The following is a 57,671-nucleotide window of genomic DNA, read 5'->3' on the forward strand; positions in this document are numbered from 1 at the left end:
ATGTTGGTGTTTGTTTTAAAACCTTCTTGCTTAACACTTTGAGTTAAGCTAGGGATAACAATATCGTATAACTGATTAGCTGGGTTTTTATAAAAGGTATTTAATGCATTTTCATTATTAATTAGACTTCCATTTACATCGGCTTTTAAACTAAATTTTTTGCCTATCGGTTCGGTATAATTAGCGTACAGGTAAGATCTAAAATTATCAATTTGATTGTTTCTAAGCTGATCTATTTCGGAAGTTGAAGGGGTAAGATAGTAGATGCCATTGCTGCGGTTATAATTCTTCATTGCATTTGGCGTGGTAGAAGCATTAAAGCCAGCATTAAATGTTCTGCCAGTCTTTTTAAAATCTTTACTTAAATCTGCAACTAGTTGATATTTGTTGGTTGAGGCGTTTCTATCGTTTAAAATATTTAACGTATTAATTAAATCGCCACTTGCATTTGCATTGGTTGCATAATTTGTGCTTACAGAGTTGTTGGAATTTAATACAATAGATGGCTCGATGGTAAGTTGAGTTAAAGAATCTATTTGCCAGTCTATTTTGCCTCCAATATTGTGCTTAAGCGTTAATGCACTAGTATTTTCATTGGCATTGGTAATTAAACGATCGGTACCAAGGGTTTGATTTGTATTGGTTAATTTTTCTAATAAATTATCGGATCGGCCGAAGAAATATTGTGTGTTTACCTTAATTCCTTTTTTTGTTAGTGTATTAAAATTGAAACCGCCGCCTGAAGAGGTTTGAACACCGTTATAACTTCCTCCAAAATTGATACCATTAAATTCGAAATAGCCTCCTGAATTAATCATCATTGAGTTAACGCCACTTCTACCAAAGCCACCAATTTGACGTACATCGTTAGGTGAAAAACCAGGTTGATTAATGTTATTGGCATAAGCAAGAATACTAACCTGAGTGGTATCTCTAAAAAAGTTCATTATTCCACCAGCCTGATAAAGTTCTTTTAAACCACCACCAGCATATAATTTTCCAAATGCCCCTTTTTTAATCGCTTTTTTTAGTTTAAGGTTTATTACCTGTGGAATATCAGCAGCCGCTAAATCAGGATCTCTGCGTTTTGCCTGTTTATCATCAACCACCTGAATTTTATCAATAATATTGGCTGGAAGATTTTTAGTCGCAATTTGCTGGTCGCCTCCGAAAAATTCTTTACCATCTACTAAAATTTTGCTTACCGTTTTGCCGTTTACCATAATAGAGCCATCGGCAGCAATTTGAACGCCTGGTAATTTCTTTAACAGATCTTCTACTACCGCAGAGGGCAATGTTTTAAATGATTCAGCATTAAATTCAATCGTATCCTTCCGAACAATAACCGGAGGCCTTTCTGCAGAAATAGTTACCTCATTTAAGTTATTGGCTTTTGTAGATAGGTAAATTGTGCCAAGATTAATTGTTGGGTTATCTGCACTTACAAGCACCTCCTTGTGGTAAGTTCCATATTGCCAGGCTGTAATAATAAGGCGGTATTTTATTCCTGTTTGCAGACTATTTATTTTGAATAATCCTTTATCATCAGAAAGTTTGTACGTGGTTAAAATGCTATCACCAGCTTTATAAACAGATACTGTTGCGTAGTTTAAAGTTGTTTTATGGTTTGCACTATCGGCCAAAATACCTGTAATGCTTCCATTTTTTTGTGCAAACAAATTAAAAAATGTTAGACAAAAGGCGAGCGAGAATAAAAATTTCTTCATGTATATTATCTTAATAAGCAATTTAAATTTAGGGTTGTTCTCATTTGTGTTTTTAAAAATGTGATGAACAATCCATTAAATGTGATGAATGGAAAGTTTAGTTAGTTTAACCTCAAGACACCAAAAAGTAAAAAATGTTGCACAGGTTAAATGTATAACTAATCTTTTAGGTAAATAAATGTGCTATATGTAGAATAATCAAACCAATCAGAAAAATTACAAAGGCTTATAAAATAAAAAATCCCTTAGATTGACGTCTAAGGGATTTGAAATGGAGGGGTTAGTTTTAAGGTAAATCGTTGAAATTAATTACTTTAATATCTGTTCTTTTTGCCAGAATTTCTTCCATCCATTTGCGATGAGAAGAACCAACACCTACAACAATTCTTTTAGCATGGTATTGCTTTGCTTGGTTAACAAGATTATCGCACATGCCCTGGTTTCTTAAAACCCATTGTTCAATCATGGCTTTAATTGCATCAGTAGGGAAGCCCTCATAACCGTAAAAATGCTCACCCCCATAAAAATTCCATGAAGCATCAAGCTCTGCATACCTCGCGGTGTTCATACCAGCATATTCAGATTTCTTAAAAATTTTATAATCTTCTTTTGTGTAGCTAGAATATTTTTCAATCGCTTTTACAGTTTTAGCCTCTGCAGAAAGAGTATCTGCCTTTGCTTTTGCCTCCATAACTTCGATTAAGGAACGTGCCTTTGCCCAAGCTACAGACCATGCACTATCATATTTTTGACAATCCATAGAGTAAATTTGACTTTGCTTAAGTTGATACACCAAAGGGAAATAAATTTTGCTGTACTCACTACTTGTTCTGTATAATCTTGCTTTTGTAAGCGAATCGGTATTGCCAAACATTTTAGAATAAACAGCTTGTTCTTCTTTTCCAAATGAATTTTTCATATAATTTTCCATTACAAAAATTTGATATTCGGTATTGGCACGGTCAAAATTTTTGGCATAGTTAACGGCCAGTTCCATTCTAGTTTTATGATAGTAAGGAAAGGCAGTAAGTGCTTTTTGAGCTTTATTAACTTGAGAGGAAAGATTTTTTACATCTTCAGGATTACGCTTTATAATGAAATTACGTCCGTTAGAAAAACTTGTTACCGCCCAATTATTTGCTGGCAATTTCTGGTAATCTTCAGGCGATGTATATTCACCAAAAACCATATCAGGATTAAATTTTTTCAGCTTATCAATAATTAGTTGAAAATTTTCAGCTGATTTAGAATTGTCGTGTCCTGAAGCAACAATTACAATTTCGATTTGATTTTGGGCACTTAGTTTTAAAGCAAATGCATTTAATACTAAAAGTACGAGGCTAAGTTTTAATATATTTTTCATAATGAATCTTGTTTTTGATTTGTTGATTCAAAGATGATTATCCCAGCTCGGCTACTCTATTTAATTATCCCAAAGTCCTTAATTATTATCCCAACTCCTTAAAATTGACTTTAGATAAGATATATATTTAAAGTATAATTATTGATTCTGCAATTTTTGATTGAATTTAACTATCAGCTTAAACAAATTATTGTACTTGGTAAGAGGTAAAGTTTCGGGTTTATCAAATACATCGTGATAAGCTGAAATTCCTCCTTGCGTATAAAAGAAAAACGCAGGAACATTCTTCTCCGTAAAGAAATAATGGTCGCTATTTGCCGCTTTTCCTCTGGAGTTTATTTTTGGGATATATTGATATTCGTTATTAATATCGTTCAATTGTTTAAAAGCTTTAGGGTATACACTGGCATTTACAACAGTCATACCTGTTTCTCCAGTACCTACTAAATCCAGATTAATTAAAAATTTAATGTTGCCTAGTGGTATTAGTGGGTTTTCAACAAAATATTGTGAGCCTAATAAACCAGCTTCTTCCCCTGCGAAACAAATAAAGCCAATAGAATAGGGTTGCGGATTTGCAATATAATATTTTGCAAGGCTTAATAAGGTTGCTACACCTGCGGCATTATCATTAGCGCCAGGGAAATAAATATCTCCTCCCATGCCACCTAAATGATCGTAATGTGCCGTAATAATTAAAATTGAATCTGGAAATTGAGTTCCTTTTACAAACCCACAAATATTAGATGCATTAAAGCTTTCTATAAATTTATTTTCAACATCAATGTTAATTTTTTCTGGTCGTTCTTTAACAGTTTTACCATTTAGTTCTATTGTAGTTAAATTAGAAACTTCTGTAGCGACAGACCATGTTAGCTTATTTTTAATAAGCACAACTAAATTAGGTGATGATTGAAATTTTGAACTGTCTATTTGTACTAGTTTGGTTTTCTTTTTTAAGCCTGGGCTTTCATTGGTAACTAAAAAATCTATACCTGGCTTAAGTTTTTTACCATTTAACTCTACAAGCATTTTACCCGGAAATGTATTTACAGGATAATTGAAATTTTGCTTGTAATCGTTACTCATTGGCAAAAGGCCGATATTTTTATAGGTTGATGCCAAAAAATCCGCAGCTTTTGTCATTCCATCTTTAGTATAGCCACGGCCCCAAAATGTTTTAGCAGTTAGGGTATCTACCATGTTTCTGGTATAGGTAGAATCTTGGGCAAAGGTGCTGGAAGCAATCAATAAGAGGAAAATAACGAAGCTGTTTTTCATATATCTAAATATGGCATAATTTAATCATTGCAGCCATAAAACAAAAACGCCACTCTATGCAAAATAGAATGGCGTTTTAAATGGGTTAATTTTTTTAAAAACTGTTTAAATTTCACTAAATATTTTACTCCGTCGCCCTGAATTTAGTTCAGGGCCTTTTAAGATAGATTCTGAAACAAGTTCAGAATGACGATCATTTTTTAAACAAAATTTAAACAGTTTCTTAATTAGCCAAGTAAGGTTGTAAGGCTGTTTTTACTTTTTCTTTATTTTTTGAAGCGCTCCATTTCTCTTTTATAGATTGATCACCAAGTGCAAATAATGTTTCGTAAAGTAATTTGCCATTAGCCATTGTTTTTACTTTAAAGGTGTTGTTTGAACCAATAATATCTGCCCAAACGCTACGTACATCTGCCCAATAAGTTTGTTGGCTATTCCACCATTTTTGAGCGTAAGCAAAAGTTTTAGGATCGATTTTAGTAAATTCTTCATAGCCTTTTTCAACTGCAAGCAATTTATCACCATTTGGGGTACGGATAATTTTTTTGTTATCCTGCTCAAACATCCAACCTTTTGGAGTAATGGTAATTCTACTGCCTCGGGTTAAAACATTATAATCCTTACGCACTGTAGATTCTCTTCTTGGAAGTGGAGAATCGGTTTCGCTTTGCCAAGAATCATGACCGCCAACGTGGCTCCATGTTCCGTAACCTTGGTAACGTGGGCTATCATCTACCTGATACACTTTTTGTGTCCACGTGCCTTTTACATCAGCAGCAGTTAACTTTGCCTTTTTCCAGGCATTATCTTGCGTGTAAAGCATAATATCGGCATCTTCATAAGTCCAATCCTGGCGCCAGTGTTTAATTACTGTCGTATCGTTTATAGCTAGCATATGCTGAATTACAATTCTTTTAGGCTCATCAACAATAATTTCAGCCCATTCACTACCATGACTTTCGTAAGGCTTACTAAATTTATAGGCAGTATCTGGTGCGGTTACTTCGCCATAGTTGAAGTTAACCTCATAAAAGCCAGCTAACGATTTTATTGCTTTTCTATCTTGCTCCAATTTGCTTTGGGCATTTGCTTTAACAGTAACTAATCCTGTTAAGACTAAAACTAGGTTTAAAAATTTCATTATTATTTATTTTAGGATTTATTGTTTTCCGCTATTGCGGGTATTTTTTTCTTTTTCTTTTTGCCCCACCAAATTATAAATCCGGTTATGGGCAAGCTTGCAGCAATAAAACTTGCTAGAAAGGCTAAAATTTTACCAGGCAAGCCCAAAATTGCGCCAACATGGATATCGTAGTTCATAGCGATTAGCTTTTCGCCAGCATTTTTTTCAGAGTAATCTCTCTTGTTTAATATTTTTCCGGTGTATTGGTCAAATTGTAATTCATCATAGTTGTAATAGGTTTGTTTTCCTTTATAACCATTGGCGTAAATTACTGCGCTACCTGTACTAAATGCTGGAGACATGCCAATACGATCGGCATCCTTAAATTTTTGTTTAGCAGTTTCAAACGCAATATCAAATGGGTTTTTAATACTGGTTTGTGTGGAGTCTGATTTTCCAGTAATATTTACAGGCGGCGTAATGCTTCTTGATGCTACAACATAAACCGTTGCCTGAAACCATTGAAATGCCCAAACCATTCCTGTTAAAGCTAGCACCAAGCAAATTGTTACTACATAAAACCCTAACACATTATGTAAGTCGTAGTTGATCCGTTTAAATTTTGCACTCCATTTAACCTTAAAACTTTTATCGAAATTAGATTTTTTCAGGTTTTTAGGCCACCACATTACGATGCCTGAAATAAGTAAGAAAACAAAAATAAAGGTAGCCCAGCCAATAATTTGCTGCCCAATTGGATGATTAATCAGGAAACTCCAATGGAGCATTTTAATGATTCCAAAAAACTCATATTTATAATCGGCAACTAAGGTAACCTTTCCCGAATAGGGATTGATGAGTACTAAATCATAGTAATCTATTGAGTCAAAATACCAAAATGCTTTAGAATTGCCTTCTTTGTAGGTACCAAATTCCCAAGCTCTATCCGGTGCTTTATAAGCATTAATGAATGATATTTTTTTCTTGCCCCCCAAAGCCTTTTCTGCAGTTACTTTTAAAGTGCTTAATGCAATTGTTTGCGGGTTGGCTGGAACATCTACAAACATTTCCTTTTTGTGGATAAACTCTGTTATCTCTTTTTGAAAAGCGAAAATGCAACCGGTAACACCTAAGTGGAAAACAACAAGCCCTGATGCTATGCCGAGCCATAGGTGCAGCCAATCGCTTATCCTCCTTAATCTGGATTTTTTAGATTTCGTTTTTGGGTTTTGTTTTGTAGTTGCCATTTAAATGGTGTTAATAAAAAAGACCAGTCGACTATAAAAAAGCCAACTGGGTATAAATTTAGGGTATATAACTTATTTAACCTCAGTAAAATAAGTTACTAAGTGCCATACTTTGTCATAACTTTTATCATGCAAAGTACCAGGTGTTTTATCTTCTGTGAATGCTTCGAGGAAATAATTTCCCTTTTGCACAGCTTTAAAAGTGTATTTGCCTGTTGCGTCGGTTTCTGGTTCTTGTTTTGTCCAATCAGGATTAATGATGCTAACTTTTTGTTTTGCAAAAGGTGCTTTATTGTAAACTAATTCATGTGTGGTTGTTTCGCCCACCTTTAAAAAAGTTTTTTCTGGTTTGATAATTAGTGCTGCACTTGCTGGGAAAGACAAATTATTTTTAGCATTTCCAACAGCTACGTCAGCAAAAGCATAATATTCAATTTTAGCATGTTCGTAAATGTCTTTTACTTCATGAACAATTGATAATTTATAAGTCCCATCCTGATCTGGAGTAAAAGTAGCTTTAAAGAAAAGCACATCTGGTGTTGCAGTTAAAACCTTTGTACTCCCATTTGGTGCTGTTAAAACCAAGCTAAATTCTTTTAAGTTGCTAAACCATTTTTTTGCCGAATCTGGTTCTTTGGATTCGTATTCGCCAAAAAAGACTTTCACTTCTTGCGCTTGTCCTTTTTTACCTGTAGAAGAAGTTTCTATCCACAATGCATGAGCAAAAGCGCTGGAAACGCTAAATGCAAAGAAAAGGAGTAATAGAGAGATTTTAGTTTTCATAATTTTGAGGTTATATGTTTAAAAGCTGGTAGCGATCATCTGAAAACCGCCACCAACGGGGATTAAAATTTGTATGCTACGCTAACTCTACAATTTCTAGGTGCCTCTGCTTGTGTGTAATAAGCATTTAACCATTCGTAGTAAGAACCACTGTATAAGTATTTATCCAAAATATTGAAAACATTACCGGTGATTTTAAATTGAGAATGTTCGTAAAATAAACCTCCATCCAGTTTAAAATAGTTTGGAAGCTTTTGCAACCCAACGCTCCAGCCATCTGTGGCTCTATCTGCCAGATAAGTAAAACCACCAGAAATTCCTGAACCCTTTAAAGCGCCGTTTTGTATGGTATACGTTAGCCATGCATTAGCTACGTGTTTTGCAAAGCCTGGCACTACATCTCCAACATTGATAGATGTTACGCCAGGTGCTACTTCTGTTACTTTTGCATCCGTATAGGCATAGTTTGCAATTAAAGTTAGCCCGTTAGTTATTTTTCCTCTTAAATCAAATTCTACACCCTGCGCTCTTTTTGTACCCAAAACAACGCTGTAGTTCTCTTTAGTTGGGTTTGTAGGATCAGTTGGATTAGGAATAAATGCGTTCGTTGGATCGGGTGTTAATTCGTTGTGTTTATTAATTCTATAAACAGATAATGTTGTGTTCCACTTTCCATCAAACCAATCTTTTTTAATCCCAATTTCATTATTTGTACCCGTAATTGGTTCTACTTTACCATTATTGCGCAATATTCCGCTTTGTGGTAAAAAGGCTTCATCGTAAACAGCATAAACTGAAGTGCTTTTATCAACCGATACGCTTAAACCAACACGTGGCGTAAAGTGTTTTGCTTTATCAGGAGCGCCACCCCAAGCCGATTGATTAACATATGTATAACGGCCAGCAAGTGTTAAACGAACAACATTATTAAAGAAACCTAATTCGTCCTGCAGGTATCCGCTTAAGTATTTGGAATCTATTAATCCACCTGCGTTGATTGCTCTTTGCTTCAATGGTGTTGTACGGTCAAAATCCGGATAACCATTGGATGGGAAACCATAATTTGGATTATTTAAATCGAAAGGAGAAGATGCTAAATCTAAGTCATGAGATTGCCCCCAGTCTGCTATATAGTTTTTCTTACCTCCATCAAATCCAGCTAAAATTCTGTGGTTAATGCCACCTGTTTTAATCTGACCGTTAATAAATAACTGAGCCAATTTCATGCTACTTTCTGCATCCCAAATCCCAACACTTCTAATTAGAGTGTTATTAGCGTTCACAGAGGATGGCCATGAGCTGTAACCGTTTTGAAGGTATTTGAAATAAGCCGCCTGAGAGGTTAATTTCCAGGTACTGCTAAAGTTATGTTGCAAGTTTAAAAACAAACTATGGTCTTTCATTCTTGTAGGCGGTAATCCAGGCTGAGTCAAAGTTAATTCACGAGGGAATTGTGCATAGCCACCTGGAGCAAAAAGATAGTAAGAACCAACTTCCGTCATTTTCGCATTTTGGAAAGTATATTCAGCCGTTAACTTAGTTTTATCAGTAATTTGATAACTTAAAACAGGCGCAAAGCTATATCTATCGTTTTGCTCATACTTGCGAAAAGAGCCCTTGTTTTGAACAGCTGTATTTAAACGGAATAATAACTTTCCATCATCTGTTAATTTATGATCAAAATCTACAGTTGTTCTGTACAAACCATAACTTCCGGCGGTAAAAGAAACTTCGCCACGGTTAAAGCCAGTAGGTTTTTTAGTTACCACATTATACATTCCACTCGGGTCGCCACTGCTTAACATAAAGCCAGCCGGTCCTTTAACAAATTCAATATGATCTACAAAACTCATATCTTCTGTTAGCGGGCCCCAGAAAGAGTTCACCACATTAAAACCATTGCGCATAGCTTGAATTTGCGAACCTCTCATGCTTATGTTGGTGTACATATCTCCCCAGTGCTCCATCCTTACGGCACCACTAACATTTCTGATTAAACCATCGCTCATGCTAATAATTTGCTGATCTTTTAGCACCTGATCGCTCACAATTTGTATGTTTTGAGGTGCTTCAAGTAAAGGTTCATTTAATCTCAAGGATGCAGAAGGTAAACTAATTTTATAACGATTGTTTTTTCCTGCAATGGTAACTTCTTCCAAAGCCTGATCGGTTTCTACAAGAGTAAAGTTTACCTCTTTGTTTTCTCCGGCAATAACTGTAATTGTTTTGTCCGAAGGCTTAATTCCTACAGCAGATGCAACAATTGTATAAGTGCCTGGCTTTATTTTATGCAGAGTATAAAAACCCTTTTCATCCGTTGTGTTTCCAGAGTTACTACCCTTTAAACCAATTGAGATATAGGATGCTGCTTTACCATCTGCGGTAGTAACCTTACCTTTTATTGTTGCAAACTGCTGTGCAAATGCAATCATGTTTAAAAACAACATCCCTGCTGTTAATGCTAATACTCTAAGTTTATTCATTGATCGTTAATTTATTTAAGTATTAAAATTTATAGGTAACGCTACCGGTAACGGTTCTTAAATCTTGAGGATTCATGGTGCTGTAACCTGTCCAATATTTTTTGTTTGTAAAGTTGTCTACCTTAGCACCAATTCTAAATCTGGTGTGGTCATAAAATACTGAAGCATTAAATACTTTATAAGCTGGAAGGATGAAAACACCCTGACTAATGCTATTTACAATTTTGTTATCGCTAGCATAATTTCCGCCAGCACCTAAGCCAAAACCTTTAATTGCACCATCCATAAATTTGTAACTGATCCATAAATTTGCCGAATATGGAGCTGCAGAATAAGCATCTCTTTTTCCTTCAACATCTGCATCTGCATTTACCAAGCGATTATCGTTATAAGCAAAACCAGCAATAATATTTAAGCCATTAACTGGATTGGCAATAATTTCGGCTTCAACACCTTTACTGATTTTATTTCCATCCTGAATTCTAGCATTAGGATTTGATAAATCGCCACTGTAACCTCTAACAATATCTTTAACCTTGATGTAGTAATAAGATACCGAACCAGTAAGTCTGTTGCCAAAAGCATTCATTTTAACACCACCCTCAATTTGGTTGGCTTGTTCTGCCTTAAATGCAGAACCTTTATAATCTATTCCGTTTACATTGTTAAAGCCATTTTGGTAGTTGGCAAATAACGATAGCTGATCTTTAATTGGTTGGAAGACCAAACCGAATTTTGGAGAGAAAACCGTTTGCTTGTAAGCTGTAGGAGGTGTTGAGTGCGCACGGTCTGTATAAGTTGTATTGCTAAATCTATCAACCCTTAAAGCAGCAAGCGCAATTAATCTATCCGTTAAGTTAATCACATCAGATGCATAAGCACTATAAGTATTAGATATTCCATTATCTGCATAATTGAAAACCGTAGCTGGGTCTTTAGCATTTGCAGCGTAGAAATTTGCTAGATTATACTCGGTGAAATTATTATAATTGGCACCGTTTCCGTTTTTGTTTGTAAAGTCAAATGTATTAATCGAATAAAATAACTGATCAGAGTTGCGGCGTAAATAATCTAACCCAATAACAACTCTGTTTTTAATTGATCCGATATTAAAAGTTCCATTAAAGTTTTGTTGTACTTCGTAGAAATTAACTTTGCTGTTATCTGTTGATTGATCTGCTCTTGAAAGATTTTCAGCTCCGGGGCCTGCTGCCGGATTTCCTCCGGGAATATTTTTATTCGGAACTAAAAACAAATAAGTTCCGCGGCCATTTGAAAAGCTATAGCTTGATGAAAAATTAGTATGTGACGACCAGTTTTCGTTAAACTTATAATTGGCCTGAGCAAAAAAGTTTGTGCTTTTATATTTTTGCTTCATTGCATCGCCAGTAAACGATTTTTCATAATTAATACCAGCTTGATCTGCTCTGTCAAATCCTAAATCTTTTACAGGAAAATAGAAGAAAACAAAAGGCTTTAAAGTATTTGTTCCACTTGAAATTTCCGCATCAAAATTAAAGTCTAACTTATCCGTTGCTTTGTAAGATAAACTTGGAGCGATAAAAATTCCTCTGTCATATACGTTTTCCTGAAAAGAACCTTTGTAATTATAAGAAGTATTTAAGCGAGCGTAAATTTTATTGTTTTTATCAACAGGAAAATTAAAGTCTGTACTTACTCGGTTAAAATCGTAACTACCTGCAGAGTAGGTTACTTCTCCGCCCAAGCCTTCGTAAGGCTTTTTAGTTACACGGTTAATTAAACCACCGTATGAAGTTAATGTACTACCAAATAATGTAGCGGATGGGCCCTTAATTATTTCAACACTTTCAAGGTTGGCAGCATCATTACGACTGGTTACTAAACCAGCAATCCCGTTTCTTAGTTTTGCCTGTACAATAAAACCCCTTGATGCATAGTAAGCACCACCATCGCCACCGCGAGAAGTAGCTTCCCACATTTTTTGAAGCCCTGTTGCATTTCTTGTTGCATCATCTACAGAAAATACCAACTGATCTGCCAAAGTTTCTTTACCAATTGTGGTATAAACCTGAGGGTTTTCAAGGTTGGTGATCGGCATTTTTGCTACAAAATCACTCTTTTTTGAGGCATATTTATTTGTTTTGCCGCGATTGATGTTTACTTCACTTAACTGATTGGCACTTTGGCTAATAACAAAATCAACAGTAAGGTTTTCTCCCGCAATAACGGTAATCGTTTTTTCTGTAGTTTTTACACCAACTGCCGAAGCCCGTATAGTATAAACACCTGCCTTAACTCTTGAGATTTCGAAAACTCCGTTTTCATTCGTTTCGTTGCCTAGGCCCTTGCCTTTTAAACCAACAGAAATATAGGCTGCAGGTTTACCATCTGATGTGGTTATAGTACCTTTAATGGTTGAAAGTTGCTGAGAAAAAGCAGTTGTACTTATTATGGAGAGGAGAACTGTTAAACTGAGAAGTAAAAATTTACGCATATCGTCTTTTATTTGGATTAATTCTAAACAGCCGCAAAATAACGGCACAAAAACTTAGAATCCAAATTATTTTGACTAATTCTAAATAAGGACGGCGTATTTAACATTTCATTCCGAAAAATGCGTTAAAAACCAAACTAAAAAGGGTTAAAGTACCTGTGTATTGGGAGTTAAAGAGAGCGCTGCTGGTAGCAAGCGAGGGAAATTACTAAGATTGCCTAGTTCTTGTAGTGAATATAAAAAAAATAGGCATTAAAAAAGGATTGCCTTACAAAAAGACAATCCTGGTTTATTTGTGTATGATTTAAATTTATTGAATTTTAAGTACCTGCAACGTAAATGGTCTTTCGGCGTCACTTGCGGGATTAGCTAAACCTCCAAAAATCACATCGTAATGGTAGCCGGCGGCTAAAGTTGTGCCTGCTAGCGTAATTTTTACAGCACCACCGCTTGTTTCTTTGGCATCAAAAGAAATAGAACCGGCATCTACAGCAATAAAACCGCTAATAGCTTTAAAAGCTTTATTGCTAATTAATGGAGTAGTTGCGCCAGTTTTTGCTAAATCTAGTGCCGCAGCATCAGGAGATAAATTTATAAAACGGATGTATGCTTTAGTTGCATCCGGTGTGCTTACATCATCGGTCGTTAATAAGCCATCGAGTTGACCAGGTTTATTAATTAAATAAAAAGAAGAGTATTTATTTTGTGCAAGCGTTAAATCTTTACTAAGCAAGCTTTCAGTATTGCTGGCCGTAGTAAACTTTAAAGTGTAAGTTCCAGGTGAGCCTGCTTTATAAACAGATGCGCCAGCAAATGGTAGCGCAACCGAATTTATTTGAGTACCACTCAAATAAACATTATAGGTAGCAGCAGTAGGCGAAGAGTTTACTACCCTTAAATTTGTAACTGGCGTTTCTGTAGTGTCTGTCTTTTTACAAGCAACTATAGAAACTGCCATGGTTAGTAAAAGAAGTAGTTTAGGAGAAGATTTTTTTAATAATGTAAAATTTTTCATAATTCTTTTTTAGGTTTTAATTTGAACTGACCTGTACAGTTAAAACGATTGTTAGGTGGTATTCGCTACAGGCATGCAAATATTGTGTTTAACGGGCATTGCATAGTGTTAAATGATGTTAAGCAGATGTTAATTTTTTATTGTCTTTTTAACGTTTTTAATATCATCTAAAGGATATAGCCACTTTTAGTCAGGAGAATCCAATAAAATTCAGAAGAAATGATAAAAAAATGGGCATAATATTGCGTAACTCGATTTTTATTTAAACCTTTGCACCTCAATAGAGTTAAAGCCGTTTTAATACGCAAGAAATGATTAAACAATTTTTATATAAACTTTCTGTTTTCACAGCGCAAGTCGTTGCTGAGAAGAGTATGTTTATTAATCATTTTCGGTCCGCATTCTATTACCCCTTAAGTCGGCAAAATTTTACGCCGCGTATTTAGTACATCTTACTAATACTATGAGGAATTGATCCTCTCTAAAAACCCAATTAACAAGAATACCTTAATTTTTCGTTAGAAAACGAATGGATATTAATGAATTTATAGTACAGGTTGCAATCTCTGAACATCGTGTGTTTGCAGAAGAAATTGTTACTGAAATGGCAGAATCTGCGAAAGCTCGTGGTACGGGCATTGCTAAGCGTTCTCCAGAATATGTTGCCGGAAAAATGGAAGAAGGCAAAGCGGTAATTGCCTTCCATAAAGATGGTACATGGGCAGGGTTTTGCTATATCGAAACCTGGAGCCACGGTCAGTTTGTAGCCAACTCAGGCCTCATAGTAAGTCCGAAATTTAGAAAAGCTGGTTTGGCCCATGCCATTAAAGAAAAAGTTTTCGAGCTATCTCGATCACTATATCCTAAAGCAAAAATATTTGGTTTAACCACCGGTCTTGCCGTAATGAAAATCAATTCCGATTTAGGGTATGAGCCTGTAACCTACTCTGAATTAACACAGGATGAAGAATTTTGGAAAGGGTGCCAAAGTTGCGTTAACTTCGAAATTTTAAAAATGAAGGAGCGTAAAAACTGCATGTGTACAGCTATGCTTTACGATCCGGCTACCCAAAAGCATGATGCAGCCAAGCGTTTTGCTGAAGAATTAGAAAAGAAACCCAAATTATATGAGCGTTTTATGCGCATTAAACAACGTTTAGTTGTTAAACCGAAACCAAAAACCGGGTTAAAGGCCCTTTTGTTTTTATTTACCTTATTATTTAAATAGCATGAAGAAAAAAGTCGTTTTAGCTTTTAGCGGAGGTTTGGATACCTCATTTTGTTGTATTTACCTTGCACAGGATCGTGGCTTGGAGGTTCACTCTGTAATTGTAAATACTGGTGGTTTTTCTGAAGAAGAGCTTAAGGAAATTGAAAAACGTGCATACGCTTTAGGCGTGGCTTCGCATGCTGTGGTTGATGAAACCGAAGATTATTATAATGAGTGTATTAAATACTTGATTTTTGGTAATGTATTAAAAAATGCTACTTATCCGCTTTCTGTTAGTGCAGAACGTGTAAGCCAGGCAACAGCAATTGCCAATTATGTAAAAAAAATCGGCGCTGATTATGTAGCACACGGTAGCACAGGGGCTGGTAACGATCAGGTTCGTTTCGATATGATTTTTAATATCTTAATTCCTGGTGTCGAAATTATTACCCCAATCAGAGATTTGAAATTATCCCGCGAAGCGGAAATAGAATATTTAAACAATCATGGTGTTGAATATAGTGCGGCAAAAGCTCAATACTCAATAAACAAAGGTTTGTGGGGAACATCTGTAGGTGGAAAAGAAACTCTAACTTCTAACGAAACTTTACCAGAAAGTGCATGGCCAACTCAGGTAACAAAAACTGAAAGCCGTAAAATTGAATTAACTTTCGAAAAAGGCGAATTAGTTGCATTAGATGGTGAAACATTAGCACCAGTTAAAGCGATTCAAAAATTGCAAGCCATTGCTCAAGCTTATGGTATTGGAAGAGATATCCATGTGGGCGATACTATCATTGGTATTAAAGGCCGTGTTGGTTTTGAGGCTGCGGCTCCAATTATTATCATAAAAGCACACCATACTTTAGAAAAACATACATTAACTAAATGGCAGTTAAGCTGGAAAGAGCAATTGTCATCATTCTATGGTAACTGGTTGCACGAAGGTCAATTTCATGATCCAATTATGCGCAATATTGAAAGCTTTTTAGCTGATACTCAGAAAGTAGTAAGCGGTAAAGTATTTGTTGAGTTATTGCCATATCGTTTCCAAATTATTGGCATTGAATCTAATCATGATTTAATGAGTAATAAATTTGGTAGCTACGGTGAAATGAACAACGCCTGGAGTGGAGAAGATGTTAAAGGTTTCTCTAAAATATTTGGTAACCAGGTAATGATTTGGCATAAAGTTAACAACGAGGCGTAGCCTCTGAGTTTAAAGGTATAAGGTTAAAGGCGTAAGGTTAATACGCCCAAACCCTAAGCCTTAAACGCCAAGCCCTATACCTTAATTATGAATAAAATCCTTTCAAAAGAAAATTGTGTAAACCATTATAAATGGGGTAACAATTGCGACGGATGGAACTTTATAAGCAAACCCGAGGCGGCAATTAAGCAAGAGTTAATGCCTGCAAAAAGCGCCGAAAAGTTGCATTTCCATACCTATGCTGAACAGTTTTTCTTTATTTTAAAGGGAGAAGCTACATTTTTAATTGAAGGCGAAACTGTTAATGTTACTGCAAATGCCGGATTGCAAATTAAAGCTGGCAACAAACATAAAATCATGAACGAGAGTGACCATGATTTAGAATTTATTTTATTCTCTTATCCATCTACGCAAAATGACAGAACAGATTGTGAATAGTAAAAAAATTAAAGCAGGGATTATTGGTGGTGCCGGATACACCGGAGGCGAAATGCTTCGTATTTTGGTTAATCACCCAAACGTAGAAATTGCTTTTGTAAATAGCAGTAGTAACGCAGGTAATTTTATATCTGATGTGCATACCGATTTATTTGGTGATACAGATTTAAAATTTACAAGTGAACTACCTCAGGATATTGATGTTTTATTTTTATGTGTTGGGCATGGCGATGCGAAGAAATTTTTGGCAGCGAACCCAATAAATGATAATATTAAAATTATCGATTTATCTCAGGATTTTAGACTTCATGCTAATTCCAGTTTTAACACGCCTGATTCAGACCTTAAAACGAAAGATTTTGTTTATGGTTTGCCCGAACTAAATAGCGAAATTATAAAAAGTGCTAAAAACATAGCTAATCCTGGGTGTTTTGCAACTTGTATTCAGTTGGGTTTATTACCGCTGGCTTCTGCAGGGTTAATTAAAAATGAGGTTCATATTAATGCAACAACGGGATCTACTGGTGCCGGACAAAGCTTGGCACCGACTTCACATTTTAGCTGGAGAAATAATAATCTTTCTGTTTATAAAGCATTTGAGCATCAGCATTTGAATGAAATTAGTGAAAGCCTTGTGCAATTACAACCTTCGTTAGCCGAAGCTTTAAATTTTGTTCCACAACGTGGTGATTTTACCCGTGGTATTTTAGCTGCCATTTACACAGAAAGCGACTTAACTTTAGAGGAAGCACAAAAACTTTATGAAGATTATTATAGTGCTCATCCTTTTACACATGTAAGTCGGAAAAATATAGACTTAAAGCAGGTTGTAAACACCAATAAAGCATTGATTCATATTGAAAAACATGGCGATAAATTATTTATCATCAGCATTATTGATAACCTGTTAAAAGGTGCAAGCGGACAAGCGGTTCAGAATATGAACTTAATGTTTGGCTTGGAAGAAACAGCAGGACTGCGTTTAAAGGCAGCGAATTTTTGATAAGAACAACGCTAAAAGAATAAAGTCCAAAGACCAAAGCAATGATAGCGTGGAACCAGCATAAAGTAAATAGTGATTTAAATATTGCAATAAGCTTTGGTCTTTTTGCTTTTACCCTTAAGGTTAGAAAATGAGAGATTATCAAAAATTAGACGTTTGGAAAAAATCACATCTGATGGTTTTATATATTTACAAAGTTATTTTACCTGCATTTCCACCTCATGAAAAATATGATTTACATAGTCAAGTAAAAAGAGCTGCTTATTCGGTTCCATTAAATATAGTTGAGGGTGCAGGACGGCGTACTGAAAAAGATTTTGCTCATTTTCTTGATAATGCCTTAGGTTCGGTTCAAGAAATGGAATATGCCTGTTTTCTTGCAAAGGATTTAGAATATTTGGAAGAAAGCAAATATTTAGAAATTTATAAAATGGCCGGCGAAGTTAAAGCTATGTTAATTGGCTTAATTAAGCATTTACGACCACAATAACTCATCGATTAAATTCTTAAGAGTTAAGCTTATTGAAATATTACAGGAGCTTTGGTCTTTAGTCTTTAGTCTTTAATCTTAAAAAAAATGAATTTATTCGACGTTTACCCACTTAACGATATAGAAATTACAAAAGCATCAGGCAGCAATGTTTGGGATGCTAATGATCAAAAATATTTAGATTTATACGGCGGTCACGCTGTAATTTCTATTGGGCATACACACCCAAACTATGTAAAACGTTTAACAGACCAACTGGGAAAGGTTGGGTTTTACTCTAACTCAGTTAAAATTCCATTACAGGTTCAACTGGCAGAGAAATTAGGACAAGTATCTGGTAAGAAAGACTTCCAATTATTTTTATGTAATTCTGGCGCTGAGGCAAATGAAAATGCACTAAAACTTGCCTCATTTTATAATGGCAGAAAAAAGGTAATTGCTTTTACAGGTGCTTTTCATGGTCGTACATCTTTAGCGGTAGCCGTAACCGACAATCCCAAAATTGTGGCACCAATTAATCAAACTGAAAATGTAATATTCTTGCCTCATAACAATGAAGTAGCCCTAGAAGAAACCTTTAAAGCACAAGGAAATGAAATTTGTGCCGTAATTATAGAAGGCATTCAAGGTGTTGGAGGAATTAAAGAGGCTTCAAAAAGTTTCCTTCAAAAAATTCGTTCGCTTTGCGATGAGTATAATGCCGTATACATTGCAGATAGCGTTCAATGCGGTTATGGCCGTACAGGGTTGTTCTATTCGCATGATTATGCAGGTGTAGAAGCCGATGTTTATACTATGGCAAAAGGAATGGGAAATGGTTTTCCGGTTGCCGGAATTTCAATTGCACCTAAATTTAAACCTTGGCATGGCGAATTAGGCACAACTTTTGGCGGTAACCACTTGGCTTGCGCAGCAGCTTTAGCCGTGTTAGAAGTTATGGAGCAAGATAGCCTAATGAAGAATGCGGAAGAAGTTGGCAATTACTTAATTACCCAATTAAAGAAATTTGAACAAGTAGTTGAAGTTCGTGGCCGTGGCTTAATGATTGGTATTGAATTACCTGCAGAACTTGCCCATGTTAAAAAAGAGCTTTTATTTACACACCATATTTTTACTGGCGAAGCAAAACCAAACGTTATACGCTTGTTGCCAGCTTTGAACTTAACTAAAGAGCATGCTGATGAATTTTTAGCAGCTTTTGGAAAGCTAGTGAAGTAGCTAAAAACACGACAAAATGAACAAATGAAGTTAGGGCATTGCTAATTTTATTTTTTAAAATTTTTAAGAGCAGGTAAAGGGGATCTTAAACCCTAAACCTTAAACCTTATACCTTAATATGAAACTTTTCACTTCCGTACACGATGTACCAAGCATCAAACAATTTGTAAAAGATGCGCTTGAATTAAAGGCGAATCCATACGCACACCAAAGTTTAGGTAAAAATAAAACTTTAGGATTGGTATTTATGAATCCAAGCTTACGTACCCGTTTAAGTACCCAAAAAGCAGCTTTAAACTTAGGCATGAATGTGATGGTGATGAACATGGATAAAGAGGGCTGGGCTTTAGAAACTCAGGATGGCGTGGTGATGAATGGCTCAACTGTAGAGCACATTCGTGAGGCTGCTGCTGTTATGGGGCAATATTGCGATATTTTGGGACTACGTTCTTTTCCAAAATTAAATAACCGTGAGGAAGATTATAGCGAAGATTTCTTTAATAAATTTGTAAAGTATTGCGCCGTCCCAGTGGTGAGTTTAGAAAGTGCTACACGCCACCCTTTACAAAGTTTTGCAGATATTATTACCATTCATGAAACATGGACAAAAAAACCAGATGGCTCAAAGCCTAAAGTAGTTTTGGCATGGGCACCTCATGTAAAAGCATTACCGCAAGCGGTACCAAACTCTTTTGCAGAGTGGATGTGTAAAGCGCAAGAAGAAGGAATGATCGATTTTACCATTGCCCAGCCTGAAGGTTATGAACTTGCGGAAGATTTTACGCCGGGTGCCAAAATTGAATATAATTTAGAAGAGGCTTTGGCAGATGCAGATTACGTTTACGTAAAAAACTGGAGCAGTTATAAAGAATATGGTAAAGTTTTAACCTATCCAGATGGATGGATGATGAACAACGAAAAGTTAAAACTGACCAACGATGCTAAAATAATGCATTGTTTACCTGTTCGCCGCGATCTAGAACTATCTTCAGAAATTTTGGATGGACCAAATTCTTTGGTTATTCATGAAGCAGGAAATCGTTTATGGGCAGCACAAGCCGTTATTAAAGCAATGCTAGAAGAATTGAAATAGGATTTGTTGTTTACGGAATTTGTTAAAAATCTGTAGACAACAGAGTTTGTTTATAATTCTTGAATACAATGATGTTTGTTTACAGAATTTTATGTAAAACCGTAATCAAATATCCTTGTTAACGATTTCTGTAATCAAATGTTTTTGTTTTCGATAAAATTCATTTTATTGTTCGCAAGTTTTTTTGCTGACTTAAAAATGACTATTTTTGTAATCTAATAAAAGAAATGGATTATAATTTAAACAATGCAGTTCATTATCATTATGATCAATTTCCACCTAAGGAGATAGATTATGCTTCACTTATTCAAGAGCTTTTGAAAGCTACGGAAGCATTAGCTAGGTTTGATCAAATGCTAAAAAACCTTCATAATACAGAAATCTTACTGGCTCCTTTACGTAATCAGGAAGCAGTAATATCGTCACGTATTGAAGGTACTATTAGTACAATGGATGAGATATTACAGTATGAAGCGGATAATGATGGTACAGATAATGTTGGTGTAAGATCAGATGTGATAGAAACTATACTTTACCAACGCTCATTAAAAAACGCACAAAATGCATTGGAAGATGGTTATGGCTTTTCTCTTCATTTTATCAAGCAAATGCATCAGCAATTACTTTCTTTAGGTAGAGGTGCAAGTAAATCTCCAGGTGAGTTTAAAAAAGAACAAAATTATTTAGCCGATAGGTTAAAAAAAGAAATACAGTTTGTACCAATTAGTCCTGAAAAATTACAAGAAGGCTTAGATGGACTTTTCAATTTTATAGAGAAAAGTGATTTGCCTCCATTAATAAGGACAGCGATTATGCACTTAGAATTTGAAGCATTGCACCCATTTAAAGATGGAAATGGCAGGATTGGACGGATGCTAATCACTTTGCTGTTATGGAAAATGGGCATTATATCTCAACCACATTTTTATATTAGTGGTTATTTTGAAGAACATAAGGATGAATATATAGAAATGATGAGAGAAGTTTCTAAAACAGGAAACTGGAATCGGTGGATTAAGTTTTTTTTAATTGCAGTAAATGAACAAGCAATTAATAACTTACAAGTTGCAGAGCAGATCAAAAACCTATATGAAGATACAAAAAATGAATTTTCTATTATTTTGTCTTCCAAATGGAATATGGAAATTATAGATTTTATATTCACTCATCCAGTTTTTAGAAATAATAGGTTTGTAAGTAGTACGGGGATTCCAAATGCAACCGCCGTAACCATAATTAAAAAATTGATTGAACACGGATATTTAATGGTAAAACAAGAATCAGCTGGAAGAAGAGCGGCCTTATATTCGTTCGAACCTCTAATGAAACTAGTAAGAGTTTAAAAATATGGATCAACTTACTATAATAAAAATCGGCGGCAACGTAATTGATAATTCTGAAAAACTTCATCATTTCCTGTTGGATTTTACAGCATTGCCAGGAAAAAAGATTTTAGTTCACGGTGGCGGTAAAATTGCAACAGAACTTGGCGAAAGCTTGGGTATTGAAGCTAAAATGATTGATGGCAGAAGAATTACCGATATAGAAACCCTGCGTGTTGTAACTATGGTTTATGCAGGTTTGATTAATAAAAATATGGTCGCACAGCTTCAGGCAAAAGGCAGTAATGCTATTGGACTTAGCGGTGCTGATGGAAATGTGATTAAGGCAAAAAAACGACCAGTTGTAACTAAAACCTACGGAAAAGAAGGTGAAGCACAGGCTGGTGTAGCTATAGATTATGGTTTTGTTGGAGATTTAGATGAAGATTCTGTATCCACTACCACTTTAGATAGTTTGTTGAAAGCCAATTTAGTTCCGGTTTTATGTGCCATTACACACGATGGTGATGGGCAACTTTTTAATACCAATGCAGATACAATTGCTTCTGCTTTAGCCGTTGCAATGTCTTCGTTATACGAAACCCGATTGGTATATTGCTTTGAAAAGAAAGGCGTTTTAAAGGATGTTAACAACGATGAAACGGTTGTTAGAGAAATTAAAGCAAATGAGTTTGAAGGTTTGCAAGCAGATGGAACAGTTGCAGGTGGAATGATTCCTAAATTACACAATGCCTTTGAGGCGATTAATAAAGGTGTTTCTGCCGTTTATATCGGTAAGGCTGATGAGCTTGCAGAACTTGCTAATGGTACCTTTGGCACTAAAATGCTGAAATAAGGTAGAAAGGTTTAGTGCAAAGGTTATAAAAAGGAACCGATTCACAACAGAACCTTGCCATGTAAACCTGATAGGAGCGAACACGGAGTGCAACGAAGTAAAGCATATAGCAGGACTAAATTTTAATAGTTGTGTGATACATTGCTTTTCAAAATATAATGAACCACGTAATGCCCAGGCATTTTATAATAACCCAAACAATGAAAAAAATAGCCATTATCGGAAGCGGAAATATCGGTTTATCATTAGCCAAAGGATTAGTAAAAGCTGATTTCGCCAAAGCAGAAAATATTACCCTTACCCGTAGAAATATCGATCATTTAAAATCTTTTTCCGAAGCTGGCTATCAGGTAAGCAACAATAATAAACAAGCTGTTACCGATGCAGATATTGTTATTTTAGCTGTTTTGCCACAACAATTAAATACAGTTCTTGATGAAATACAAACATCAGTCGTGCCAGCTAAACACCTGATTATTTCTGTTATTTCTGGCGTTAGTTGTCTGGCCGTTCGTGAAAAGTTAGGTAATGATGTTGAGGTAATCAGGGCAATGCCAAATACTGCAATTGCCATTGGTCAATCCATGACGTGTATTGCAAGTGATAACGCTTCTGCGCAAAATATAGAAAACGTAACTTTGATGTTTGAAACAGTAGGGTCTGTTGTTAAAATCAATGAAGATTTAATGACTTCTGCAACTGCATTATGTGCTTGTGGAATCGCATTCTTTTTAAGGGCAATTAGAGCAGCATCACAAGGTGGAGTAGAAATTGGTTTCCATGCAGATGAAGCCCTTAAAATGGCTGTGCAAACCGCAAAAGGAGCAGCAGATTTACTTTTATTACATGGAACACATCCCGAATCAGAAATAGATAAGGTAACTTCGCCAAAGGGATGTACCATTGCCGGCTTAAATGAAATGGAACACAATGGCTTTAGCTCATCGCTAATAAAAGGCATTAAACTTTCGGCATTAAAAGCTGGAAATTTATATACAAACGATTAGGTAAATGGTTAAGGTAAAATAGATGGTGTGCCTAACCGATAGTTAATAAGTATAAAGGTTAAGATTTTTGCTTCCGATACTTAGTACTAAACTTGCTACTACAATTATGATTGAAAATATACAAAAAGAAAGTCTTGATCTGTTACGTCAGTTAATAAGAATCCAGTCTTTTAGTAAAGAAGAAGATAGAACGGCAAATTTAATTGCTCAGTTTTTAGAAGAACGGGGTGTCAAAATTCACCGCAAAATGAATAATGTTTGGGCATATAACCAACATTTTGATCCTGCCAAACCAACGGTTCTTTTAAACTCTCACCACGATACTGTTAAACCAAATTCTGGTTATACACGCGATCCTTATGATGCTGCAATTGAAGGCGATAAGTTATTTGGTTTAGGGAGTAATGATGCTGGTGGTTGCCTGGTTTCTCTAATTGGCACTTTTCTTTATTTCTATTCTAAAGAGAATTTAAAATACAACATCTGCCTTGCTGCAACAGCAGAAGAAGAAATATCTGGAAACAACGGACTTGAATTGGTTTTACCAGATTTAGGAACTTTGGAGTTCGGAATTGTTGGCGAACCAACAGAAATGAATCTGGCAATTGCTGAACGTGGCCTTTTGGTGATAGATTGTGTTTCGCACGGTAAAGCAGGTCATGCAGCACGTGAAGAGGGTGAAAATGCTATTTATAAAGCATTAAAAGATATTGAGTGGTTTAGAAACTATCAGTTTCCAAAAGTATCTGAGGTTTTTGGTCCGTTAAAAATGACGGTTACAATCATTAACGCAGGTTCTCAACATAACGTAGTTCCAGCGAATTGCACTTTCACGGTTGATGTTCGGGTAACAGATGCCTATACAAACGAGGAGGTTTTGGAAATTATCCGGGCAAATGTAGATTGTGATGTAACGCCACGATCTATCCGCTTAAAACCATCATCAATTGATAAAGATCATCCGGTAGTAAAAGCTGGTGTTGCACTTGGAAAAACAACTTATGGTTCGCCAACAACATCAGATCAAGCCTTATTAGATATTCCATCAGTAAAATGTGGCCCTGGTTTTTCTGGTCGCTCCCATATGGCTGATGAATTTTTATACGTTAGAGAAGTTGCTGAGGGTGTAGAAGGATATGTAAATATGCTAAAACCAGTTATTGAATAAATATTTGTGAATATCCCTTTAAAGGTTAAAAGAATAGGAAGTATTTTTGCAGGACTATTTTTAAGTCTTTGTTGCTTTTTTGGAAGCTATTTATCTTTAAACGATGCAAAACTTCGCTATTCTAAAGTTATAACAGGTAAAATTTTAGAAAAAGGTATAAAACAGAATCCTTTAAATGTTAGAGGCGGTATAAAAATTGCTAAAAAGGCCTTTTATATAAAGATCGAGGGATTTGAAAAAACACTAAAATTGTATCGAATGGATCAAACTTATCAAAGATTTGATGAGGAATTAAATTTAAACGATACCGTTAAAGTTTATTATAATGAAATCAATCCGGCGAATATTGAGGTTGATATAATCCAGATAGAGCACGGAAATCAGATAATTATAAGCAGAAAAGATTTCTCCAAAAAGAGTATGAGAGGCGCATATATTGCGCTTTTAGGAGGCTTTGTTCTAATTGTAGTTACCTTTTTTGAGGATAAAAAATATAGACGAAAAATTAAACAGATAAATATTAATAAATGAAAATCTGGCAAAAAAATATAGATGTAAATAAGTTCGTAGAAAGTTTTACCGTAGGTAAAGACCGCGAACTGGATTTACAAATGGCAAAGTTTGATGTACTAGGCTCTTTGGCTCATACCGAAATGCTCGAAACCATTAATCTGCTTACTGCCGATGAATTAAAAACCGTGCAAAAAGAGCTTAAAAATATTTATGCTGAAATTGAAGCTGGAAATTTTACCATCGATAACAGTGTAGAAGATGTACATTCGCAGGTAGAATGGTTGCTAACACAGCGCATTGGCGAAGCAGGGAAGAAAATACATAGCGGTCGTTCTCGTAATGATCAGGTGCTGGTCGATTTAAAACTGTTTTTCAGAGCGTGTATTGAAGATATGGTTGGACAAACCTCAACCTTATTTAATGAGCTTATTAAACTGAGCAATACGCATAAAGATAAGTTATTACCTGGCTACACGCACTTGCAAATTGCTATGCCTTCATCATTTGGATTATGGTTTGGTGCTTACGCCGAAAGCCTTGCCGATGATATGGAAATGATGCTTGCAGCATGGAAAATTACCAATAAAAACCCATTAGGATCTGCGGCTGGCTATGGCTCTTCTTTCCCATTAAATAGAACCATGACAACCGAATTGCTTGGTTTTGAAAGCTTAAATTACAATGTAGTTTATGCGCAGATGGGCCGTGGTAAAACAGAAAGAATCTTGGCGCAAGCAATGTCATCTGTTGCTGCAACTTTAGCTAAAATGGCTATGGATGTATGCCTTTTCATCAATCAGAATTTTGGCTTTATCAGTTTTCCTGCAGAGCTAACAACTGGGAGCAGCATTATGCCACACAAAAAAAATCCTGATGTTTTTGAATTAATCCGCTCACGTTGTAATAAAATTCAGGCCTTGCCAAATGAAATTGCAATGATGATTACCAACTTGCCTTCAGGTTACCACAGAGATTTACAATTGTTAAAGGAAAATCTTTTTCCTGCAATTACTTCTTTAAACGAGTGTTTGGAAATTGCAACCTTCATGTTCCAAAACATCACAATAAAAGATGATATTTTGAAGGATAAAAAATACGACTATTTATTTAGTGTTGAGGTGGTTAATGAGCTTGCCTTGCAAGGTGTTCCTTTCAGAGAAGCATATAAAATAGTTGGCGAACAAATAGAAAATGGTACTTTTGCGCCATCGAGCCAAATACATCATACTCACGAAGGAAGCATAGGCAACCTTTGTAACGAACAAATTAATGCAGCAATGCAAGAAGTTTTGTCTCAATTTGGTTTCGAAAAGGTTAATAAAGCAATAGAAAATTTAATAGCATAATATGAAAGTTTCAGCATTAGCCGGTTCTTTAATCGGTTCAGAAATTATAAAAATTGGTAACGAGGTAAACGAAATGAAACGCAAGGGCGCTTCTATCGCTAACCTAACTATTGGAGATTTTGATGCCAATATTTATCCAATTCCAACTGAATTAAAAGCAGGCATTGTAGAAGCCTATAATCAAAATCAAACCAATTATCCACCTGCAGATGGTGTTTTGGTATTAAGAGAAACTGTTTCCGAATTATTGAAAGATAGATTTGGATTAGAATATAATACAAACAGTATTTTAGTTTCAGGTGGTTCTCGTCCATTAATTTATGCTACCTATTTAGCGTTAATCGATCCAGGCGATACAGTGGTTTTTCCTGCACCATCGTGGAATAATAACCACTATTGCCACTTAACTTCGGCAAAAGCCATTGCTGTAGAAACTGATCCCGCACATAACTTTATGCCAACAGCAGCTCAGTTGAAACCACACTTAAAAGGTGCAACTTTATTGGCTTTATGTTCGCCATTAAACCCTACCGGAACCATGTTCGATGCAGATTCTTTAGCAGAAATCTGTGATGTGGTTTTGGAAGAAAATGCTACCCGCGGTACAGATGAGAAACCATTGTACTTAATGTACGATCAAATTTATTCGCTTTTAACTTTTGGTAAAGAACACGTAAATCCAGTTTCTTTACGCCCTGCTATGAGAGAATTTACTGTTTTTGTTGATGGTAGTTCGAAATGCTTAGCGGCAACAGGCGTACGTGTTGGCTGGGGCTTTGGTCCAGAAGATATTGTGAATAGAATGAAAGCCTTGGTTGGGCACATGGGCGCTTGGGCACCAAAAGCAGAGCAAGTAGCAATGTCTAACTATTTTAATGATAAAACACAGGTTGATACTTTCCTAACTAGTTTTAAAGGACAGATTCAAGATAGTTTAAATGCACTTTATAACGGATTTAATGATTTAAAAGCCGAAGGTTTTAATGTTGATGCCGTTGAACCGATGGGTGCAATTTATTTAACAATTAAAATAGATTACATTGGTAAAACAACTGACGATGGTAAAGTGTTAAAAGATAGTGCGGATGTAAATTTCTATCTTATTAAAGAAGCAGGAGCAGCCTTAGTTCCGTTCTCTGCTTTTGGAAATGAGGACAGCATGCCTTGGTTCAGGGCATCAGTTGGTGCTTGTACCTTACAGGATATTAAAGATATGATGCCGAGAATAAAAACGGCACTAAGCAAACTAAAATAACTTTGTAGATAGAATTGTAGGGAAAGGAAAACAATTATAGCAAGTTAAAATAACATTTTATGGCACAAACGTACTCTCCATCAGGTGTAGCATCTGCATCTGGTGTGCTAAAAACTGTCCTTTTTGGTATTCTGGCTTCATTAGTTTTACCCGCAATTTATATTATTGCAAATCGCTTAATTCCTAATATTTGGTTTGCAGCAATAAGTGCTGGAATGTTAGGCTTGGGCCTTGGTTTTTTTATAGATTTAGGTGTTAAAATAGGTAAAATTAGAAGTGTAAAAGTTGCCGTTTCTGTCGCTATTTTTTGCGGGTTACTAGCTTTTTACTTTCAGTGGGTTCTTTTTGATGAGTTGATGTATAGTGAGAAAGGTTTTACCTTCAATCTAAGTGCTGATGACCTTAAAATTTTAGCCAAAGATATTTTTTACTTATTTACACATCCCAATATTTTATTTAAGGAAATTGCAGGTTTAAATAAAGTAGGAACCTTTAGGATAGAGGGAAGCTCTAATGTATCAGGGTTAATGCTTTGGGGCATCTGGTTTGGCGAGTTTGTGATTATTATGCTCAGTATTTTACTCGCCGTTCTTAATGGTCAAGTATCTCAACCTTTTTCTGAGTTGAATGATACCTGGATGAAGAAAAGAAAACAAATTGCTGTTATTCCATATGTAAGCAACAAAAATGAATTTGTAAGCGAACTGGAAAAACGTAATTACGACGTTTTAAAGGATAATAATACAGAACTGGATTATAATAATTTTGCTGAAGTAGTCATTTCAGAATCTGATGGTGATCCATTAAAGTTTGTTACTGTTTTAAATACCAGTCTAATTAAAGTGAAGTGGAGTAAAGATAAAGTGAAAAAGGAGTTTGTAGTTAAGCATTTTCCAATATCTGATAACAATTTGTAATCAAAAAAAATATACTAAAAGAGCCTGCTTATCAAATAAGCAGGCTCTTTTGCATTAATTATCTTGCGTTGTAGGTCATATAGATGCGCTTAACATTTTCATGTTCTTTGCGCCCTTGTTTAATGGCTTTTTGTCGCTGCTTTTCGCTAGTCATTTTGTAGTGCTGAAATTTATTCTTAAAAATATTCAGATGAGCAATTTTGCCAATATTAGTTTTTTCGAGACCAAGTAGCCTACAAGAATAATCACCCAACAAGAAATGATTATAGTATAAATGCAGTTCGTGCATTATACTGCGACCGATTTTGAACGGAGGATAAGCAGCGTGTATTGGTTCTTCTTGTAATGCCTGCGCCAACAATATGGTATCTGCATCACCTTCAGATTGAGTCATGGTCCAATAATATAATGCCTCAATTGCTTCAATTTCATTATTAGGCAATAAATGTTCAGGGATTCCTAATAAATATCCTATATATTTCCAGAGGTGGAAAGTGCCTTCTAACTCTTTCTCATTTGCTACAATTCCTATTTTTTTAAGTCCAACCATATAAACTAAAGAGAAGCCAAGGTTTGTTGCAAGCATATCCCATATATTTAAAGGAATTCCCCACTTATCAGTTTCCCAATCGGTAGATTTTAAAATATTTATTCGAGAGAAAGAATGAATAAATCGCGTTTTCATAATGGCTTTAAAACCAGCTTTGTTTGCCGATAACGAATTGTTTTCAGTAACATCAACCCAAAAAACAGTTGTTTCTGTTAAGCGCTTTGCAGCACCCTTTTTTAGTGCACCTGTATAAATTAAAGGTTTATTAATAGCTGCAGATTCATAACCACCCATCAAACAATAATTACGAAGAACAATTAAGCCTGAGATGCCAGAACGCTGACTGAAATCAAGCCCATATTGTAATAAATCCTGATCTAGCCAATCTGGGCCAACATTAATCTGGTCAAAAAAGGTATCTAATAGCTTTTTTGAATTAGGATCAATGCTGTCTTTATTTTTCAGGTAATCATCAACAGTTTTTTGAGCCTTAACAAAACCAATTTTTTGGTGTAATTCATTTACCAATTCATCGCCTTGCTTATCAAAATCAAATAGATATGGCACAAAAGATTCTGCCTTTTTAAGGTCTAATGGATGCGGAAGTTTATTTAGTAATTCCAAACCAGCACCTTTAGTCCAATAATAATCAAATGAGGTTGTATTTATTTTGTATCGGCTAGGTTTTCTCATGTTATCAATTGCCCAAATTTCATTCCAATAAGGCATTAAATTATCATTGTTTTACCATTAAAAGTGGCTTACAAATATTATCTGATATAAAAAGCCCTACAAGCAGGGCTTATAGGGCTTAAAATTAATCTTCTAGATTTTTATCATCTGCCATTTTTACCATTTTAGGTTAAAATTTGCAATAACATTAACCTTTAAAGGTTACAAACTATTATTTAAACTCGCTTGTTTTGTAGAAATCAATATCTGGGTAATCTTGTTTTGTTAAGTTAATCATATAGTCGTTATCAGCTAAATACACTGGATTTGCTTCTTTATCAACTCCAATGTGCTGTTGTTTACGTTTAACAAATTCATCAAGTTTCTTCTTGTCGGTAGAGTTTACCCAACTTGAGCGGCTATAACTTAATGTACGGAAGCGACATTTTGCACCGTACTCATGTTCTAATCTAAAATTAATTACTTCGAACTGTAATTCGCCCACTGCACCAATAACTTTACGATTACCAGGTTGCATTACAAATAGCTGTGCTACACCTTCATCTGTTAATTGCTCTATACCTTTTTCTAATTGCTTTGTACGTAGCGGATCCATATTTTCTACCTCTTTAAAAATAGATGGTGAGAAACTTGGGATCCCTTTAAATTGTAGTTTTTCACCTTCTGTTAAGGTGTCGCCAATTTTAAAGTTGCCACTATCATATAAACCAACAACATCACCTGGCCAGGCTTCTTCCACTATACTTTTTTCATTAGCCATGAAATCCATCGGGTTAGAAAACTTTAATTTCTTATCCTGACGGGTGTGGTAATAAAATTTATTACGCTCAAATTTGCCCGAGCAAATCCTTAAAAAAGCTATTCTATCGCGGTGTTTAGGATCTAGGTTGGCGTGAATTTTAAATACAAAACCACTAAAATTTTTCTCATCAACCAATACATCACGTTCTTCCGCTTCGCGGTGGCGCGGACTAGGTGCTATCTCAATAAAAGTATCTAAAAGTTCTTTAATCCCAAAGTTATTAATAGCACTACCAAAAAATACCGGCGCTAATAAACCTTCGGTATAAAGAGATTTATCAACAGTGCCATAAATACCTTCAACAAGTTCTACATCATCTTTAAGGTTGTTAATTTCATTTTCCTTTAAATAATCCAATAGCGATGGATCATTTAAATCGTTTGCGGCAACAACAGAATCTGTTACCTTGGTTTTATCAGAATTAAAAAGATTTAAGTGCTTATTATAAATACTGTAAACTCCTTTAAAGGTATGTCCTTGCCCAATTGGCCATGAAAGTGGACAAAGGCTAATGTTTAATTTTTCTTCAATCTCATCCAATAAATCAAATGCTTCCTTACCCTCACGGTCCATTTTATTAATGAAGATAATTACCGGTGTATTACGCATACGGCAAACTGACATTAATTTTTCAGTTTGTTCCTCAACCCCCTTAACACAATCTACCACCAAAATAACGCTATCTACAGCGGATAAAGTTCTGTAGGTATCTTCAGCGAAATCTTTGTGGCCGGGTGTATCCAGGATATTGATGCGTTTACCGCTATATTCAAAACCCATTACCGAAGTAGCAACAGAAATTCCACGTTGCTTTTCAATCTCCATAAAATCTGAAGTATTGCTTTGATTGGCTTTATTTCTTTTTACAGCCCCAGCCGTATTAATCGCACCACCAAAAAGCAGAAACTTTTCTGTTAATGTAGTTTTACCTGCATCGGGGTGACTAATAATGGCAAAGGTTTTACGTTTTTCTATTTCAGGGTTAAGCATAATAAAAAGGAAATTATAAGATAGGAGGAAGCTTTAAAGAAATCTTGCAGAAAAAAGAAGTTTCGACTTGTGCTTCATGAGGTTGCAAAGATAGTAAAAATTAAATTATAGAATTAAAGGATGATTGAATTAGAGAAGGAATTGAATGATGAAACTAGAGCGTAACGCCAATGCCACATTCACTCATTCAAAACTTATACATTCAAAATTAAAAAAATCCATCCGGCTAAAATTTCTATTTTTGTATTTAATTGGTTATTTTTATTTGCCTTCCCGCATTTACCATCCACTAATTTAAAGCCTGATGCCCGATTTAGAAGAGTCGATCTTGCCTGCAGAAATTGCGGCTAAATTTGTTAATTATACATCCAAGCATGTTTTTTTAACCGGAAAAGCCGGTACAGGGAAAACTACTTTTTTGCGTAAGCTAATTCAGGCAACGCACAAAAAAGTATTAATTGCTGCGCCAACAGGCATTGCGGCTATTAATGCTGCGGGAGTTACTATTCATTCTCTTTTTCAATTGCCTTTTGGTGCCTTTTTCCCTGATGCTGCAAGTCAAATTATAAATGAAAATATCAGTTTTAACTTTAACACACCTCGTACAATAGTAAAACACCTTAACATGCAAGGTAATAAACGCCGCATGTTACAGGAGCTAGAATTGTTGGTTATTGATGAAGTAAGCATGTTGCGAGCAGATATGCTCGATGCTATCGATTTTTCTCTACGTTATATCAGAAGAAATAGAAATGTACCTTTTGGTGGCGTTCAGCTTTTATTTATTGGCGATTTACATCAGCTGCCTCCGGTAGTTAAAAATGATGAATGGCGAGTAATGGCTCATTTTTATAAAAGTATTTACTTTTTTGATGCACTTGCCTTAAAGGATAATCCACCTATTTATATTGAGTTGGATAAAATTTATCGTCAAAATGACGACGTTTTTATAGGCTTGTTAAATAACTTAAGGAACAATAAGATTACTGTAGAGGATACTGCATTGCTTAAATCGCATTTCAGGCAAGATTTTAAACCTGCGGCTGATGAAAACTATATTACACTTACCACTCACAATAATAAAGCTGATAGTATTAACCGCGAACGCTTAACTCAACTGGAAACAAAATCTTATTTTTTTTATGCCAAAATTCAAGGTGATTTTAATGAATATGCTTATCCAAATGATAAAAGCTTGGAGCTTAAAGTTGGTGCTCAGGTGATGTTTATTAAAAATGATATGGGCATCGAAAAGCGCTATTACAATGGCAAAATAGGGGTTGTGCATAACATTGGCAAAGATTTAATTGAAATTGAACTCCCAGAAGATAAAATTGTTATCGCCATTTCTCCATACACATGGGAAAACGTAAAATATAAACTTAATGAGGTAACTAATGAAATAGAAGAAAATGTTGCAGGTTCTTTTATTCAATATCCTATAAAACTAGCTTGGGCAATTACAGTACATAAAAGCCAGGGTTTAACGTTTGATAAAGCTATTATTGATGTTGGCGATGCTTTTGCACCCGGACAAGCTTATGTGGCGCTCTCTCGATTAAGATCTTTAAAGGGGCTTATTTTAACTTCGCATTTGCGTGATGGTGGTTTGCAACAGGATCAAAATATTCATTACTTTTCTAAAAGTAAACAACCGGCTGATGTTTTAAACGATCAAATTAGTGCAGAAAGTTATAGTTTCATTAAAAGCTATTTATTAACGGCCTTCGATTTAAATATCATTCGTTATTACATTAAGGAACATGTGCAAACTTTTGATAAAAGTGAGGGTAAATCTACAAAACAGAAGCATGATGATTGGACAACTGCTTTATATGTAGATTTTCAAAAGATTACAGCAACAGCCGATACATTTATCAATCAATTAAAAGCCATGCTTGCCCAGCAAACGGAGCATACTTTGTTTAATGTTTCTAAAAGGGTAGATGCTGCACTTAAATATTTTAATCCTTTAGTAAAGGGCATTTCCGATCGGTTTTTACATCATATAGAAAGTGTAAAAGAAGAAAAGCAGGTTAAAACTTATTTAACTGAATTGCTGGAACTGGAGATTTTGGTTTATGAGCAGCTAAAGAAAATGCACAAAAGTAAGGCCTTGTTAAAGGCAATTATTGATGGCAAAGAATTTAGTAAGGCAGATACCGATGCTTTGTTAAATAGTGTTGAAAGAAACCAGCAGTTGCAAAAGGCTGTACAACTAAAGGGAGCGGTGCTTAAGGTAAAAACGCCTGTTGAAAAGAAAAAGAAGGATCCGAAGCCTGATACAAAGTTGGTGACTTTTGAAATGTATAATCAAGGAAAAACTTTGCAAGAAATTGCGAAGGAACGTGGCTTATCTTTAACCACAATTGAAGGGCATTTGGCATATTATGTATCAACCAAGCAACTTGATGTGAGGTCTTTTGTGAGATCAAATAAACTTAAAAATATTATTGCCGCGATAGAAAACCTGGAAACTAAATCGCTAAAGGTGGTTAAGGATTTTCTTGGAAACGATTATACTTTTGGAGAAATTAAAATGGCGCTTGCTTCTTTATTCCCAAGTGAAGATTAGTTTTTGCACTATTTAAGATATATAAGAAGGTAGACAAGAGATGTGAATTAGGTTTTGAACCATTTAAGACATATAAGGATATTTAAGAAGGTAGAGAAGAGATGTGAATTAGGTTTTGAGCCATTTAAGACATAGAAGGACATTTAAGAAGGTAAAGAAAAGATGTGGATTAGGTTTTGACCAATTGCATATAAAGACATTTAAATAAATAGAGGGAAATATATGGATAGGGTAACTTTAAAGAATTTAGTTTATAAAGTAAACGGAGCTGCAATTGAAGTACATAAATCTTTAGGGCCTGGACTGCTAGAAAGTGTTTATCACAAATGTTTAAAGCATGAACTTACCATTCGTGAAGTCGGCTTTAAATCAGAAATGTTAGTGCCTGTTTATTATAAGGATCTTTTAATCGAAACCGAACTCTATTGTGATCTGTTTATTGAAGGTTATTTGGTAGTTGAACTAAAAGCCATAGAAAAAGTCTTACCTATTCACGAAGCACAGCTATTAACTTATATGAAATTGCTAAGTGCGCCAATGGGTTTAATGATAAATTTTAATTGCTTAAATATATTTGAAGCTGGACAAAGAACTTATGTAAATGAATTCTACAGGTATTTACATTAAAACTTATAAAAACTGCCATTTCTAAATGTTCTTATATATCTTATGTGGTAAAAGTTTTAAAATATTTATCTTAGCCCTGTGGAGAAAGTTAATGTTTTAGCGCAATATATGCCTGCTGAGGCAGCACCGCTAATTGCTAAGTGGATAGATTATTTTCAATGCGAATTTAAAATAGCCAAAACCCGTTCTACTAAACTTGGCGATTACCGCCATCCTTATCGTAATAAAGGACACAGGATTTCTGTAAATTTTAATCTGAATCATTATTCTTTTCTGGTTACCACAGTACACGAATTTGCACATTTATTAACGTGGAATGATTTTAAAAATAAGGTGAAACCACATGGAACCGAATGGAAAAATAACTTTAAACGAATGATGGTTCCATTCTTTGATATGAAGATTTTCCCAGAAGATGTACACAAGGCGATCAACAATTACATGTCTAATCCGGCAGCTTCCAGTTGCTCTGATTTGCATTTATCAAGGGCTTTAAAGAAATATGATTCGGCACAAACCGATACCTTACATTTAGAGCAATTGCCCCTGCACGCTAATTTTAAAATTAAAGATGGAAGACGTTTTATCAAAGGTGATAGAATTAGAAAACGCTATCGTTGTGTTTGCTTGGATGATAAGCGAATCTATCTTTTTAATCCTTTGGCCGAAGTTTTTTTAATAGAATAAAATAAAATGCTACCTGGCGAGGTAGATTTAGATCCCTTACTTTACAACCCATAGTTAGTTTCATAAGTTTTTAGGTTCGGAATATTAAGCTGCCTGTTAAAAACATCAAATTATACGCCCCGAACTTTAAGCTATAGGTTATACAGCACTAATTATGTGTGTTGAATATCAAGCTACGTATTTAGAACGCTTAAGTTGTAATTCCTTAAAAACTACAAAAACTTAAATTCATCACCATCAAATAAACCTTTGTCGCTTAATTTTAAGTGAGGGATAACGAGTAAAGCCATAAAAGAAAGCGTCATGAAAGGGGCAATTAAAGTAGAACCCAATTCTTTTGCAAATTTATCAATAGATGTATAACGATCTGCAACCTCATAACCATTATGATTGCTCATTAAACCCGCTACGGGTAGTGGTAAAATTTCCTCTTTTCCATTGCCTAGAGCTGCAACTCCGCCCGTTTCTTTAATAATTAAATTAACAGCCTCGCAAATACTTTTATCATCAATGCCAACAGCTATAATATTATGGCTATCGTGGGCAACACTAGATGCTATAGCACCATTTTTTAAGCCGAAATTTTTAACAAACGAAACCGCTATGGGTGCATTATGATAGCGATTAACAACAACCATTTTTAGAATGTCGTTTTCTAAATCACTAACTATATTTCCATTTTCAACTTTAGGCTTATGAAATAATTTCTTAGTAATCAACTGGCCATCCAGAGCCTCAATAACAGGAATTTCAATCTGCTCGGTAAATGGATAAATAAAATCTTTTTCGTTTTTTAAACTACAAGAAAATTGATTAACAGATTCGCGGTCTGCAATATGTTTTACCCAATCTCCTACAACCTTACCATCTTGAGCGAGTAAAATTCCATCAATGTAAGTTTGCTTAATTTTAAAGTTTAATAAGTCCTCTGCAACAATAAAATCAGCAAAATCACCAACATTTAACGTTCCTACATCTAGTTTATAATGAAGAACCGGATTAATACAGGCCGCTTGTAGTACATTGAAAACATCAATACCTTTTGCTATGGCCCTTGCACAAAGCTCATTAATATGATTTTCGACAAGGCTATCAGGATGTTTGTCATCGCTGCAAAACATCATCATTTCTGGCCAGTCATTTAGTAAGTCAATCAGGGCTTCAAAATTTTTCGCGGCACTACCTTCTCTAATCAGGATTTTCATTCCCCTTTGTAATTTATCTAGCGCCTCTTCTGCTGTAAAACACTCATGATCGGTATAAATCCCGGCATCAATATATTGTTGCACAGCATCTCCACGTAAGCCAGGAGCGTGCCCATCAACAGGTTTACCTAATTCATGAGCAGCGGCAATCTTTTTAAGCACTTCTTCATCTTTATACAAAACGCCTGGAAAATTCATCATTTCACTCAGGTATTTTATTTCGGGACGTTCTAAAAGTTTTTTAACATCATCGTGATTTAATTCAGCACCAGCAGTTTCAAAAATTGTTGCGGGAACACAGCTTGGGGCACCGAAATTAAATTTGAAAGGAACGGTATTGCCATTGTCGATCATAAATTCTACACCTTCCATGCCACAAACATTGGCAATTTCATGCGGATCGCTTATAGTTGAAACCGTACCGTGAACAACCGCTAAACGTGCAAATTCACTCGGAATAAGCATGCTACTTTCTATATGTACATGGCTATCAATAAAGCCTGGAAGGATATAGTTTGAATCTTTTTTGGCTGAATTTGCTAGGGAATTGATGGATTTTATTTTACCGTCTTCAACTTCAACCTCACCAAAAAAAATAGTTCTTTTGGCAATGTCAACAATATTACCTTCAACTTTAAAATTGCTCATGTTTTGTGTTTTTAGCTATCTGCTATTTTATATCGACTTTTATTGCGGGATTGATTTTTAATAATGCCGTAATAAAATCTTTTTCACGCTCGGGGCTTAAATAAATTTCATCCCAGCGATTATATTTTACAATTATTCCTTTACTAGCCGTTGCAGGCTTCAAGCCAACAAAATTACTTGCATTAGTTTGTATTTCTATTATTTGAGCGATCAATATTTTGCCATTTATTGGTCCACTTCTATACATCAGCTTGTTATCCTCTATTTTATAATAAGTAATAAAGTACATCCATAATAAAAAGGCGATTGTTGCCACACAAATAACTGTAGAAAATACGGTTGAGAAAGCTGAATCACTGTTTAGATCACTAAAAATTGTTGTACTCAGGGATAAGATAACAACGGCTATAATCATGATTTTAAACCGTGTACTTTTTCTGCTGTTAAATTTCATTTTTAATATTTAAGAAGCTTATCAACACTTGCTGTTAGCCGGGCTTTAGCTAAAAAGTCATCCTCCAATATTTTACTCATTGGTATGGCGGTATCCAAACTTGCACATCGAATAACCGGTGCATCCAAATATTGAAAGCAATGTTCAGCAATCCAGGCAGATATTTCTGCTCCGAAGCCATTTGTTAGGGTATCTTCATGTAGTATTAAAACCCTGCCTGTTTGTTTAACGGCATTAAGAACAGTTTCTTTATCCCAGGGCTGCAATGTGCGTAAATCAATGATGGTAGCACCACTTTGAGGGTTGTTTTTGAGGTAATCAAGTGCCCAATGCACACCCAAACCATAAGTAATTATGGCAAATTTACTCCCATTGGCAAGCACTGCAGCCTTGCCAATTTCTGTGGTGAAATAACCATCAGGTACCGAGGTAGTTAAACTTCTGTATAAATATTTATGTTCGAAATATAAAACCGGATTAGGGTCTTCAATTGCTGCAAGAAGTAAGCCTTTAGCATCTTCAGGAAAGGCTGGATATACAATTTTAAGTCCTGGCGTTTTGGTAAACCATGCCTCATTGCTTTGCGAATGAAATGGCCCCGCACCAGTGCCTGCACCTGTAGGCATTCGAACTACAACATCAGCCTTTTCACCCCAACGATAATGTGTTTTAGCTAAATTATTTACAATTTGATTAAAGCCTACCGTTACAAAATCAGCAAACTGCATTTCTACAACAGCTTTATATCCATTGATAGAAAGGCCAAGGCCTGTACCCACAATAGCAGATTCGCAAATTGGTGTATTTCTTACCCGCCCTTTACCATATTTTTGAGTAAAGCCATCGGTAATTTTAAAAGCACCACCATAATCGGCAATATCTTGCCCCATAATAACCAGGCTTGGGTATTTCTGCATCGCTAAATCCAATGCATCGGTTATGGCATCTAAGTATCGTTTTTCAGTTGTGGTAAATTCTGCTTCAACAATTTCCTGCTGATAGGGAAAATACATATCGCTTTCCTCTGTGAGCGAATTTACAGTTGGCTCTGGTTCGTTAAAAGCTTCCTCAACTTCTAGTTCTATTTCTGATTTAAACTGAGCCTTTAAATTGTGTATAGCATCCGAATTTAGAATTCCTTCTTCAACTAAAAAGTTTTCATAATTTGATAAAGGATCTTTCTTCTCCCATTCGTCAAATAGTTCTTGCGGCACATATTTGGTTCCTGATGCTTCTTCGTGCCCACGCATTCTAAAGGTTAAGCACTCTAGCAATACAGGTCTTGGGTTTTTGCGAATATCTTTCGCAATGCGATCTATTGTATCGTAAACCTCTAAAATATTATTTCCATCTATTTGTACGCCCTCAATGCCATAACCAATAGCTTTATCAACCAGGTTTTTGCATTTAAATTGCTCGTTTATGGGGGTGGATAAACCATATCCATTATTTTCGATCAGGAAAATTACGGGTAAATTCCAAACTGCAGCAACGTTTACCGCTTCGTGGAAATCGCCTTCACTGGTGGCACCTTCTCCGGTAAAAACTAAGGTTGCATGTTGTTTTTTTGCCAAAACATCGGCAAGCGCTATTCCATCAGCCAATGCCATTTGAGGGCCAAGGTGAGAAATCATTCCAATAATTTTATGCTCTTGCGTACCGAAATGGAAGGAGCGATCTCTTCCTTTTGTAAAGCCAGTTAATTTGCCCTGCCATTGAGCCATTAATTTTTTCAGGGAAATATTACGGGAAGTAAAAACACCGAGGTTACGGTGCATTGGCAAAATATATTCTTCTGCCTGCATAGCCATTGTACTCCCAACGGCAATAGCTTCTTGCCCAATACCCGAAAACCATTTCCCAATTCTGCCTTGACGCAACAATTTGAGCATTTTATCTTCAACCATTCTGGGATAAAGCAACTTTTTATAAATCTCTAATAAAAATTGGTCGTCTTTATCTTTACGGTTGAACTGCATAAATTTGGTTATTTGGTTTTCGAATTAAAGTTAATAAACTTATTATTCTTTACTCTTTTTAATTTCTTCCCATTGCTTAGCAAACGATTTATCGGCAACTTTTGGCATTTCACGATATTTACCCCAACTCTTTTTAAAGAAAGTTTTTAGCATGAAATTTTTAAACTTTCCACCGAAGAAATCCATCCATTTGCGTTTTTGCATCATTTTACTAAACATGCTCCAGCCAACTTCTTCAACTTTTCCATTTTCATGCGTTGCTGCCGCATCTCTACGGTTAAGCAATAACATTTTATGAATATCAATTTTAACAGGGCACACTTCTGAACATTTGCCGCATAAACTGGAAGCATAGCTTAAGTGTTTAAATTCTTCCATGCCCCTTAAATGTGGTGTAATGATAGAGCCAATTGGGCCGCTATAAGTTGTATTATAGGTATGACCGCCAATATTTTTATAAACTGGGCAAGCGTTTAAACAAGCACCACAACGAATGCAGTAAAGCGCCTGGCGTTGTTCTTTTTGCGCTAAAAGATTTGTTCTGCCATTATCAAGCAAAACTACATACATTTCTTCAGGGCCATCGGTTTCATTTGGTTGCCGTGGGCCACTTAAAATAGTATTGTAAACGGTAAGGTTTTGTCCTGTTCCATGTGAGGCTAGTAAAGGCCAAAATAAATCCAGATCAGCCATAGAAGGAATAATCTTTTCTATACCAACAATAGCAATATGTATTTTAGGGAAAGTAGTACTTAAACGGGCGTTTCCTTCATTTTCTGTAAGGGCAATACTGCCAGTATCAGCTATTAAAAAGTTGCCCCCGCTAATGCCTATATCCGCATTTAAATATTTATCTCGAAGTAATTCTCTGGCTTTTTGGGTAAGCTGCTCAGGAGTTGCATCCAGAGGAGTGCCAAATTTATCATGAAAAAGCTTGGCAATTTCTACAGCACTGAGGTGCATGGCAGGCGTTACAATATGATAGGGTGGTTGCCCTAATAATTGAACAATATATTCTCCTAAATCGCTTTCTAATGATTCTATTTGGTTGCTTTCAAGAAATTCGTTTAAATGAATTTCTTCGGTCGTCATGGATTTTGATTTGATAACCGTTTTACCATTATTTCTTTTGATGATGTTCAGGATTTCACGTTGTGCTTCTTCAGCATCGTTTGCCCAAATCACTTTACCACCACGACGCTGAAAATTTGCTTCAAATTCTGGAAGAAACTTATCCAGATTTTCCATCACACGCCACTTAATCACATTTGCTTTCTTCTTTGATGCTTCCAGATTTTCAAATTTAGATAAGCCACGTTCTACGGCCGCATTATATTTACCAATATTATAATTAATGGTTTTACGGTGAGGCAGATCGAAAGCTTTTTCATCAGATTTTTCTAAGAATTCATCGGCAGTCTTCATCATATTTCAAAGATAGGAAAATCTTGTTCCAGCAAAAGTAATGTGCAGAAAAAAGCCCCGACATTTTGCCGGGGCTTTAATATTTTGACTTTATTATTTTTTTGGATTGCCTTTTCCGTCCATATCAACAACAGGGCGCTTTGGTCTGTTTGCCAATTCCCAAGCTGTATAATAGGTTAAATGGGCTCTTTTTGCTAAAAGTTGGAAATTAATTTTGCTAATTTCATCTCCTGGTCTATGATAATCTTGTTGTAACATACCATCATAATAGAAAATAATCGGAATACCGTGCTTAGCAAAATTATAATGATCCGAACGATAGTAAATACGTTCAGGATCTTTAGGATCATCGTATTTATAATCTAGTTTCATTTTGGTATATGTTGCATTTACCTGCTCACTTAACTTACCTAAATCACTGCTTAACATGTTAGAACCGATAGAGTAAATGTAATTTGCAGAATCTGGTTTACCTAAATATTCTTCACCAACACGGCCAATCATATCTGTATTTAAATCAGCAATGGTGTTTTCCAACGGGAATACAGGATGCTCTGAATACCAGTCAGAACCCCAAAGTCCTTTTTCTTCACCTACAACAGTCATAAATAAAATGCTGCGTTTAGGCCCTTTTCCAGCTTTTTTAGCATCCATAAATGCTTTAGCCATTAGTAAAACGCCTGTTGTACCAGATCCATCATCATCAGCACCATTGTTAATTTTATCTGGCCCTTCTACTTCAGGTGTAATCCCGATGTGATCATAGTGCCCCGTTAAGATTAAAACTTCTTTTTTAAGGATAGGATCACTTCCTTCTAAGAAACCTAAAACATTTTCGCAACGTACTGGCAATTCTTTTTTCATTGCACTTGCAGAAACTGCAACACTAAGCGTTTGAGATGCTGGTTTTTTACTCTCTGTTATTTTGTTCTGTAAAGCATCAACTGAAGTGCCTGCGGCTTTTAAAATATCGTTTGCAGTAGCTGTAGAAATTAAAATTGTTGTAAAAGGTGTTTGCTTCTTCATGCGCTCAACCATTTCGGCTGATTTCATTACATTTTGACCTTTAGTGTAAGAAATCTTGCGATCTTCGGTCAAATTATCTAATGTTGGGTCGATTAAAATTACTGCTTTAGCTTTATTTTGACTCAAATAAGCTAATTTTTTTGACCTAGCCATCATTAATGATCTTCTGTCATTTTTATCGCCGGCTTTTGGTAATGGATCTCCAACAGCAAAGATAAGGACAACTTTTCCTTCAACATTAATTCCATCGAAGTCGTTATACCCATCTTTTGATAAACCATAACCTGCAAATACGATATCATCGCTACTAAATGTGAAACCATTTATACCAACAGAATTTGTCGGAATAACAAAGTCTTTATAAGCTTCTTTTGGTTGACCGTTTATGGTTAACATGCTTTCGGAAACTGCATAATTAACAAGGTCAATTTTTTGAAAATAGTCGCCGTCTACAGGTCCTTTTAAACCTATTGATTTAAAATAGTTTTTAATGTAATCTGCTGCCATCCAAGCACCTTTGGTACCTGTTTCGCGACCTTCGTATTCATCAGATGCCAATACGGAAAGGTGGTTATAAGCAGATTTTGGATTAATAGCCTGACCAAATTTAATTGCATCCTTATTGGGAGCAAGTGGTTTAATTTGGGCAAAGCAACCCAAGCTCAAAACAGAAGCTAAGCTGATTGTTAAAATTTTTTTATTCATATTTTGGTTAATAAGTTGGTTGTTTAGCCTTTAGCAAGATATTTTTTCAACCCTGTTTTGATGACGGCCACCTTCAAAGTCAGTATTTAGAAAGGTTGTTGTCATTTCTTTTGCAAGTTCTTCTGATACGAATCTGGCTGGAATACATAAAACATTAGCATCATTATGTTTGCGCACAAGCGATGCAACTTCATTTTCCCAGCAAAGCGCTGCCCTAATTTTCTGATGTTTGTTGGCAGTAATGGCTACACCATTTGCTGAGCCACAAATTAAAATACCGTAATCAAATTCTCCACTTTCTACTGCCGAAGCAACAGGGTGTGCAAAATCTGGATAATCTACAGAATCAGCAGAGTGGGTACCAAAATCCTTAACCTCATATTGATTGAGGAAATTTTTTAGTACTTCTTTGTATTCAAAACCCGCATGATCAGCGCCAATAGCAATTTTTATCTTTGTATCAGACATTATTCAAATTTATATAGAATTATGAAATGTATTCGTAATGTTTTTGTTAGTTAGCATAGAAAGCTTTTTCTTCTTTTTTCTTTTTACGCTCAATATAAGCCGAAACAAAAATACTTAGCTCGTATAATAAAAATAGTGGTGCCGCTACGGTCAACATTGTTAAAATATCCGGTGTTGGCGTTACAATTGCTGCAATAATCAGGATAATTACAGTAGCATATCTTCTGCTCGACCTCATAAATTTAGGCGTCATTAATCCCAATTTTGAGAGAATGTAAATAATAATCGGAAGCTCGAAAATTATACCAGTGCCCAGAGTTAGCGTAGCAATAGACGATACATAAGAATCAATTGTAAATGTATTTTTGATTTCACTACTCACAGTATATCCAGTTAAGAAATTAACCGATAATGCACAGATAATAAAATAGCCAAATACAATACCGATCATGAATAAAAGTGATGCGAAAAACACGAAGCCACTAGCCGATTTGCGTTCTTTTTCGTGTAATGCCGGTTTAATAAAGCGCCAGATTTCCCAAAGCAAATACGGAAAACCAAGTACAATACCAGTCATAACACAAACATTAAGCTGGAGATTAAACTGACCCGCCATTTCGGTGTTGATAATTTCGCCATTAATTTTGGTAATACACATGTCTTTACCAAGAGAAGGGAAATGTTCGGCCAGTTTGCACATCATTCTGTAAGTCCAGAAATCAGGCTTTTTAGGTCCAAAAATTACTTTATCCAATAATTCCTCATTGAAATAAAAAGCAATGCCTGTAAAAACAGCTATGGCTAGTGCTGATCTAATTAAATGTTTACGTAAAACATCAAGGTGATCAAAAAAGGACATTTCGGCCTCTAGTGTTGTCCCTTTATTGGCTACGCTCTTGATTAGGGATCTTTTTTCGTTGGTGTCGCTCATGTTGAAAACAAAAATACCATTCTAAATGAATAGAATGGTATTTACGTGTTAAATATAGAAATAGTTTATATTATTCTGATAAAACAAATGTTTCCATAAATTTAGTGGTAAAATTACCTGCTCTAAAATTAGGATCTTTCATCAATTGTAAGTGAAAAGGAATAGTTGTTTTAACACCCTCAATTACAAATTCGCCTAAAGCACGCTCCATTGTACAAATTGCCTCTTCGCGGGTTTGAGCCACACAAATTAATTTTGCAATCATACTATCATAGTTAGATGGGATTTGATAACCAGCATAAACATGCGTGTCAACCCTTACACCATGACCACCTGGAGAGTGGAAATTAGTAATTTTTCCTGGCGATGGGCGGAAGTTATTAAATGGATCTTCTGCATTAATACGGCACTCGATAGCATGCATATCAGGGAAATAATTTTTTCCTGAAATTGGAATACCAGCAGCCACTTTAATTTGTTCTTTAATTAAATCGAAGTTAATTACTTCTTCTGTAACTGGATGCTCTACCTGAATACGGGTATTCATTTCCATAAAGTAGAAGTTACGGTGTTTATCAACCAAAAATTCGATTGTTCCGGCACCTTCGTAATTTACAGCCATTGCACCTTTAATCGCAGCTTCGCCCATTCTTACACGTAATTCATCAGTCATAAAAGGAGAAGGAGATTCTTCTACCAATTTTTGGTGACGACGTTGAATAGAGCAATCACGCTCAGAAAGGTGACAAGCTTTGCCAAACTGATCTCCAATAATCTGAATTTCAATGTGACGTGGATCTTCGATATATTTTTCTAAATAAAGACCATCATTACCAAATGCTGCTCCAGATTCCTGACGGGCACTATCCCAAGCATTTTCAAAATCTTCATCTTTCCAAACAACACGCATACCACGACCACCACCACCAGCAGTAGCTTTAAGTATAACTGGGTAACCCATTTCATTTGCAATGGCAATACCTTCTTTAACGCTGGTTAATAAACCTTCAGAACCTGGAATTGTTGGTACACCAGCAATTTTCATGGTTTCTTTTGCCGAAGCTTTATCACCCATACCATTAATCTGTTCAGGTGTAGCACCAATAAATTTGATGTTATACTCACGGCAAATATTAGAAAACTTAGCATTTTCTGATAAAAATCCGTAACCAGGATGGATGGCATCGGCGTTTGTTAATTCGGCAGCCGAAATAATATTTGGGATATTTAAATAAGAATCTTTACTAGGTGGGGGACCAATACAAACCGCTTCATCAGCGAAACGTACGTGTAAACTCTCACGATCTGCGGTAGAGTAAACAGCAACCGTTTTGATGCCCATTTCCTTACAGGTACGGATGATACGCAAAGCGATTTCGCCCCTGTTGGCAATTAGTATTTTTTTAAACATAATTTTCCTTTTTCGTCAGTCTTTCTTAAAAGTACTATCGTCATGCTGAAACTTCAGCATCTAAATGATTTTAAAAAAATGAGACCCTGAAACAAGTTCAGGGTGACGCAAATAATAGTAGAAAGTTTTCGCTAATAATTAAATAGGTTCTACTAAAAATAATGGTTGATCGTATTCAACTGGAGAAGCATTTTCTACCAATATTTTAACAATACGGCCAGAAACTTCACTTTCAATCTCGTTAAATAACTTCATCGCTTCGATGATACAAACCACTTTACCAGTGCTTACTTCATCACCTACATTAACAAACATTGGTTTATCAGGGCTTGATGAACGATAAAAAGTACCAATCATTGGCGACTTAATAGTAATGTATTTTGAAGTATCTTCTGCAGCAGGTACTACTGGAGTTGCGGCAATTGGTGCAGTAGGAGCTGTAGCTACCGGTGCTGCTGCCTGAACAAGTGGTGCTTGCGGAATAGTTGCATGCACAACTGTTGGTGCCTGGTTTGTTTTAATGGTGATTTTGAAGTCTTCTTGCTCAATCGCAACTTCGTTTACACCAGAACGTGAAACAAATTTAATCAGTTCCTGTATTTGTTTGATATCCATTTTTTAATCGTTGTTATGTAAAAAATAGTGTATAAATGAATTAACTAAGTTATACTTTTTTTGTTTTAAATTAATATAGTTTAGTCTAAAGACTAGTTGCTATCGTAAGCCCATTTAAGATAAATTGATCCCCATGTAAAACCTCCACCGAAGGCTGCAAGAACAATATTATCTCCTTTTTTCAACTGGCTTTCCCATTCCCATAAGCATAGTGGTATGGTTCCGTTAGTTGTATTTCCGTAACGTTCAATGTTAATCATTACCTTATCGGTACCTACGCCCATACGGTTGGCAGTTGCATCAATAATACGTTTATTTGCTTGGTGAGGCACTAACCATGCAATATCATCAGCAGTTAAGCTGTTTCTATCCATAATTTCTGCAGCAACATCAGCCATATTGGTTACTGCAAATTTAAATACAGTTGGTCCTTCCTGGTGTGCATAATGTTCGCGTGCATCAATAGTTTCGTGCGTTGCAGGTTTAACTGAACCTCCAGCTTTCATACCTAAGAAATCTCTTCCGGCACCATCAGTTCTAAGAATAGAATCCATAATACCTAAACCTTCTTCATTAGGCTCAAGCAAGGCGCAGCCACAACCATCACCAAAAATAATACAAGTAGTGCGGTCTTCGTAATTAATAATTGATGACATTTTATCGCCACCAACAACTAATACCTTTTTGTGCCTACCCGATTCAATAAATGATGCACCCGTAGAAAGACCAAATATAAAGCCCGAACAAGCCGCTTGTAAATCATAACCCCAAGCATTTTTAGCACCAATTTTATCAGCTAAAACATTTGCCGTTGCCGGAAAAGTAAAGTCGGGTGTGGTGGTGCAAAAAATAATCAATTCAATTTCTTCTGCAGAAATACCTCGCTTTTTAAGTAATCCATTTACGGCATGAACAGCCATATCAGATGTACCTAAACCTTCGCCTTTTAAGATTCTACGCTCTTTGATCCCGGTTCGGCTGGTAATCCATTCATCTGAAGTTTCAACCATGGTTTCTAACTCTGCATTTGTTAATACATAGTCGGGGACATAACCATTAACTGCTGTTATAGCAGCGTGAATTTTACTCATTTTAAAATAAATTTGATAATTATTTAAATGCGTTTCTAATTTTATCTACTAAACCCGTTGTAATCATTTCTCTTGATTGTAACACCATGTTTTTAACCGCCGTAGGACTAGAAATGCCATGTCCGATAACAACTGGAGCATTAACGCCTAAAACTGGGCTGCCGCCATATTGTTCGTAATTAAAACGATCGAAAAATTCATCTTTCAATCCTTTTTTAATGGTTAATACATAAAATGATTCTGCCAGTTTAAGCATTACATTTCCAGTAAAACCATCACAAACAATCACGTCAGCTTTATCGTTAAACAAATCACGTCCTTCTACATTACCCACAAAGTTGAATAAATTTGTATCCTTCATTAGTGGAAAAGTAGCCATGCTTAGCATATTTCCTTTTTCGTCTTCTTCGCCAATATTCATTAACGCAACTTTAGGACTATTTATTTGCAGTAAATTTTCTGCGTATAAACTACCTAAAACGCCAAATTGTAATAAAATATCGGGTTTACAATCCGCATTAGCGCCAACATCAAGCAATAAACCTGTGCCGCCTTTAATTTTCGGAAGAATGGTACATAAACATGGGCGGATAATGCCCGGAACGGTTTTAACGCTAAAAACAGCGCCAACCAGCATTGCTCCAGAGTTTCCAGCACTTGCAAAAGAATCGATTTTTCCTTCTTTTAAAAGGTTAAAACCAACTGCTATGCTCGATTTTGGTTTCTGAACAATTGCTTTTGTGGGGTGTTCGCCCATACCAATAACCTCATCAGTATGAACGTATTCAAAATGATCCGGATTAAAACCTTCTTCTGCCAGAATGGGTTTAATCTGTTCGGTATCGCCAATAAGAACAAGGTGTTCATTGGCATTTAGCGATTGATGAGCTGCTATTGCTCCCAAAACAATTGCTTTGGGAGCATAGTCTCCGCCCATTATGTCGAGGCCTATTTTCATAGAAAAAAAATGTTTGTGTTAAATAATAGGATTAGCCCTATAAATTTTTCAGAAGACTAAGGTATAACTAAAGCCGCTGAAAACACAAACAATTTTTTAAGAAAATTACCCGATTTGAGTATTTTCGATAACCAATTTACCGTTATAGTATAGGTTACCATCAACGTTATAAGCACGGTGAGGTACGTGGATAGCACCTGTTGCCGAGCATGTTGCTAAAGAAGGAGTCACAGCTTTATAGTGAGTTCTTCTTTTATTTTTTCTCTGTTTCGAGATTTTCCGTTTTGGATGTGCCATTGGTGTATAATCTAATTATTTTTTTAACTTATTAAGTGCTTCCCAACGCGGGTCGCTTGATTGTTCATTTTCTTCGTTTTGCTTGTCGATAGATAATTGCTCTAATCGATCAATCATTTCCTGATCACAATCTTTACCAGCTTGCTCACAGTTTTTGATATATGGAACCGCTACGTTTATCATTTCGTATAATGGCCCTGCAATATCAATTGAGGTTTCTTTACGGCTTAGTGAAATGATTTCCTCATCATCACTTTCCATTTCAGCCTCTGCAAATTTTACAATTTGTCTTTCGTACAAATTAACAGGAAGTGAAAATTCCGATAAACATTTATCGCAATCTAAATTAACTGTTCCAATTACTTTAAATTTTAACAGTAACATGGTCTCTTGTTTCTCAAGTTCCAGGTTAACGGTTAATTTGCCGCTTTTAATCAAAGAGTACTCAAAGGCATTAAAAAAAGAGTCATCAAGCTCATATTCAAACTGATGAGATCCCAATTTTAATCCGGTAAACGGTACTGAAAATTGTTTTAACGGGTTCAAAGTACTGTAAAATTTTAGCCTGCAAATGTAGGGATTATTTTGTTAGATAAAAAATGTTTTTCAAAAATGATTTTTCACGTAAAGCATTATCGCTGACGTATTTCATTTAAAAAACGCTTTATTAGCCTCTTTTAAAAATCAAAATAAACGTATTAATCCTTAAAAATATCAAGAAATGACTAGTTTTCTGCCAAAATCATCTCTTTATTATTTCTCGACCATTCGCTCCACGACCCAACATAAAGCTTAGGTATTTTAAGCCCAGCGTAATCCATTGCCAAAAGCGTGTGGCAGGCCGTTATTCCTGATCCGCAATGCACAATAATATTTTCTGGCTTTATGCCGCTTAAAGCTTTAATGTATTTATCTTTTAATATGCCTGGCGATAAGAAGGCTCCAGTAGCATCCAGATTCTCTGTAAAAGGAATATTGATGGCGCCGGGAATATGACCTGCAATTAAATCGATAGGCTCTGTAAGGCCTTCATAACGATTTGCATCGCGAACATCAATTACTACATGATCCTCTGTTTTGGCAACGGCCTCAACTTCATTAATATCTGATAGGGGAAGTTCCCACTCCGCTATAGGATAGTTTTCGACTGATTTTGGAATTTCAGCTTTGCTGCTTAGTAGAAATCCTGCGTTAATTGCTGCATTAAAACCTCCATTTATAACCTGAACTTTTTGATGACCGATGGATTTTAGCATCCACCAAAGTCTGGCGGCTGCATTTCCACCATTTTTATCATCATAAACAATAACATGGCTATCTTTTGTGATTCCAAATTTACCTAGCACGGCTCCGAATTGATCAAAAGTAGGTAATGGATGTCTACCTCCGAGAGCGAAATCACCAATATTGGCTAAATCGTTATTTACATCGGCAAAATATGCACCTTCCAAATGATTTTCATCGTACCTGGCTTTTGAACCGGCGCTTGCATCAATTAAAATATAATTTTCTTTACTTAAAAGGATAAGTTCTTCGGGCTGTATTATTGGTGTCATTTTAAATGTATTGAACCCAAATATAAATAAATGAAAAGAAATGCTTTTGTTATTGTGCTTTAATTAAGGCTCGAATGCCAGATATTGCAATTTGTAAACCAACGCAGAAAATTAAAAATGCAGTAATCCTATTTACAATTTTTTCACCGTTACTACCCAAATAGTTTATTATTCTTTTAGTGTTCAGATAAAAAACATAAATCAAGATGCACATTACAATTACGGCGAGAATAATGGCACCCGTATTAATTAAATAATTGGTGAAATTACTTGTAGCACTGTGAGCGCTTAATGTAAACAAAACTGAAAGTGTGCCTGCGCCTGTAGTAACTGGAAAAGTAATAGGATAAAATAATTTGTTTTCGATATTATGATATTCTGATGCTGGTAAAGTTTCAGTAGAATCTCCATCTGTTTTAAGGTTATCATCCGAAGAAAGAAATTCCCATCCCATTTTGCAAATCATGATTCCGCCAGCCATTTGAATTACTGGTATTGAAATACCGAAAAGTTCTAAAATGTAATGACCAGCAAATAACGAAACCGTGCAAATACAGAAAGCATATAAAGTGATTCTTTTAATAGCTCTTTTTTTATCGGCATTATTAAGGTGTGCAAAATATGGACTTACAATAAAGGCACTTCCAATAGGATTAACAACTGGAAAAAGTGTAATGATACCAATAAATAATAAGTGGATAAATGAATGAATTGCAGCAGGCATAATGATTAAATATGCGTTTAATATACAGCAATTAAATAATAGTTAATAGTGTTTAGCTATTTTCCTACGAAGCGTCGTCTTTAATATCGAATTGCGTTTCAACCACTTTTCCGCCACCACGCAATTGGTTTTTCAGCATTTCTTCCTGCTCTCTTCTGTTTTTCACAATGTGAATTGCAGCGAATAAAGCTTCGGTAAAAGATGTAGAATCGGCTAGGCCTTTTCCGGCAATATCATAGCCTGTACCGTGATCTGGAGAGGTGCGTACAAAATTTAAACCTGCGGTATAATTTACGCCGTTATGGAAAGCGAGTGTTTTAAAAGGGATTAAACCTTGATCGTGGTACATAGCTAAAACAGCGTCGAATTGTTTATAACTCCCGTTTCCAAAAAAACCATCGGCAGGGTAAGGACCAAAAACCATCATACCTTTATCATACGCTTCCTGAATTGCAGGTGTAATAATTTCTGCTTCTTCTGCACCTAATAAACCATTATCGCTAGCGTGAGGGTTTAAGCCTAAAACAGCAATTTTTGGTTTTTCAATCCAGAAATCCTTTTTTAAACTATCGTTAATCAGTTTTAACTTGCTAACAATTTTATCTTTGGTAATATTTGTTGGAACTGCTGCAACTGGAATGTGACCTGTTACAACACCAACACGTAAATTTTCGCTAATTAAAAACATCAATACGTCCTTACTTCCACTTTTTTCCTGTAAATATTCTGTATGGCCAGGAAAAGCAAAAGTTTCTGATTGGATATTATGTTTGTTAATTGGAGCAGTAACTAAGGCGTCTATATCACCGTTAACTAAATCTGCTGTTGCCTTTTCAAGTGAAAGAAGTGCATATTTACCTCCGGTTTCGGTTACCTGACCCAATTCAATTTTCACATCTTCCTCCCAACAATTAATCATATTTGCCTTTTTTGGCTGCGCTTGGTTGGCATGATTAATCACATTAAAGCTAAAATCGCCAAGGTTATTTGCTTTTCTATGGAAAGAAGAAACTTTAGTATGTCCGTAAACAATTGGTGTACAATAGTTTAAAATAGCAGGGTTTGATAAGGTTTTAATAATTACCTCTAAACCAATGCCGTTTACATCGCCTATACTGATTCCAATCTTAAGTTTATCGCTCATAATAAATGGTAAATTTTAGCGCAAATTACTGATTTTCGATTAAACGGGCGCTTACCGAATAAAAATTAGTTATTTTGTATAAAAATATTAGTCTAAGAATTAAGGTTTATCAAAGAAAATGAATGGCATAATTCAATTTTCTTGTTCTGAAGTTCTTCGGCAAAAAACATTAAGATGAGTTTAGTAAAAGCGAAAAAACACTTAGGTCAGCATTTTTTAACCGATAAAGGTATAGCAAATCGAATTGTAGAAAGTTTGGTAAATACCGAAAAGTACACACAGGTATTGGAAGTTGGGCCTGGTATGGGAATTTTATCTGATTTTTTATTGCAACGCGAGGATTTACAAACTTACTTAATCGATATTGATACTGAATCTTTCCATTTCTTAAATGAAAAATATCCTCAATTGGGAGATCGCTTAATAAACGGTGATTTTTTGAAACTTAATTTTGACGATATTTTTCCTGGCAACTTTGCCATCATCGGCAATTTTCCTTACAATATTTCATCACAAATTTTATTTAAGATTTTAGATAACCGCAATAAGGTTGTGGAAATGGTTGGGATGTTTCAAAAAGAGGTTGCGCAACGCTGTGCTGCACCATCAGGAAATAAAGAGTACGGGATTTTGAGTGTTTTTCTACAAGCTTATTATAAAATTGAATACCTTTTTACAGTAAAACCCGGAACATTTAATCCACCACCTAAAGTTAACTCTGCTGTAATTCGTTTAACACGTAACGAAGTTGAACAACTGGATTGTGATGAGAAATTATTTTGGCGTGTGGTAAAGGCAGGTTTTAATCAACGAAGAAAAACCTTGCGTAACGCTTTATCGGCGGTAATGCCAAAGGATAAAATGGACGATCATATTTATTTCGAAAAGCGTGCAGAGCAATTAACCGTAGCTGATTTTGTGGCGCTAACACAACATGTAAGCTCGCTGCTGTAATAAATTTCTGGTTATAATCGGGCATATTTTTTCTTGCAAATTAATGATGATTATAACTGAATTTCTCCTTTCCTTTGCGCTGTAATTTTAAATAACATTATGCTTAATTATCGCGAAATTTTTGAAGAAGAAGGAATGGATTACTCCACTTACCGTCAATTAGTTGATCAACTCTTAGCCGAAGGGCATACAACTGGTCCGGATAGTTCTGAAGCGATGTTGCACTATAGTAAAATGAATGTGCAAAGAATGAATCGTGTGGATAAAACAGCCACTTTAAATGAAGATTTACAGCAGGTAATTTCGAATTTAAAAGGTAAATATAAATTACTGGTTATTACCGAAGGTTGGTGTGGTGATGCAGCGCAGATTATTCCAATCTTTAATAAAGTTGCATTGGCAGCACCTGATAAATTTGAACTTAAATTTGTGCTACGTGATAAGAACCTTCCACTTATCGATGCTCATTTAACAAACGGTGGCAGAGCAATTCCGGTGGTTTTGGTATTAGATGAAAACGGCGAAGAGGTTTTAGTAAAATGGGGTCCTCGACCACAAATTTTACAAGCTTTACTAGCCGATTGGAAAAAAGAAAGTAGCGATATGATGGAAATTGCCGAAAAACTTCATGGCTGGTATGCAAAAGACAAAACGCAAACTACCCAGGCGGAATTAAACGGTGTTATAAAAAGTCTGGGGTAAGTTTATAAAACTGAGTCGATTATATTTGAATAAAAAAGAAGATTAATCGATATAGAATTAGATGTCTCGTCCTGCTGAATTTATTTCAGCATCTTTCATATTACAAAGACCCTGAAATAAATTCAGGGTGACGGAGTAAAAAATAAACAGAATTAATCTACTGAAACCGTTAAGCCTTCTTGCTGAAGAATTTTTCTGTATACTTCCATTTCAGTAAAAGAGCCTTCTAAAACAGGGCATTTACCATCATTGTGTACTTTCCATGCAATTTTTTCTGCTTGAGATTCGTTGTAATCCAAATACTTCATCATGCAATAAATTACATGGTCGAAAGTATTTACATCATCATTCCACAAAATAAGGCGATGTACAGTTTTAATAGAAGTTAAAATTTCTTCGAGCGTAAAGGTCTCTTCCTGGGTTTCTGTAGACATGATGCAAAAATAACGATTTTTATGAAACATATAATACTTTTATGGAAGATGTAATTTGTTAACCCGATGATGATTATCTTAACAGAAGCTTAGCATCTATTCCATTAGTTTTTACCGAGTTTACATTAATTTAATACATTTGCTAACCAAATTAAATAAAGAGCATGCACCAATCTAAAATTGCAGGAGTAGGGTACTACGTTCCTAAAAATGTATATACCAACAATGATTTGAGTCGTTTTATGGAAACCAGTGATGAATGGATTCAGGAACGAACAGGAATTAAAGAACGAAGATTTGCAGATCGGTATGAAGAAACCACCACTACAATGGGGATTGAGGCTTCTAAAATTGCATTGGAACGAGCTGGAATCACGGCTAAGGATGTTGATTTTATTGTATTTGCAACCTTAAGTCCTGATTATTATTTCCCCGGTTGTGGCGTTTTATTGCAGCGGGAAATGGGAATGGGCGAAATTGGTGCTTTAGATATACGTAACCAATGCTCAGGCTTTGTGTATGCACTTTCTGTGGCAGATCAGTTTGTAAAAACGGGGATGTATAAAAACGTACTTGTTGTAGGGAGTGAAAAGCACTCTTTTGCAATGGATTTTGAAACTAGAAGTAGAAATGTATCTGTAATTTTTGGTGATGGAGCAGGGGCAGTTGTATTGCAGCCAACGGACGAACCCGGAAAAGGAATTTTAAGTACACATTTACACAGTGATGGTGCAGAGGCAGAAATTTTGGCTATGTATTATCCAGGTGCGCATGCTAATAAATGGCTTAAAGATAAACCTGCTTATCCAGAACAAGAATTAGGTGGGTTATTTATGACGAATGAAATTTTAGAAAGTGGAGCAGCTTTACCTTATATGGATGGCCCGGCGGTATTTAAAAAAGCTGTTGTTAAATTTCCTGAGGTAATTAAAGAGGCTTTGGCAGCAAATAACCTAACCGAGAAAGATATTGATATGTTAGTGCCACATCAGGCAAATTTGCGTATAAGCCAATATGTTCAAAATTTACTTGGGCTGAGAGATGACCAGGTTTTTAATAACATTCAAAAATACGGAAATACCACAGCAGCTTCGGTGCCAATTGCTTTATGTGAAGCTTGGGAAGCAGGAAAAATAAAAGATGGTGATTTGGTTTGCCTTGCAGCTTTTGGTTCAGGTTTTACCTGGGCAAGTGCTCTAATAAGATGGTAATGATTGGTTAAAATTATAGATGAGTTATTTCGTTATGCTGAAAAAAAATTGCCTTTGGTTCAACTATTATTTTAACTAGGGTTAGAAGGGAATTATTTTTTGGAAAACATTATACCTATGGTCGGTATTATCACTGTACCATCTAAATGCAATCTACGTAATGTGTTTACCCTTGCGATTGGTACTATCACAAACCGCTAGGGTATACAATTAGAAATTAACTTAAGCCTAATAGTTATTAATTAAATACTATTTGTATATAATTTGATTCTGCGAGGTATTAAGTAGATACTATTAGTAACTGCTTAAATACTATTAGTCTATAATTAATCACTATTAATCTATAATTTGATACTATTAGTGATTAATTATAGACTAATAGTATCAAAATTTATTTATATCTGTGATTACCAACCGCAAGGGTAAGAGCAAAACTTCAATTGCCATGCTAACCGAAACGGTCATTTCCAAATTCTAATACTTAGGGAAAACAAACAGCAGCTAGTCGTTAATTACGCTCCCCAACTTTTTCACTTGACACGAAATAAATTCAATAGCACGAACAAAACAAAAAAGGGTTATCAGCTTATTTCTAACAACCTCTTTTGTTAACGTTATTTGCCAGCTATAAAATCGCTGAGGTAACTACACTCACCCACAGCATTTTCATAAAAAGGGGTTTTAGCATATTTTAGTTTCAGTTCCTTAAAATAAGGATTATTATAATTTGCTCTGATAAAATCTTTGTACTTCACATCGTTTGTGTTGTAATAAGCAAAAGACATTGGGCTGGCGTTCATAATAATTTGTTTCTGCGCACATTTGGCAAGCATAAAAGTACATTTAGCCTTAAAGTTTGCATTTGTGCTTAATGCCCTTGCTTTTAAATACCACACTCTAGCGGTTTGCGCTTTTTTATAATCCACATCATAACCATATTTTGGTTTATTGTAATTATCATATGATGACCAATCGTAGCTAATCAAAAACCAGCTATTGCCATAATAACCTGTTTGGTAAACAGCATTAGCCATTTTATAATAGTATTGTGCCGCATTTGCTTTATCAGTTACGATTAGCCTTTGTAAGCGCACCATTTCTTTTGCAAAACCTTTTTTGGTTATATTTTGATCAAGTGCAACGTATTGTTTAGGGTAATCATTAATTGTTTCGATAAAAGGATTGGCAAAAAGCTTGGCATTGTCTTGATCTGCATACCAATTTTCAGGACTGAAATATTGGTAAGTGGCAGATACTTTATTAAACATAATTAACGCTTTATCGTATTGATGGGTACGTAAATAAGTTGTGCCATAAAGCTCATAAAAATCATCATCCTTTAATTGATTTAAAGCCTTTGCTAATAAAGCAGTTAAATCGTTTCCTTTGGTTTTAGCCTTATAAGCAGCAATGCCATGCATACTATTTGGGCTCAAGTATTTTTGCCAAAAAGAAGTAGTTTGGTAGCTCATGTTTTTAAATAATGAGTTTTCCGTTAGGGTTTTGTACCTCAAATCTCCTTTTACCATAGCAAGAGCGGCTTTTGCAGTATCGCCCATGTTCATATAAGCAGGTGCCAAAATTTGTTGATAAAAATTTCTTGCTGTTAAAGTAAACCGTCTATTGGCATTGCTCCAATCATAATATGATTGATCTTTTGATTGCGTTTTGTTCTCCGAAAAACGCTTTTCATCCAACCATTTTAAGGTGGCAAGTAAATCATTCTCATTAAAGGAATTGCCCTTTTTAATGTTTTTAGATTTAATTAAAAGATCAATAATTCTATACTGACTTTGTAATCTTTCTGGTAATTTATCGGGGTTAAGAATAGCCAAGTAATTAGCTGCAAGAAAATCCTTATTTTCCATCCATGATAAATAAGCAGCAGTTAAAGTACCAAGTTCTGGCTGCGGGTATTTTTTCTCAGAAGCAAGCTTTATAGCAAAATTTCTAATTTGATTAAGGTTTTTAAGATTTTCGTTTTTAACACTGTCTTTATATTTGGTACTTCGTCCTTCATCATAAAAATAATAGCTATAAGATATTTTTGCAACATCATTATCAGCAATTAAGCGTTGTTCTAACTTATTTACCTCACGAACCAAAATTGCTCCGTTTAATAAGCTCTTTGGCTCATATTGATATACTTTTTCTAAACTAACCTGACCGGGATCAGAATTTCCAAAACTACTTATGGCCCATATATTGGCTTTTTCATTTGTGGTTTTTGCATATTTTAAAACTCCATTAATAGCCGATCCAGTA

General features: G+C 35.4%; 50 protein-coding genes (2 of these 50 running past the window's edge). 21 read left to right on the forward strand and 29 right to left on the reverse strand.

Annotation, left to right across the window (positions count from 1 at the left end):
- The 9 genes from EHC72_RS04275 to EHC72_RS04315 all read right to left on the reverse strand — a co-directional run.
- A protein-coding gene (locus EHC72_RS04275) for an outer membrane beta-barrel protein (protein ID WP_131536429.1) crosses the window boundary here: on the reverse strand, window positions 1–1,727 show its 5' portion. The gene continues 1,048 nt to the left of window position 1, outside the view; the window shows 1,727 of its 2,775 coding nt (coding positions 1–1,727); the start codon lies at window positions 1,725–1,727; the stop codon falls past the left edge of the window.
- 286 nt (window positions 1,728–2,013) lie between these two features.
- The gene (locus tag EHC72_RS04280) at window positions 2,014–3,090 is read right to left on the reverse strand and encodes a DUF5694 domain-containing protein (protein WP_131536430.1); all 1,077 of its coding nucleotides are present in this window, start codon (window positions 3,088–3,090) and stop codon (window positions 2,014–2,016) included.
- Window positions 3,091–3,228: 138 nt separating this feature from the next.
- Window positions 3,229–4,371 (reverse strand): M28 family metallopeptidase, encoded by a 1,143-nt coding sequence (locus tag EHC72_RS04285; protein WP_131536431.1) that lies wholly within the window; start codon window positions 4,369–4,371, stop codon window positions 3,229–3,231.
- Window positions 4,372–4,594: 223 nt separating this feature from the next.
- Window positions 4,595–5,512 (reverse strand): DUF6607 family protein, encoded by a 918-nt coding sequence (locus tag EHC72_RS04290; protein WP_131536432.1) that lies wholly within the window; start codon window positions 5,510–5,512, stop codon window positions 4,595–4,597.
- Window positions 5,513–5,523: 11 nt separating this feature from the next.
- The gene (locus EHC72_RS04295; RefSeq protein WP_131536433.1) at window positions 5,524–6,741 is read right to left on the reverse strand and encodes a PepSY-associated TM helix domain-containing protein; all 1,218 of its coding nucleotides are present in this window, start codon (window positions 6,739–6,741) and stop codon (window positions 5,524–5,526) included.
- 72 nt (window positions 6,742–6,813) lie between these two features.
- Window positions 6,814–7,524 carry a DUF4198 domain-containing protein gene (locus EHC72_RS04300; RefSeq protein ID WP_131536434.1) on the reverse strand — a complete coding sequence of 237 codons (711 nt, stop codon included), beginning with the start codon at window positions 7,522–7,524 and terminating at the stop codon, window positions 6,814–6,816.
- Window positions 7,525–7,586: 62 nt separating this feature from the next.
- Entirely contained in the window at window positions 7,587–10,007 is a 2,421-nt protein-coding gene (locus tag EHC72_RS04305; protein WP_131536435.1) for a TonB-dependent receptor, read from the reverse strand.
- A gap of 22 nt (window positions 10,008–10,029) precedes the next feature.
- A complete protein-coding gene (locus EHC72_RS04310) occupies window positions 10,030–12,483 on the reverse strand; it encodes a TonB-dependent receptor (RefSeq protein ID WP_131536436.1) in 2,454 nt (817 codons plus the stop codon).
- Between the two features lie 310 nt (window positions 12,484–12,793).
- Window positions 12,794–13,498, reverse strand: coding sequence for a DUF4397 domain-containing protein (locus tag EHC72_RS04315; RefSeq protein ID WP_131536437.1), 705 nt, complete (start codon window positions 13,496–13,498; stop codon window positions 12,794–12,796).
- 529 nt (window positions 13,499–14,027) lie between these two features.
- Here EHC72_RS04315 and EHC72_RS04320 point away from each other — a divergent pair.
- The 15 genes from EHC72_RS04320 (at window position 14,028) to EHC72_RS04390 (ending at window position 28,544) form a co-directional block, all read left to right on the forward strand.
- A complete protein-coding gene (locus EHC72_RS04320) occupies window positions 14,028–14,726 on the forward strand; it encodes a GNAT family N-acetyltransferase (RefSeq protein ID WP_131536438.1) in 699 nt (232 codons plus the stop codon).
- Between the two features lies 1 nt (window position 14,727).
- Window positions 14,728–15,918 carry an argininosuccinate synthase gene (gene argG / locus EHC72_RS04325; protein WP_131536439.1) on the forward strand — a complete coding sequence of 397 codons (1,191 nt, stop codon included), beginning with the start codon at window positions 14,728–14,730 and terminating at the stop codon, window positions 15,916–15,918.
- Between the two features lie 87 nt (window positions 15,919–16,005).
- Window positions 16,006–16,356, forward strand: a complete 351-nt coding sequence (locus EHC72_RS04330) for a cupin domain-containing protein (protein WP_131536440.1) — start codon at window positions 16,006–16,008, stop codon at window positions 16,354–16,356.
- Window positions 16,334–17,359, forward strand: coding sequence for an N-acetyl-gamma-glutamyl-phosphate reductase (gene argC, locus EHC72_RS04335; RefSeq protein WP_131536441.1), 1,026 nt, complete (start codon window positions 16,334–16,336; stop codon window positions 17,357–17,359). The genes EHC72_RS04330 and argC overlap by 23 nt, the downstream gene beginning before the upstream one ends.
- Window positions 17,360–17,489: 130 nt before the next feature.
- The gene (locus EHC72_RS04340) at window positions 17,490–17,849 is read left to right on the forward strand and encodes a four helix bundle protein (protein ID WP_131536442.1); all 360 of its coding nucleotides are present in this window, start codon (window positions 17,490–17,492) and stop codon (window positions 17,847–17,849) included.
- Window positions 17,850–17,936: 87 nt separating this feature from the next.
- Window positions 17,937–19,067, forward strand: coding sequence for an aspartate aminotransferase family protein (locus EHC72_RS04345; RefSeq protein ID WP_131536443.1), 1,131 nt, complete (start codon window positions 17,937–17,939; stop codon window positions 19,065–19,067).
- 118 nt (window positions 19,068–19,185) lie between these two features.
- Window positions 19,186–20,160: a Rossmann-fold NAD(P)-binding domain-containing protein gene (locus tag EHC72_RS04350; RefSeq protein WP_131536444.1), complete on the forward strand. Its 975-nt coding sequence runs from the start codon at window positions 19,186–19,188 to the stop codon at window positions 20,158–20,160.
- A gap of 227 nt (window positions 20,161–20,387) precedes the next feature.
- On the forward strand, window positions 20,388–21,503 hold the full coding sequence (locus tag EHC72_RS04355; RefSeq protein ID WP_131536445.1) for a Fic family protein: 1,116 nt from the start codon (window positions 20,388–20,390) through the stop codon (window positions 21,501–21,503).
- A gap of 4 nt (window positions 21,504–21,507) precedes the next feature.
- Window positions 21,508–22,338, forward strand: coding sequence for an acetylglutamate kinase (gene argB / locus EHC72_RS04360; protein ID WP_131536446.1), 831 nt, complete (start codon window positions 21,508–21,510; stop codon window positions 22,336–22,338).
- A 200-nt stretch (window positions 22,339–22,538) separates the two neighbouring features.
- Window positions 22,539–23,345, forward strand: coding sequence for a pyrroline-5-carboxylate reductase (proC, locus tag EHC72_RS04365; protein WP_131536447.1), 807 nt, complete (start codon window positions 22,539–22,541; stop codon window positions 23,343–23,345).
- A gap of 106 nt (window positions 23,346–23,451) precedes the next feature.
- Complete coding sequence (locus EHC72_RS04370; RefSeq protein ID WP_131536448.1) at window positions 23,452–24,513, forward strand: M20 family metallo-hydrolase; 1,062 nt, start codon at window positions 23,452–23,454, stop codon at window positions 24,511–24,513.
- 6 nt (window positions 24,514–24,519) lie between these two features.
- Window positions 24,520–25,044 (forward strand): hypothetical protein, encoded by a 525-nt coding sequence (locus tag EHC72_RS04375; protein ID WP_131536449.1) that lies wholly within the window; start codon window positions 24,520–24,522, stop codon window positions 25,042–25,044.
- The gene (gene argH, locus EHC72_RS04380; RefSeq protein WP_131536450.1) at window positions 25,041–26,372 is read left to right on the forward strand and encodes an argininosuccinate lyase; all 1,332 of its coding nucleotides are present in this window, start codon (window positions 25,041–25,043) and stop codon (window positions 26,370–26,372) included. Before EHC72_RS04375 ends, argH begins: the two co-directional genes overlap by 4 nt.
- Window position 26,373: 1 nt before the next feature.
- Entirely contained in the window at window positions 26,374–27,627 is a 1,254-nt protein-coding gene (locus EHC72_RS04385) for a pyridoxal phosphate-dependent aminotransferase (protein ID WP_131536451.1), read from the forward strand.
- 59 nt (window positions 27,628–27,686) lie between these two features.
- Window positions 27,687–28,544 (forward strand): hypothetical protein, encoded by an 858-nt coding sequence (locus EHC72_RS04390; RefSeq protein ID WP_131536452.1) that lies wholly within the window; start codon window positions 27,687–27,689, stop codon window positions 28,542–28,544.
- Window positions 28,545–28,602: 58 nt separating this feature from the next.
- On the opposite strand, the gene EHC72_RS04395 is transcribed toward EHC72_RS04390, so the two are convergent.
- Together EHC72_RS04395 and EHC72_RS04400 are read right to left on the reverse strand one after the other, a co-directional pair.
- On the reverse strand, window positions 28,603–29,823 hold the full coding sequence (locus tag EHC72_RS04395) for an oxygenase MpaB family protein (RefSeq protein WP_246029368.1): 1,221 nt from the start codon (window positions 29,821–29,823) through the stop codon (window positions 28,603–28,605).
- Between the two features lie 175 nt (window positions 29,824–29,998).
- On the reverse strand, window positions 29,999–31,579 hold the full coding sequence (locus EHC72_RS04400) for a peptide chain release factor 3 (protein ID WP_131536453.1): 1,581 nt from the start codon (window positions 31,577–31,579) through the stop codon (window positions 29,999–30,001).
- A 304-nt stretch (window positions 31,580–31,883) separates the two neighbouring features.
- On the opposite strand from EHC72_RS04400, the gene EHC72_RS23230 reads away from it, so the two are divergent.
- The 3 genes from EHC72_RS23230 to EHC72_RS04415 all read left to right on the forward strand — a co-directional run bounded on the left by EHC72_RS23230 (window position 31,884) and on the right by EHC72_RS04415 (window position 35,468).
- On the forward strand, window positions 31,884–34,154 hold the full coding sequence (locus EHC72_RS23230; protein ID WP_131536454.1) for a helix-turn-helix domain-containing protein: 2,271 nt from the start codon (window positions 31,884–31,886) through the stop codon (window positions 34,152–34,154).
- A 222-nt stretch (window positions 34,155–34,376) separates the two neighbouring features.
- Window positions 34,377–34,781, forward strand: a complete 405-nt coding sequence (locus EHC72_RS04410) for a GxxExxY protein (protein ID WP_131536455.1) — start codon at window positions 34,377–34,379, stop codon at window positions 34,779–34,781.
- 78 nt (window positions 34,782–34,859) lie between these two features.
- Window positions 34,860–35,468 (forward strand): SprT-like domain-containing protein, encoded by a 609-nt coding sequence (locus EHC72_RS04415; protein WP_246029369.1) that lies wholly within the window; start codon window positions 34,860–34,862, stop codon window positions 35,466–35,468.
- Window positions 35,469–35,680: 212 nt separating this feature from the next.
- Here EHC72_RS04415 and ade read toward each other — a convergent pair whose 3' ends face one another.
- The 16 genes from ade to pdxA all read right to left on the reverse strand — a co-directional run bounded on the left by ade (window position 35,681) and on the right by pdxA (window position 52,105).
- Window positions 35,681–37,321, reverse strand: a complete 1,641-nt coding sequence (ade, locus tag EHC72_RS04420) for an adenine deaminase (RefSeq protein ID WP_131536456.1) — start codon at window positions 37,319–37,321, stop codon at window positions 35,681–35,683.
- Window positions 37,322–37,343: 22 nt separating this feature from the next.
- Window positions 37,344–37,736: a PH domain-containing protein gene (locus tag EHC72_RS04425; RefSeq protein WP_165585760.1), complete on the reverse strand. Its 393-nt coding sequence runs from the start codon at window positions 37,734–37,736 to the stop codon at window positions 37,344–37,346.
- A 41-nt stretch (window positions 37,737–37,777) separates the two neighbouring features.
- Window positions 37,778–39,754, reverse strand: coding sequence for an alpha-ketoacid dehydrogenase subunit alpha/beta (locus tag EHC72_RS04430; protein ID WP_131536458.1), 1,977 nt, complete (start codon window positions 39,752–39,754; stop codon window positions 37,778–37,780).
- Window positions 39,755–39,796: 42 nt separating this feature from the next.
- A complete protein-coding gene (locus EHC72_RS04435) occupies window positions 39,797–41,182 on the reverse strand; it encodes a LutB/LldF family L-lactate oxidation iron-sulfur protein (protein ID WP_131536459.1) in 1,386 nt (461 codons plus the stop codon).
- Between the two features lie 90 nt (window positions 41,183–41,272).
- Window positions 41,273–42,910: a M28 family peptidase gene (locus EHC72_RS04440; protein WP_131536460.1), complete on the reverse strand. Its 1,638-nt coding sequence runs from the start codon at window positions 42,908–42,910 to the stop codon at window positions 41,273–41,275.
- Between the two features lie 30 nt (window positions 42,911–42,940).
- Window positions 42,941–43,378 (reverse strand): ribose 5-phosphate isomerase B, encoded by a 438-nt coding sequence (gene rpiB, locus EHC72_RS04445; RefSeq protein WP_131536461.1) that lies wholly within the window; start codon window positions 43,376–43,378, stop codon window positions 42,941–42,943.
- Window positions 43,379–43,424: 46 nt separating this feature from the next.
- Window positions 43,425–44,309, reverse strand: a complete 885-nt coding sequence (gene tatC, locus EHC72_RS04450) for a twin-arginine translocase subunit TatC (RefSeq protein ID WP_131536462.1) — start codon at window positions 44,307–44,309, stop codon at window positions 43,425–43,427.
- Window positions 44,310–44,379: 70 nt separating this feature from the next.
- Complete coding sequence (gene accC / locus EHC72_RS04455; protein ID WP_131536463.1) at window positions 44,380–45,720, reverse strand: acetyl-CoA carboxylase biotin carboxylase subunit; 1,341 nt, start codon at window positions 45,718–45,720, stop codon at window positions 44,380–44,382.
- 138 nt (window positions 45,721–45,858) lie between these two features.
- Window positions 45,859–46,335, reverse strand: coding sequence for an acetyl-CoA carboxylase biotin carboxyl carrier protein (accB, locus tag EHC72_RS04460; protein ID WP_131536464.1), 477 nt, complete (start codon window positions 46,333–46,335; stop codon window positions 45,859–45,861).
- Window positions 46,336–46,427: 92 nt separating this feature from the next.
- Window positions 46,428–47,426: a beta-ketoacyl-ACP synthase III gene (locus EHC72_RS04465; protein ID WP_131536465.1), complete on the reverse strand. Its 999-nt coding sequence runs from the start codon at window positions 47,424–47,426 to the stop codon at window positions 46,428–46,430.
- Window positions 47,427–47,445: 19 nt separating this feature from the next.
- Entirely contained in the window at window positions 47,446–48,384 is a 939-nt protein-coding gene (gene plsX, locus EHC72_RS04470; RefSeq protein WP_131536466.1) for a phosphate acyltransferase PlsX, read from the reverse strand.
- 105 nt (window positions 48,385–48,489) lie between these two features.
- The gene (gene rpmF, locus EHC72_RS04475; protein WP_025143959.1) at window positions 48,490–48,681 is read right to left on the reverse strand and encodes a 50S ribosomal protein L32; all 192 of its coding nucleotides are present in this window, start codon (window positions 48,679–48,681) and stop codon (window positions 48,490–48,492) included.
- A gap of 15 nt (window positions 48,682–48,696) precedes the next feature.
- A complete protein-coding gene (locus tag EHC72_RS04480) occupies window positions 48,697–49,227 on the reverse strand; it encodes a YceD family protein (RefSeq protein WP_131536467.1) in 531 nt (176 codons plus the stop codon).
- 179 nt (window positions 49,228–49,406) lie between these two features.
- Window positions 49,407–50,237: a sulfurtransferase gene (locus EHC72_RS04485; protein WP_131536468.1), complete on the reverse strand. Its 831-nt coding sequence runs from the start codon at window positions 50,235–50,237 to the stop codon at window positions 49,407–49,409.
- A 49-nt stretch (window positions 50,238–50,286) separates the two neighbouring features.
- The gene (locus EHC72_RS04490; protein WP_131536469.1) at window positions 50,287–50,961 is read right to left on the reverse strand and encodes a MarC family protein; all 675 of its coding nucleotides are present in this window, start codon (window positions 50,959–50,961) and stop codon (window positions 50,287–50,289) included.
- Window positions 50,962–51,025: 64 nt separating this feature from the next.
- A complete protein-coding gene (gene pdxA, locus EHC72_RS04495; protein ID WP_131536470.1) occupies window positions 51,026–52,105 on the reverse strand; it encodes a 4-hydroxythreonine-4-phosphate dehydrogenase PdxA in 1,080 nt (359 codons plus the stop codon).
- Between the two features lie 174 nt (window positions 52,106–52,279).
- Here pdxA and rsmA point away from each other — a divergent pair, with 174 nt between their 5' ends.
- A complete protein-coding gene (gene rsmA / locus EHC72_RS04500) occupies window positions 52,280–53,059 on the forward strand; it encodes a 16S rRNA (adenine(1518)-N(6)/adenine(1519)-N(6))-dimethyltransferase RsmA (protein WP_131536471.1) in 780 nt (259 codons plus the stop codon).
- Window positions 53,060–53,158: 99 nt separating this feature from the next.
- Window positions 53,159–53,761 carry a thioredoxin family protein gene (locus EHC72_RS04505; protein ID WP_131536472.1) on the forward strand — a complete coding sequence of 201 codons (603 nt, stop codon included), beginning with the start codon at window positions 53,159–53,161 and terminating at the stop codon, window positions 53,759–53,761.
- Between the two features lie 152 nt (window positions 53,762–53,913).
- Here the strand turns inward: EHC72_RS04505 and EHC72_RS04510 are convergent, their stop codons facing one another.
- Window positions 53,914–54,195 (reverse strand): ATP-dependent Clp protease adaptor ClpS, encoded by a 282-nt coding sequence (locus EHC72_RS04510; protein ID WP_131536473.1) that lies wholly within the window; start codon window positions 54,193–54,195, stop codon window positions 53,914–53,916.
- 164 nt (window positions 54,196–54,359) lie between these two features.
- On the opposite strand from EHC72_RS04510, the gene EHC72_RS04515 reads away from it, so the two are divergent.
- The gene (locus tag EHC72_RS04515; RefSeq protein WP_131536474.1) at window positions 54,360–55,406 is read left to right on the forward strand and encodes a 3-oxoacyl-ACP synthase III family protein; all 1,047 of its coding nucleotides are present in this window, start codon (window positions 54,360–54,362) and stop codon (window positions 55,404–55,406) included.
- Between the two features lie 614 nt (window positions 55,407–56,020).
- Here the strand turns inward: EHC72_RS04515 and EHC72_RS04520 are convergent.
- A protein-coding gene (locus tag EHC72_RS04520) for a hypothetical protein (RefSeq protein ID WP_131536475.1) crosses the window boundary here: on the reverse strand, window positions 56,021–57,671 show its 3' portion. The gene runs 800 nt beyond the window's last position; the window shows 1,651 of its 2,451 coding nt (coding positions 801–2,451); its start codon lies off the right edge, out of view — the gene reads right to left on this strand; it ends in the stop codon at window positions 56,021–56,023.

Origin of the sequence: Pedobacter nototheniae, from assembly GCF_004335085.1 — a bacterium.
Classification (GTDB): Bacteria; Bacteroidota; Bacteroidia; order Sphingobacteriales; family Sphingobacteriaceae; genus Pedobacter; species Pedobacter nototheniae.

Bases quoted from the DNA above. Each gene is read 5' to 3' on its own strand.
- pdxA (WP_131536470.1), bottom strand. From the start codon at position 52,105: ATGAGCGATAAACTTAAGATTGGAATCAGTATAGGCGATGTAAACGGC.
- tatC (WP_131536462.1), bottom strand. From the start codon at position 44,309: ATGAGCGACACCAACGAAAAAAGATCCCTAATCAAGAGCGTAGCCAAT.
- EHC72_RS04510 (WP_131536473.1), bottom strand. From the start codon at position 54,195: ATGTCTACAGAAACCCAGGAAGAGACCTTTACGCTCGAAGAAATTTTA.
- EHC72_RS04400 (WP_131536453.1), bottom strand. From the start codon at position 31,579: ATGCTTAACCCTGAAATAGAAAAACGTAAAACCTTTGCCATTATTAGT.
- EHC72_RS04395 (WP_246029368.1), bottom strand. From the start codon at position 29,823: ATGCCTTATTGGAATGAAATTTGGGCAATTGATAACATGAGAAAACCT.
- EHC72_RS04320 (WP_131536438.1), top strand. From the start codon at position 14,028: ATGGATATTAATGAATTTATAGTACAGGTTGCAATCTCTGAACATCGT.
- EHC72_RS04290 (WP_131536432.1), bottom strand. From the start codon at position 5,512: ATGAAATTTTTAAACCTAGTTTTAGTCTTAACAGGATTAGTTACTGTT.
- EHC72_RS04485 (WP_131536468.1), bottom strand. From the start codon at position 50,237: ATGACACCAATAATACAGCCCGAAGAACTTATCCTTTTAAGTAAAGAA.
- EHC72_RS04295 (WP_131536433.1), bottom strand. From the start codon at position 6,741: ATGGCAACTACAAAACAAAACCCAAAAACGAAATCTAAAAAATCCAGA.
- EHC72_RS04280 (WP_131536430.1), bottom strand. From the start codon at position 3,090: ATGAAAAATATATTAAAACTTAGCCTCGTACTTTTAGTATTAAATGCA.
- EHC72_RS04490 (WP_131536469.1), bottom strand. From the start codon at position 50,961: ATGCCTGCTGCAATTCATTCATTTATCCACTTATTATTTATTGGTATC.
- EHC72_RS23230 (WP_131536454.1), top strand. From the start codon at position 31,884: ATGCCCGATTTAGAAGAGTCGATCTTGCCTGCAGAAATTGCGGCTAAA.
- EHC72_RS04425 (WP_165585760.1), bottom strand. From the start codon at position 37,736: ATGATTATAGCCGTTGTTATCTTATCCCTGAGTACAACAATTTTTAGT.
- rpiB (WP_131536461.1), bottom strand. From the start codon at position 43,378: ATGTCTGATACAAAGATAAAAATTGCTATTGGCGCTGATCATGCGGGT.
- EHC72_RS04355 (WP_131536445.1), top strand. From the start codon at position 20,388: ATGGATTATAATTTAAACAATGCAGTTCATTATCATTATGATCAATTT.
- argC (WP_131536441.1), top strand. From the start codon at position 16,334: ATGACAGAACAGATTGTGAATAGTAAAAAAATTAAAGCAGGGATTATT.
- plsX (WP_131536466.1), bottom strand. From the start codon at position 48,384: ATGAAAATAGGCCTCGACATAATGGGCGGAGACTATGCTCCCAAAGCA.
- accB (WP_131536464.1), bottom strand. From the start codon at position 46,335: ATGGATATCAAACAAATACAGGAACTGATTAAATTTGTTTCACGTTCT.
- rpmF (WP_025143959.1), bottom strand. From the start codon at position 48,681: ATGGCACATCCAAAACGGAAAATCTCGAAACAGAGAAAAAATAAAAGA.
- EHC72_RS04410 (WP_131536455.1), top strand. From the start codon at position 34,377: ATGGATAGGGTAACTTTAAAGAATTTAGTTTATAAAGTAAACGGAGCT.
- EHC72_RS04385 (WP_131536451.1), top strand. From the start codon at position 26,374: ATGAAAGTTTCAGCATTAGCCGGTTCTTTAATCGGTTCAGAAATTATA.
- EHC72_RS04440 (WP_131536460.1), bottom strand. From the start codon at position 42,910: ATGAATAAAAAAATTTTAACAATCAGCTTAGCTTCTGTTTTGAGCTTG.
- EHC72_RS04310 (WP_131536436.1), bottom strand. From the start codon at position 12,483: ATGCGTAAATTTTTACTTCTCAGTTTAACAGTTCTCCTCTCCATAATA.
- argG (WP_131536439.1), top strand. From the start codon at position 14,728: ATGAAGAAAAAAGTCGTTTTAGCTTTTAGCGGAGGTTTGGATACCTCA.
- rsmA (WP_131536471.1), top strand. From the start codon at position 52,280: ATGAGTTTAGTAAAAGCGAAAAAACACTTAGGTCAGCATTTTTTAACC.
- EHC72_RS04515 (WP_131536474.1), top strand. From the start codon at position 54,360: ATGCACCAATCTAAAATTGCAGGAGTAGGGTACTACGTTCCTAAAAAT.
- EHC72_RS04305 (WP_131536435.1), bottom strand. From the start codon at position 10,007: ATGAATAAACTTAGAGTATTAGCATTAACAGCAGGGATGTTGTTTTTA.
- EHC72_RS04285 (WP_131536431.1), bottom strand. From the start codon at position 4,371: ATGAAAAACAGCTTCGTTATTTTCCTCTTATTGATTGCTTCCAGCACC.
- EHC72_RS04465 (WP_131536465.1), bottom strand. From the start codon at position 47,426: ATGAGTAAAATTCACGCTGCTATAACAGCAGTTAATGGTTATGTCCCC.
- EHC72_RS04315 (WP_131536437.1), bottom strand. From the start codon at position 13,498: ATGAAAAATTTTACATTATTAAAAAAATCTTCTCCTAAACTACTTCTT.
- ade (WP_131536456.1), bottom strand. From the start codon at position 37,321: ATGAGCAATTTTAAAGTTGAAGGTAATATTGTTGACATTGCCAAAAGA.
- accC (WP_131536463.1), bottom strand. From the start codon at position 45,720: ATGTTTAAAAAAATACTAATTGCCAACAGGGGCGAAATCGCTTTGCGT.
- proC (WP_131536447.1), top strand. From the start codon at position 22,539: ATGAAAAAAATAGCCATTATCGGAAGCGGAAATATCGGTTTATCATTA.
- EHC72_RS04370 (WP_131536448.1), top strand. From the start codon at position 23,452: ATGATTGAAAATATACAAAAAGAAAGTCTTGATCTGTTACGTCAGTTA.
- EHC72_RS04340 (WP_131536442.1), top strand. From the start codon at position 17,490: ATGAGAGATTATCAAAAATTAGACGTTTGGAAAAAATCACATCTGATG.
- argH (WP_131536450.1), top strand. From the start codon at position 25,041: ATGAAAATCTGGCAAAAAAATATAGATGTAAATAAGTTCGTAGAAAGT.
- EHC72_RS04330 (WP_131536440.1), top strand. From the start codon at position 16,006: ATGAATAAAATCCTTTCAAAAGAAAATTGTGTAAACCATTATAAATGG.
- EHC72_RS04300 (WP_131536434.1), bottom strand. From the start codon at position 7,524: ATGAAAACTAAAATCTCTCTATTACTCCTTTTCTTTGCATTTAGCGTT.
- EHC72_RS04390 (WP_131536452.1), top strand. From the start codon at position 27,687: ATGGCACAAACGTACTCTCCATCAGGTGTAGCATCTGCATCTGGTGTG.
- EHC72_RS04505 (WP_131536472.1), top strand. From the start codon at position 53,159: ATGCTTAATTATCGCGAAATTTTTGAAGAAGAAGGAATGGATTACTCC.
- argB (WP_131536446.1), top strand. From the start codon at position 21,508: ATGGATCAACTTACTATAATAAAAATCGGCGGCAACGTAATTGATAAT.
- EHC72_RS04345 (WP_131536443.1), top strand. From the start codon at position 17,937: ATGAATTTATTCGACGTTTACCCACTTAACGATATAGAAATTACAAAA.
- EHC72_RS04350 (WP_131536444.1), top strand. From the start codon at position 19,186: ATGAAACTTTTCACTTCCGTACACGATGTACCAAGCATCAAACAATTT.
- EHC72_RS04430 (WP_131536458.1), bottom strand. From the start codon at position 39,754: ATGCAGTTCAACCGTAAAGATAAAGACGACCAATTTTTATTAGAGATT.
- EHC72_RS04435 (WP_131536459.1), bottom strand. From the start codon at position 41,182: ATGATGAAGACTGCCGATGAATTCTTAGAAAAATCTGATGAAAAAGCT.